Genomic DNA, 46,669 nt, shown 5'->3' on the forward strand with positions numbered 1-46,669 from the left:
TGTCGGTCGTATATTTAAACGGATTAAGGAAACCAATCAAACGGTAATAGCGATATCCGCTAAAAGCCTGGGACAAAAAGATTAAGAATCCACAGCCCATGGCCAGTAAAAATTGTAGAATGTTTGCTCCCGCCGTAAAAAACATGGCGGTAGTCAGCACCGCGATGACGCTGGCGGTTCCCATGTCTTTCTGCAATAAGACCAGGCCCAGCACCAAACCAACTAACAACACAAAAGGCGTTAGTCCATAAAGGAAGGTGCCTACCTGTTTGCCTTTACGAGCCAGCCAGTCAGCAATATACAGAGCCAGGACCAGTTTGATCAACTCGCTGGGCTGGAATGAGAAAAAAGATCCAAAGACCAGCCAGCGCGATGCTCCATAAGCGGTAGAGCCGATAAACAGCACTGCCGCTTGCAGGGGAAGCCCGATGGCCAATCCCAGTAATGAGAACCGCCGCCAGATGCGGTAGTCAATTCTCATCGTTACCAGCATGGCTACGACCCCTAATACGGCTCCCAATAGCTGCTTTTGAAAAAAGTATGACGCATCTCCAAAATAGCGAGCCGATGCGAATGAACTGGCACTATAGACCATAATCAGGCCAATACATAACAGGGCTAGCGCCACCACCAGCAAGATCGAATCAGGCTTGCCTGGCACACGCGGGAGGAACATCTCCAGGGCGGCCAGTTTCTCCTGCTCCTCCTCACTGATCACTTGTAGAGGCTGGCTCGGTCGTACAGGTGGCTTACGCAAAAGATCAGCCGTCTGCCGTGGCAGCACAGTACGTCCTGAGGGTCCGCGCCCTCCTGGCGACAACTCTACCGGTTCCTGCGGCGTTACCGCTGGCGCATGCGGCGTTTCTGGCACGTCTACATCCTGGGCCGCCACCGTAAGTGGCCGGTTTCTCATACGCGGCAAACTTTTCCGCATTGTCTTCGGATCGGCCAGCGTATCTTCTGCCGCATAACTCATTTTGACGCGTCGGGCCATCACTGCCTGGGTCGCCCTGCGCTTCACCGGCTTTGCCCCATGGGTAGGGGGCGGCAACGGCGTGCGCCTGCTTCCGCTGGCAGACGATCGTTGACCCTTCTGTTCGATCGACTCCAGGGCAGGAGAGCGAAAGGTGGGGGGCGCCAGGTCCTTGCGCCTCACACTTTTGATCAGTCTCTCGCCTGCATTCTTTCCTCGATTGAGTTTGTCTTGTGGCATGAAGCTTCTTTCACTTAACTTATGCTCAAAGCCAGCAGCTGACACCTTATGACCTTGACATAGAACGCTTTTTCTAGTACACTAGTTCTTAGCAAGGTCCCTAAGTTAGTGCTGCTTAGACGATGAACCCTCGTCATCTTGCTGAGCGGATTGCTCTTGCATGACCTCGAGCATCTGCTCGACTTCTTGATCGCTGATCTGTAAGCGCGTCTTATGCAAATCAACGATTTCAACACCCTTAGCTTGTATTAACGTACTCCAGGGATCACTTTCGAGCGTCGGGATGACCCCCTGGTCTTTATCCAGTTGCTCATCAGCACCTGATCCCGGTTTTGACGCGCCTGGCGCCTGGCGTCCTAGCAGTTCCTGCCAGGCTGCGCTCAGTTCGGTTTGCAGCCCATCCGGGGCATTCTGGTCTTGCTGTGGACGGTTCTTTTTATCTTTCATCTCACTCACACCTTGTCAACACACTACATCCCCTGCTCACAGCCACTTCCACTCTTCGTGCACTACAAAGTTTTGCGCTATCTTCTCAACCTACGTTCCCTGGCCGCTGATGACCAGCTCTTTAGCCGGCATCGTCGGGAGGAATACTATAGTGCCACATCAGTTGTTGCGCGATATCCTTCCACACAGGGCCTGCCGCGCTTCCTCCATAGATAGTCGCTGTTGGGTGATCGATTTTCACCAGAATAACAAATTGTGGATTTGAGACTGGTAGAAAACCTGCCATTGAGGCATCGGTATTTGTGTCCGCCAAACCCTGTATAGTTGCCGTTCCGGTTTTCACTGCAACGCGATAGCCGGGGACAATATCCTTATTGAATTGGGCCACCTTTTCTAGCATGGAAGCCAGAGTTTTGGCCGCATCGGCACTGATAACCCGTTGTTTTTGACGCGGCTGAATGGTGGTCGTATGATCATTGTCTCGCAACGACGAGACAAGATAGGGCTGCATTAAGACGCCATCGTTGGCGATCGCTTGATAGGCCGAGGCCATCTGCAACGGCGTCACCTGGATACTTTGCCCAAAAGATTGGCGCGCCAGATCGCTGGGCGACCAGTCCTTTGAATCTGGTGTGCGATATGTGCCAGCCGACTCAGGATCCAAAACGCCGGTGCGCTGGCCAAAACCAAAACGTTCCAGGTAAGGATAAAAACTTTTGGCTCCCAGTTTCTGGGTGGCCACCCAGGCCGCTCCTACGTTGGCTGAATGCTCTAATACCTGCGTCATGGACTCAGTACCATAGCCCAGATTATGCCAGTTCTCGACCGTCGGCGTACCATCATTAAAGGCAAGGTAACCGGGATCCTGAATGGTATCGGTTGGTTTGATCAGGTGCTGGTCAAGAGCGGCCGCCATGGTGATGGCTTTCATAGTTGAACCAGGCTCATAGGCACAATAGACCACTGGATTGCTGTAAACCTCTAATTGACCACGACAATCTGTGTCCCCAGCGTACTTACTATAGTTATTGGGATCAAATGAGGGCGCTCCAGCCATGGCCACGATCGCTCCTGTGCGCGCATTGAGCACCACAGCAGTTCCGCTCTGGGCCCCCATCTGCTTGACACGCGCCTCCAGGTCGGTCTGCAACTGATATTGGATGGTGCTATCGATGGTCAGAGTTATATCGTCTCCATTGACCGCATTTTGCTCAAAACTGGGACCCACAGTTAAAGGATTGCCGTTGAGGTCCGTTTCGGCCGAAAAGCTGCCCGCCTTGCCGGAAAGTTGCTGATTGTATTTTTTTTCAATGCCGTAGATACCTTGCGGCGAACCACCAGTGGCGTCTTCCTGCACAAATCCCAGGGTCTGAGCCGCCAGATCGTTGCCTGGATACGTGCGCCAGGTGCGCGGCTCCAAAAAGGTATAGGGCAGATGCAGATCCTTCAATTTCTGGCTCTGAGCCGGTGTGATAGAGATAGCTATCCGTACCGTCGGAACCGCAGAGTTAAAGGCATCGGTCAATTTCTCTTTCGGCACGTTGGTCAGGACACTGCTGAGTTTCTGAATCAGGGTATCGCGCTCGCTCTGATAGGTATCGGGATAATCCGTCACCAGTTGCGATGGTTCAATATACACGTCGTCGCGTACCACATTCGTAGCCAGTAGCTGACCCGTGGCATCATAGATTCGTCCACGCGGCGCGTTCAACGTCTGACTTTGCATATGCTCGGCATTGGCTGCCTTCGCGAGTTGTGGACCATGGATAACCTGCCAGTAGTAGAGTCGTCCAGAAAGGAGCACCATGCCCACGCAGACCAGCAGAAAAATGACCATCTGGCGGTTACGTGCACGGCGTAGTTCTGTACTCATCTACAAGGCCTCCTCATTCAGACATCATTTAAGCAGTCACATCATATGGCGCTTTGTTCGTTTGATACCATCAGTTATTATCGGGTCCTGGATCATGGATTGGCTGCAAGTTGGGAATTTTAATAACATTGACATGCGCTGGATCAGTAGGTACCAGGCCAGCTTTTTTCGCCTGCTCACTAATATAAGCGGGCGAGCGCTCAATGGCGATAGTCTGGGCCAGATCCTGGTTTTCTCGTTGCAGGGTGGCTTGTTCGCTCCGTATTTGCTGCAATTGCTGGTTGGCAACTGCTGCCTGGCCCACCTGTGCCAGGTAGAGTACCGCCATCAAAGCAATCAGCAGCACACTGGTGATCGACAGAGCCGCCGGCCCCATATGAAAGAAAAAGGGGCGCAACTGACGCCGTCTTTTCGCTGCAAACATCGATCTGGGCACGACCAGCCGTTCTTTCCGGGCCTCATTATTGAGCTTTTTCAGGCCATACATACGCTGCGTTCCTTCGAGATGTTAGACCATTCCGCAGATACGTCCGTTGTAGAGACATCTGCATCCTTACACACCCCTACATATGACGCACTACGAATTATTCTGCGTTATTTCGGCAGCTCGCAATTTGGCGCTACGAGCGCGAGGGTTGCTGGCGATCTCCTGCTCACCTGGTGTGACAGGTTTGTTTGTCAGGTTACGTAAACGAGCTTTATGACCACAGACACATACAGGAAGGCGAGGTGGGCAGAGGCAATCTTTAGCCTCACGCCGAATATATTCCTTGACGATTCTATCTTCTAGCGAGTGAAATGCGATGATCACCATCCTCCCTTTTTCCTTGCTCTCCCCTTCATCGCCCTTTGTTTTCCCCTCAAGAACATCCACAATTTGCGGCAACGCTGTTTCCAGGCGCTCTAATTCGCGATTAACAGCAATGCGTAGAGCCTGAAATGCTCGTGTGGCAGGATGAATGGCACCGTGTTTATGTGGTACACCGGCAGCTATCAGTGCCGCCAGTGGAGCCGTACGTGTAATGGGCGCTTTCTCTCGCTCACGTACAATGCGCCGTGCGATTTGACGTGCGCGGGACTCTTCACCATAACGCCAGAAGATATCCGCCAATTCTTGCTCACTCGCACCGTTAACCAGGTCAGCGGCAGTCAACGGCAACTCCTGATTCAGACGCATATCTAATGGGCCATCCGCACTAAAAGCAAAACCACGATCAGGATTATCCATCTGGTCCGAGGAAAATCCCAGGTCTAACAGGACGCCCTGCACACCTTTTCCATCACCAAAACCAGTCTGTTCCACAATCTGCGCCAGGTCAGAAAAATTACCGTGTGCCAGTATTAAACGGCCATTAGCGACAAACTCAGCCAGGCGTTCGCCCACACGGGCCAGTGCCTGACTATCGGTATCAATACCCAGAACCTTGCCATCTGGAGCGCAACGCTCCAGGATTGCCGCAGTGTGACCTCCACCGCCTAAAGTGCCATCGATATAGAGTCCTCCAGGTTTCGGCTGGAGATACGCCAGCACCTCATCCAACATCACTGATACATGTTGTGTATGTTCCATTGCCATCAAATCGATAAAATTCTAGAGCTTCGAACCTGATATGTATTGTTTACGTCTTTAAAAAGGAATATTACTTCCTTCGGCGTCGAGTCGTTCTTGATACTCTTGCCAGGTGGCACGATTCCAGATTTCAATATGGTCTCGCACACCAGCAATAGTTACTTCACTGCCTAAATTTGCATAAGCTCGTAATTTGGCCGGGATTACCATACGCCCCTGTGCATCCAAATCAATTTCACTGGCACTGGGATAGATGCGCCGTTCGAAGTCACGTAGATCGTCACTCGATAGGCCCGCAACCAGCTCATTTGAGCGCCGTTCCCAGTGTTCCGCCGTATAGATAGACAGGCATGTCCCCATACCTTTGCTGACAACCGCGCCCTTATCTATCTGCGCACGAAATCTGGCAGGAACCGCCATACGCCCTTTTGCGTCGATTGTATGCTCGTACTCACCAAGAAACATAGACAGCATCCATACTTTCTCAACGGCAGTTGCAGAATATCCACAGCGAAATCATTCAGAAATTTAGCACTATTCTGATATACTTCCCCATCTCCCCCACTGTTAATATAGTCTCACCAAAATTCCCCACTTTTCCCCACTTCATTGTAACACTTCTTAGGCATGTGGGAAAAGAGTCTTTCAGGCCAATTTTGCTCAGCCACGTGGATAACTTGTGGATAACTTTATTTTGTTCACACATATAGGTTGCATAAAAAGCATCTAATCACAAATCGGGTACAAGGCCCGAACCTATTGGGATCATGCTTACCCGTACAACAAGTTTTGCCCGAACAGGGAGAAGCATTTGATCATCTTACAAATCGGGTTGCAGAGATTATTGAACATCACTAGCGCCGACTAAAATAAATTATAGATTTACTCGTAATACAACCTCAGCCTGCCATTCGACTGACACAGCAGCCTTTCGGGGCTCGTCTCAAGGGCTATGAGCCCCTGCATCTTGCCGTTGCAGAAATCGTAGCCCGTCTAGAATATTTACGTCTACGAAAACAATAGATCCAGCAACAAACACAAGCAGGCATTCTATATTATGTCGTTTCCGATACATTGCGACAAAAGTAGGCAGTATGTTTTGTTATAACCCTTCTAATGCAAGAGTTTAAAGAATAGAAATGATAACTACAATCGCACAATATTCTAGAGAAAGAACAACCTTATATAGAGATTTTTTGAATTTTTTTTGAGCCGAGAATAAAGGGATAGATTGGCCTCCCAGGCTGATTCATGCTGTACTTCCTACTTTTAGGGATAGTGCGACGCTTGTATTTCTTAAAATCGCGTGCTATACTCCTAATCGGCAGTGAGGTTGTGACGCCGCTCTACAAGCCCGGCAAAGTGCATTTGGGCAATCAAGCGACGTGTGTTGATAGTTGCAAGGAGGAAATCGAACCTATGGCCGACAAGACCGATCAGGCCGCGGCACAAACCGTTGGCCGGCAGGAGCTATCTAAGCGCATTGCCAAACAGGCGAAACTTTCTCAAAAGCAGGCGTCTGAGGTGCTAGAAGCCACCCTCACGGCAATCCGTGAAGCACTTCAGAATGGTGACGAGGTCCGTCTAGTAGGCTTTGGCTCATTCAAAGTTCGTCAAAGTGCTGCGCGCAAAGGGGTGAATCCACGCGACCGCAAACCAATCGAAGTGCCAGCCAAAGAGCGTGTACGCTTTTTCCCCGGCAAAGAACTCTCGGAGGCTGTTCTCAAGAAATAGTAAGTCGTGACTCTGTTCTCACTGCCATATATATATACATAGCCCGCTAAGCATCACTGGTCGCGAGAAACCAGACGCCAGGCATGTGCAGGTGTCGCATAAGGATTATTTCGCTCACTATGCAGGCAACACCGAGAGGCATGTTGCTTCGGATGCTTCCCAGGGCTATGTTCCATCTACCGGCTCATCTTCGTTGTGCCTCTCTGGTCTTTTAATGCTCACATTCCGTTCCATTTTATGATATCCAGTTAAGATTGATTGATTAGCGGGAAAATTTATGACCACACACACTGTCAACGGTGTCACCTTACTACTAAAACAGGGCAATATCGTCAATGTGCAGGTCGACGCCATTGTGAATGCTGCGAATGCGGGTCTGGCTGGCGGTGGCGGCGTGGATGGCGCAATCCATCGGGCCGCCGGCCCTACCGTGATGCAAGAATGCCGCCAGATTGGTCGTTGTCCGACCGGTAGCGCGGTCGCCACCGGCGCAGGTAATTTGCCTGCTCGCTATATTTTCCATGCAGTTGGCCCGATCTATCAAAATCAAGGGGATGAGCCACAGTTGCTCGCCGGGGCCTACCAGGCCTGCCTGAACCTGGCGGAGCACCATCAGATACACAGCATCGCCTTCCCCTCCATCAGTACAGGAGCCTATGGCTATCCGCTCCACCTGGCGGCGCCGATCGCCCTACAAACGGTCATCACTCATCTGCAACGGCCCACCAGTCTTCAACAGGTGCATTTTATCCTTTTTGACCAGCGCACACTCCAGGCCTATCAGAAAGCCTTGCAACAGCTACTCACCAACGGTCACGCATAAAAACAAAGCCGAGTTGCTGCCGGCGTATGGAAAAATATATGATAGATATATACGCATTCAAATTCTTCCATACAAAGGGATAAACAGGATATATGCAAGCTCGCAAGCCAAATCTAAAGTCGGAGGAAGAGATTGCGCTGATGCGCAGGGCTGGCTTGCTGACCTGGCAAGCACACCAGGTAGCGGCTGCGTTGATTCGACCGGGTGTTACTACAGCTGAGATCAATGCGGCTATGGAGGCCTTTATGCTTGAGCAGCAGGCTGAGCCACTCTTCAAAGGAGTGCCGGATAGTACGGGTCGTGTGCCTTTTCCGGCGGTCGCCTGTATCTCGGTAAATGAGCAATTAGTGCATGGCATTCCTGGTCCACGCCAGCTACAAGAGGGCGATATTGTCAGTATCGATACAGGAGTACGCTATCAAGGCTGGTGTGGCGACGCCGCCGTCACGCATGCTGTTGGAGAGATCAAGGCCAGTACGCGACGTCTGCTCGAGGTGACCGAGGGGGCGCTGCGCCTGGCTATCGAGTTAATCCCTGAAAAACAGTTCTGGAGTGAGGTGGCACGCGCGATGGAGGCGTACGTGACACAGGCTGGCTTTACGGTCGTGGAGGGACTGGTGGGACATAGTATTGGACGTGAGATGTGGGAGATGCCGCAGGTGCCCAATTATTTTTCGCTGCAATATCAGGCCCTGGGCGATTTTGAGCTACAACCAGGAGTGGTCATTGCTGTCGAGCCGATGGTTAGCATGTCATCTCGCCATGTCAGAATGCTGCCCGATCATTGGACTCTGGTAGCAGAAGATGGCCAGCCCGCTGCCCATTTTGAACATACGCTGGCCATTACGTCAGCAGGGGTTCAGATTTTGACCGCCGGACCAGACGGCAAAGCCTGGGCACTCCCAGATAAACATATCTGAGCGCACCGCTTTGCGTCTGATACCTGGCTGAGAGACCGTAGCAATCCTAGGCAGCAACCAGGCACTGGGAACGAGCCACTACGTCCCGATAACCCTGTACCATGCATTCCATTGCTTCGTGCCATGAGCGCTGGGCCGCCTCACTCTCGGCCATCTGCCCCATCTTCAGGCGCTCTTCCGCGTTCAGTACCAGTCTTACGAGGGCGTCCCGATAGCCAACCACCTGTGCCTGCTCATCCAATCCTGCTGCCTGCAACAACAAACCTGTCTGCTCGTGCTTCACCAGGTCGCATACGCCTTCTGAATGCACACCGACAACAGGCAGACCAGACGACATAGCCTCCAATACTACCTGTCCAAAGGTTTCTGTGTAGGATGGAAAGGCGAATATATCCGCGGAAGCATACGCTGTGGCCAGCGCCTCTCCGCTCAGGTAGCCGGTCATAGTTACAGGCAAATGCTCAAGCTCATGCTGGATCTCATTGTAGGCAGGCCCCTGACCCACAATAACTAGGTGGCAGCGCGAGTGATCCATCTCGCGATAAGCTTGAATCAATAGACGCAGATTCTTTTCCCAGGAGACACGGCCAACGTAGAGCAAGATGGTCTTATCCTCAGGTGTGCTGCGCTCGCGTAGCCATTCGACTCGTAATGCTTCGCTGCGGCGTTTCGAATCAAACAATTCTTTCTCGACCCCCCGTGGCCAGATACGTAAATGTTCAAATCCCTGGTTGGTTAGCATCTTCGCGGTAGAGGCCGAAGGACAGAAGGTCAGCACACATTGGTTATGCACAAAACGATTATAGAGCCACATCGGCCTGGTTAACAGGGAAAAACCAAAATGGCCACAATATGCGGCGAGATTCGTATGATAAGAAGAGATAATCGGAATGTTGAGAAAACGTGCCGCCGCCAGCCCGGTCGCGCCCAGAATAACGGGGTCGACGACATGAATGATATCAGGGCGAAATTCGATTAAGCGACGCACGAACAATGGTCGAAAAAAGTTAAATTTTAGTTCGGGATAGAAAGGAAAAGGTAATCCGGCAGTCCCTACCACTTCTGCACCGGCATATTCGTCCATGCCGCAATCAGGACCCAACAAAAGCGCCTGGTGCCCATTGGCATGGAGATGTTCAAGTAAACGCGATACTGTTCTGGTAACGCCGTCTAGTTTGGGCAGAAAATTTTCTGTAATTACGGCAACACGCATTAGGCTCACCACCTGCTCATCGATGTGCGAAAATCTCGCATTCACGAAGCACTTGTATAGCTTGAAAAGCTAGTGTGACACATTGTGCTAACCGTCATGACGCGATTAGACAAATGGGTGATCGATGTACCCCACATCAACAGTAACACGTTGTATTTAGAGGATAATTAAGGTTTGTTTAGGGTTATGTAAAGCACAGGCTAAAGGGCCATTAAATAGATGGATCTAAATATAACCAATTAGTCCCGACGAATGGATGAGAAAACTGTCGTTTTCGTGAATATTTACTCTACCATTCGTTGTACTGTGTGGCAAATATTTCTTTTTGTATCATGGTGTCATATTATAATTAAAGTAAATAGAGCTCATAAAGGATTTGAGCTGCCAGGTGGGTATAGTATATTGGGAGGGAGAAAAGCTCAAAGGGCTATAGTATATATTCAGTAAAAAGGAAGCGGGTATAGCAGGTGAAACATCAATTTATGCATAAGCCTTCTCAAAGTGGCACGGCAAGTCAACAAGAGTCGCCGCCAGGACCAGCGGCTGGACAAAACCGAAGCGTAAATAGTACAGGTGGGGAACAGCGTCAAACCTCTTCAGCTGCTAAAAGTGGATTGCTAACCAGGTGGAAGACCGGACAGTTGCCACCTCCTCAAAATCAGAGTGCTGTGCGAACTGACAACTTAACCAATGAACCTGCTACCGATCCACTTAGCCAGCGCCAGATGCCCAGGCCTTTATCTCAACAGGGTATACCATCCTCCCGTGCCAGTTCTTTTTCCATTCCAGCAGATGAGGTACCAACAGCTTACCAGCCTGCGGTTCCTGATGTGGCGCCTCCATCTCAGACTGGGCTGAGCCAGTATCCAGCGGTACCACCGGCTGGATCTGCATTCCCTGGCGCCACAGGCCATCCTGCTTCATCTAACAATAATGCTTTTGCTGGTCCGCCGCAGGCTTCCATTCAACCGCGAATCACACGGAATCTGAATGACTATGCACAGCGTCCAAATACCGGCCAGCTGGGTAATCCAGCACCACACCAACCGGGCTTTGGCTCAGGTCAATATAGCCAGCCCGGACCAATGAATGGGCAGAGCTTTGGTAGCGGGCAGTGGCATAATCCCGCTTCTGCTCCGGCGACTGTGAGCAGAACTGGCTGGGACAATTATAAGCGACCGGGCTCGGAGGCTCCTCCCTCTATAGCTCCGGATGCGACCAAACCAAATAAACTCGGTAAATTTACTACTAATTACAGGAACATCCCGATTTGGGCCCGCGTCGCCATTGGTATTATGGCCTTCCTGATTATCACCGGTGGAAGCGCCTTTGCTTACTATCAGATCAACTTCGCTAATTCAGTCAATGACATTACTGGCAATAGCGCTCTGCACGATTTAAATGGCAAGCACAAGCCATCCCCGCAACCCGTCAACACCGATCCCTTGACGCAGCGCACGAATATTTTGCTGCTGGGCAGCGACACCGATGGCAAGGGCAACGATGTTGCCACCGGCACACCATTGGCTCAGACCGTGATCATTATCACCATTGATCCAAAGACAAAATATGTTGGCATGCTCTCCATTCCACGCGATATGCAGGTCTCTGACCAGATCCTCGGTGGACAGGCTAAAATTGACCAGGTATTTGAAAATGGTTGGAAGGGCTCATCAACGAAAGAAAAAGCCCAGCGCGCCGCCGGCCATACCATGGATGTGATTGAGGAAAATTATGGCATCCATATCGATCACTACGCCTGGGTAGGGCTGCAAGGTTTTATCAAAGTAATTGACACGATTGGTGGCGTGGATATCGATGCTATGCGCCCGGTGGTCGATGATGCTTATCCCGATGATACAAACAAGAGCCCTAATGCATATAACTATAAACGCCTCGATATCGCGCCGGGTCCCCAGCACTTTGATGGCCTTGGCGCCCTGGAATATGTACGCTCACGCCATGCTGACCTGGGTGGAGACTTCGGACGTACCCAGCGCCAGCAGCAGGTCTTGAGTCAGATTAAAGTCAAATTGAGTGGCACGGATATCGTCACGAAAGCACCTATGATCTTAAGTGACCTGGACGGCTTCTTGCTTACCGACATGTCGGTCTCGCAACTGGCCACCTTTGCTCAACTAGCCAAAAGTGTAGATGTCAACAAGGTGGATCGAGTCTCTTTTACGCAGGGCTACTCGAGCCTGATTACGACCAATAATCTGGGCAATTTCGCGCCAAATTGTCCGGCCATCGAGGCTAAAATCCATGCCATGTTTGGCATTACGCCAAATTGCATACCACAGGCTTCGGTACCTGGCAACACGAATACCAGCGTGGCCCGGACACAACCCTCAAGCACCACCGCTGGCACGACCACCACTCTAGCAGGTGCCAGTTCCAGCCAGTCTGGTGCAGGCTATCAGCTAGCCAGCTTGAAAAGCGGGGCCGCCACCGTCTCAAATACGACGGTCTTTAGTAATTTGATGGATCTGATGCTTCTCACTGTCTCTGGCTCGTTCACAGCTATGGGCTAATAGAAAGTACTCCTATCCCTCAGAACTATTGCGACGGTTCTAGAGTGAGATGCATTATATAGTCTAAGCACAATGTCACCGGGTGCGCTGCTCGTCATCGCACCGTTATTTTATAAAGATGTATAAAGAGCTAGTATGAAAAGATATCCACCGTGGAAGCTGATTATTCTCTTCGCATTGCTCACAATGAGCTTGCAAGGTTGCCTGGGGCTGGGCGGCAGCGACATTAACTACAAAAGCGTGACGACCGGCAAAAATGGCGACGTCAAAATCAATTCCCAGCAAGCAATCTTTCAAGGGAAGATATATTTCACTCTCAACCGCAACCTCTACATGCTGGATGGGAAAGATAAAGAGCATCTCACGCAGCTCACCAAAGGGATGGATATCCGCGATCCAGCGGTTTCACCCAATGGCAAGCTCATCGCGTTCATTATCCACTATAAAAATTATTCGGACCTGGCTTATATACCTGCCAGTGGCGGCAAACCAAAGATTATTGCTACCGGCTACGGGCAGTTTATCCCGGTTGGCGGTTCTGTACGCAGTACATATCATTGGTTCGCCCAGCCCGCCTGGGACTCAGATAATGAGCATATCTATTTTTTAGGTGATAACCAGAAGCATTATTGGGATCCCAGGATCGTCGGTAATTACGATGCTGACATCCTTGACTTACAGGTCTTTAAAATGTCCATCCACGATAAAGAACTGGTCACGGTGGACGATATGGAGGGAGCCCAGGTCGTGGCCTACACCTCTATTGGCGCGGGAGGCCTACGCGACCCGGCTTATCGCCCAGGCCATAAAAATGAGCTTGTCTACACCAGCTATAAATATACCGCACCTGACTATGCCAGACTGGCCGTCCAGATCAATATTATTGATACCAATGCCATTTATAATAGCATCCAGCAATACCCTAATCCTTTTACTAATAAATATCACCCGGGTCAACGAGGAACTGAATACGACCCCGGTGTGGCACTAACACCAGAGAAGGCTGATCTAACAAATATGCAGCCTTCCTTTTCGCCCGACGGCAACACGCTGATCTATGTGCGACGCGAGGATGCGACCCATATGAGCCTGTATACCATGCCAGTCGTTAATGGCGTGACCAGCGATCCCAATAATCCAGCATTTGATCCTAACAGCGACGCCAACACCAAAAAGGGGCTCTCTGCATATGGTCAGTCTATGAAGCTTATGACGGGCCAGTACATCAGCCAGCCGATCTGGTCGCCAGATGGGAAACAGGTCGCTTATTATGACTATCACGATAATATCTTCGATCTCTGGCTGGCCAAAATTGTCAAAAATCCTAAAACCGGTACTTACAGCATCGATAAAAACAGCATCACTCAGCTCACCCAGGCCAGCGGCAACCTGGACGCCGATTCACGCGCAACCTGGGGCAAATAACCCCCTTCGGGCATGGGGAGGGGAAGCAAAGCGCCCCCTGCGAGCGTCCGCAGGCGCGGCCGCATCTTTTTATCCTGAGTTGGCAGCTGGGCGCTCAGCGCCCAGCTGCCAACTCAGGATAAAACTGCTTTGAGCATCACAAGTGCGAACCGTCATAGGTGCTGACGAGGATGTCGGGGACATCATCTCCTTGCCTCAGCTTGAAGGCGCGAACCGCCTGGTTTTCAGATACTTTCTCATTATCAAAGGGCAAAATTGAAGATAGACGCTGGTCATGTAATACTCGACGGCATAACTCATAAATGGTATACTACCCTCTGAAGTTAAATTTTCTTATAAAGTATTCGCCCAGGTCGTTCGAGGTGAGACGTTGAACCAATTCGAAGGCACACTGATCGCTGGACGGTACGAGATTCGTGAGCATATCGCTACAGGTGGTATGGCGAGCGTCTTCAAAACCTGGGATCACCGGGTGGAGCGCATTGTAGCAATTAAAGTGTTACGCTCCCTGGACAAAAATGATCTTCGCGCAGTCGAGCGTTTCCGCCGTGAAGCTCGCGCTGCTGCAGCGCTCGCACATCCGAATGCCGTCACTATTTACGATTTTGTAGAAGAAATGGGCCAGTATTTTCTGGTAATGGAGTATATCCATGGCCCAACATTAAAACAACTGATCGCACAGCGCCGTCAATTACAACCTCGCGAGGCGATAGAGATTGCGGCCCAGGTCTGTGCTGTACTACAAGTTGCACATGCGCGCGGTTTTATTCATCGCGATATTAAGCCACAAAATATCATGTTAGCGTGGAGCGGTGGTGCTGGCAGCCTCAGCGACGGAGGCGCATGGGTGAAACTCACCGACTTTGGTATTGTACGTGTGGCAGAGGATGCAGGCTTAACCAATAGTGGTATCGTGCTTGGTACTGCTGACTATTTGTCACCAGAACAGGCACGCGGCGAAAATCTGACCGCATCTTCCGATCTCTATTCCCTTGGTGTGGTGATGTTTGAGATGCTGGCCGGTCGACCTCCCTTTGTGGGTCCGACAGCAGTTTCCATCGCAATGCAGCATGCTTCGACTAATCCTCCACCATTGCGCCAGTTCAGTCCACATGTTCCAGCAGTACTTGAGCAGCTCGTCAACCGGACGTTGCAAAAAGAGCCCTCCGAACGCTTTAATTCGGCATCGGAGATGCAAAAGGCCTTGCGGGCATGTGCGAAAGAGTTGGTGCGTAATAAGTCAGCCTCATTGCCGGTCGGCCAATCCTATCCGTCTCGTTTTAACGATGGGCAAGGCCAGTATCCACCAGCGGGACATGGTCAGTTCTGATCGTTGTCCGGCAATGAAAAATCAGCTCGAAATGCATCCCGTTTGGTGGTATACGAGCAATCAAAATACGTTTTTGTTTGGTGGTGTAAAAAGTGCGCTATGCGCACTTTTTACACCACCAAACAAAAAAGGTGCAGGCGCGCATGCGCCCGCCCGCAAAAGAACGACGTGATTCCCATTAATATGGGAACCACAAAACTACTTTCAATCTATATTCAGCGCAAGATAGCATTCGCGTCTACTTGCCCAATGATGGGAAATGCACATGGAATACACACAGATTAGCACATCCGAAGCTCCAGCTGCGATTGGTCCATATAATCAGGCCATTCGCTACGGACAGTTCGTTTATACTTCCGGCCAGATTCCTCTTGATCCGGCCACGGGCGAAATGGTTGGCGACGATGTCCAGACACAGACACATCGCGTGCTACAAAATCTGCAAGCGGTGTTGAAGGCTGCCGGTGCCTCCCTGAATAGTGTGATTAAAACTACCGTTTTTCTGACGCGGATGAGCGATTTTCAGGCTATGAATGAGGTCTACGCAACATATTTTGGTGATGTTGCGCCGGCGCGCTCGACGATTGCGGTCGTTGAACTTCCTCGCAAAGCGCTGGTTGAAATTGAGTGTGTCGCGCTCGCTCAAGACTAGTGCATGGGAGAATAACGGTGAATACCGCTACTATCTGGCGCACAACCCTGGCACAGTTGGACACCACGTCCATTGATGATCTGACCAAAACCTGGTTACAGGATGCACACCTGATTGAGTTGACTGCCGAAGCATTGCATGACATTGCGCCCGGTGCGGCTGAGCAAGATCTGCTGGCCTTCGCCCTTCAGGTTCCCAATGATCTAGCCGGGGATATCATTGAGACCCGCTGGCAGCAATTGTTAGAGGATATATTAAAGGATGTGCTCGGGCAGCCGGTGATTCTAATCGTGAGACCCTCCGCCCATGCCGCGCCTGTACCAGAAACGACGCCGCCGATCCATGAGCAAGAACGTGAATCACAGCAGGCTCCACGTACTGGCTCTCAGTCGCGGTCACATCATGCTGCGCCACATAATAACCATAATAACAATGCTTATTATGATAATATACCGCGCCCACCCACGCAGTCTGAGTTTTCTTATGCCTCGCCTGAAACACTAGAAGATTGGGAGAACGAGCAGCGCGCCAATATGCTGGCCCATAATCGTTTGAACCCACGCTATACCTTCGATGCGTTTATCGTCGGCAACAGTAACCGCCTGGCACACGCCGCCTCACTGGCGGTCGCAGAGGCGCCCGGTGAGTCCTACAATCCACTCTTCCTCTATGGAGGCGTAGGATTGGGCAAGACCCACCTGCTGCATGCCATTGGACATCAGGGAGTGCAAACAGGGCTGGCGGTGCTGTACGTCTCGTCAGAACAGTTTACTAATGAAATCGTCAACGCGATTCGTTACCGTACCACTGAAGAGTTTCGCGCCAAGTATCGCTCGGTCGACATTCTGCTAGTTGATGATATCCAGTTTATTGCTGGCAAAGAGTCTACTGAGGAAGAGTTCTTTCATACCTTTAACAGCCTGTATGAAATGAGCAAGCAGATCGTGATCTGTAGTGATCGTCCGCCCAAGGCTATTTTGAGCCTGGAGGAGCGCCTGCGCTCGCGCTTCGAGTGGGGCTTGATCGCCGATATCCAGCCACCAGATCTAGAGACCAGAATGGCCATCCTGCGCGTCAAGGCAGATCTCTTGCATTACCATGTTCCGGATGAGATCATTGCGTATATCGCCGGTCGGGTCCAGACTAACATTCGTGAGCTGGAGGGCTGCCTGAATCGCCTGATGGCTTATCAGCAACTGCATCGGATCGACCTGACCATGGATGTGGCCCGCTCCGCTATCTCGTCATTGGGTACGGATAACCGTGAGCCCACGCTGAATAGTCTTCAGATCGCCCAGGCTGTGGCCGACTACTACCATATCTCGCTGGAAGCTATGTGCGGCAAACAACGCGATAAATATATCGTCACGCCTCGCCAGATCGCTATGTATCTCATTCGTCAGGAGACTTCAACCTCGCTGCTGGAGATCGGTCAGCTCTTTGGCGGCCGCGACCATAGTACTGTCCTGCATTCGTGCGAGAAGATTGACCGTACCATCAACGTTAATCAAACCTTGCGCCGCGAAATCCTGGCGATCCGCGACCAGTTGATGCGTGAGTAACACCGCCAGGCGAAATGGAAGGCGCTCCCCTCTTGCTGGCGGCGAGAAGGGAGCGTTTTCCGTTTGCTGATCAAATTCCTGTGATATACTGGGTGCGGACGCGCGCTATCGTCTGCTGGAGCGGCCAGTTGCGATTACGCTGCGTTGACATCATTGCTGTTTATACTTATGGGAGAACAACGCTAGCATGTTACCACAGATACAAAACCTCACGACCTATCTCATCGATCTCGATGGCGTTGTCTATCGAGGTGAGACCCTGGTGCCTGGCGCGCAAGAATTTATTCACTGGCTGGACGCCAATGCTAAAAAATATTTGTTTCTAACCAATAATTCCTTTGCCAGCGAGACACAGGTGGTCAATAAATTAGGGCGGCTAGGAATTAAAACTGATCCCAGCCATGTGATGGGCGCGGCCCAGGCAGCTGTGCAGAGTATCCAGCATCGCTTCCCCGACGCTTCGGTCTACGTTGTTGGCGAACAACCGTTGTTTGACCTGGTGAGGCAGCATCAGCTAAAGGTGGCCAACGACGACTGGCAGAGCACGAATGTGGTCTTTGTTGGTCTGGATCGCCATTTTGATTATAAGAAATTGACGGAAGCGGTGCTGGCAATTCGCAGGGGCGCTGCATTTATCGCTATCAATCGTGATCCTTTGTTGCCACTCGCAGGCGGTGCCCTGACGGCGGGCTGTGGAACGATGGTGGCCGCCATTGAAGCGGGCAGCGAAACTACTCCTGAAGTGATTGGGAAACCCGAGCCCGCGCTGCTCCAGGAAGCTATGCGCAAACTGGATAGCAAGCCAGAAGAGACGGTGATGATTGGAGATAACCTGGGGGTAGACATTAAGGCCGGAATCGCCGCCAATACCAGGACGATGCTGGTCTTCTCGGGCAAAGATACGCCCGGCAGCCTGGCTAAATCTACCCTCTATCCAGATTATGTCTATGCTGACCTGGCCGCCGTGATGCAGCAGATCCAGGGCTAAGCCAGTCAGCAGCAGATTATTTTCGCAACAACGGATCGCCTCCATCAGGAGGACGATCCACCACAGCAACGGTACAGCGCGAGATGCAGATGAGCTTCTCTTTTTCGTCCGTGATGCGCACATCCCACACGTGGGTAGAGCGTCCAATATGAATCGGGGTTGCCACCGCTAACAGCTCTCCATCACGCTTTGGGCGCAGGTGGTTGGCATTGATCTCTAAACCAAAAGCCATCTGCCGTGCGGCATCGATATTCATCACGCTAGCCAGCGAGGCTACCGTCTCCGCCAGTACAACCGAGACGCCCCCATGTAAATACCCTACCAGTTGCAGATGCTTCGAAGCAATCGGCATTGAAGCCGCCACTTTCTCTCTGGTGGCTTCAACCACAGTAATATTCAACTCTTCCAGAACGGTCCCTTTGCCGCTGGCGTTTAAACGTTCTAGAATCTCCTGCTGTGTGGCATCCATTCCCTCTCAGTACTCCTTCCTCGATTAGAATGTGTCTGAAGTCCATCCCCATGGGAAGCCAGGCACCTCCGTACGGGCGGGCGCATGCGCGCCCGCGCCCTTTTATACGTTGTGCAGTCATTCGCGCAATGCGCGAATGACTGCACAACGTATAAAAGCCTTTTTGAGCGCCGTAGGTGCGTAGCGTCAGGGGCCGAAAGTGCAAAAAGTATAGTATTCAGACACTCTGTTACACCAAATGTAGTTGTGACGATAGGCGCAACACTTATTTGGACATGGTTGGTGCATGCTTTGACGCGGAAACCTGGTTTGGCTCCTCTTCATTGGACAGAGCTACAAAAGGCGTTTTTCTGGCCCTCAACCAGAATAGCAATAAGCCCAGGTAGAAGGCCACCAGCCACATCCCAATCGTGGCTACCGTTGCCATTGGCACGTTTTCCCACACCTGGTAGGAACCGTTGGTGATGCCACCCGAGATATCGCGATACATGCTGAACAGGGGAATACCTATCAGTAATACCCAGGAAAACCAGCGTGCTTTACCTGACCAGAAACGCCAGATGAGCAGATAACCAAGGCTGCCATAAATAAAGATAGGTGTCAGGTAAAATGGTAAGGGAACATGCAGTGTGTTCAATGTCTTCATGAAGAGATTGGAGAGCTGCAATTGAAAATCGCTGGGATTATGCAGGCCCGATTGCACAAATGTGTAGTGCCACCAATGGGATGCATAGGCAGCCATGTCAACCAGTATGTTGATGACACCCATGACCAGGCCACCCAGGAGGGAAGCTAGCAGAACGGCCTTTGGTGGGCGTATATAGAGCATGAACGCGCCATAGACAAGCAGCAGAAATGGAACAACATAAAGCAGGAAGATAAACGCTTCCATGTAAGAGAAACTCCTTAAAAACACAAGAACAAACAAAAAAATTCTGTATAGATATCATAGCGCTAAGAAACGAAAGCAACAAGAAACACGACTCGTAAGTACGCCCCTCGCGGTCGCTTTTGCTTTTCTCGACCGAAAAACGACAATAATAGCGCTATACATCGTTATTATTCATGCAGGCAGAGGCGCTGGATTAAACCCGCCAGCAGGGGTCCACGCACAGCAAAAGAGCTGACCTGCATATGTTCGCGATCCAGATTATGCATTCCACCACCCACGGGGCCCAGGGTGTCCAGGGTGGGAACGCCAGCGTCCATTAAGATATTGGCGTCGGAGACGCCTCCCTTTGGCTCGGCTTTGAGTTCGATACCCAGTGCCTCGCCTTCTAGCCTGGCCAGTTCTACCAGGCGCTGAACGGCAGCCGTAGGCTCATAAGGATGGCGGCCGGGATTGCGCGTCAGTGTGGTTATGGTATCAGGTACGTTACTGGTAGAGGCGATCTTTTGCAAGGCTGCCGAGGCCGCATCCAATCCATGCCGACTAAATGAGCGTACAGAGATAGAGCAGCGCGCCATATCAGGAATGACGTTCAAGGGCTCCGTGCTATCTAACTTGGTGATATTAAAAGTGACGCTGGGAAAGATAGAATGCAGATTCTGGATGGCTAGAATCTTGTGGGCCAGTTCAATGACGGCCGAGCGACCTTTATAGGGTTCAACGCCAGAGTGGGCCGAGATACCGCGCACCTCCAGGACATACTTATCGGTGCCCTTGCGCGAATGGGTCAGTGAGGTCTGCTTTCCCGCTGGCTCCAGCACCAATGCATAGTCAATCTCGTGGGCAATCTCGCGTATCAGAGGAATGCTACCTGGTGAGCCAACCTCTTCATCGTTGTTGAAGAGCAAGACCAGTTCGCCGTATTGGTCAAAACCGGCTTCAATTAAGGCGCGCACTGCATAGATGCCCAGCATAACGCCCGACTTCATATCCAGCACCCCAGGACCAATAGCGACCCCATCGCGCATAGCAAAAGGCTGGTCCTGAACCGCCCCGGCAGGATAAACGGTGTCGACATGTCCCATGATCAAGATGCGCCGTTGCCCTTTTCCTTTGCGCCGGGCCAGCAGATTATTGCCATAGCCAGCCGATTCATGCAGGCTTACTGAGAAATCATGTTCAGCCAACCACTGTTGGAGCGTGTCCATAATGCGGTTCACGCCCTCAATCTGGCCAGTACCCGAATCGATATTTACCAGTGTTTCTAGCCGTTGGAAATATTCTTGCTGGTAGGATTGAAAACTCGCGAGGTAACTCTGTGCATAGGTAGCGGTCTGTGACATAAATAACTGCCCTTCGTAGTGGATCCTTTAACATCAACAGTGAGGTTAGTCTGCCGCTATTGTATCACAGAGGTTAGCAGGGGCGCGGGAAGGATGGTACGGGTTGCATCTCCCCTCTTCTCTTCCCGCGAGAAAAATTTAGACATGAAAACTGTGATGATTTCCTTTATAACGATGCACAAAACCAGGACTATCTCCCAAAGGACAGCAGCTACGAAAAATCTTGCTCATTCAGTTGAAAGGTTTGCCGCAATCTCTTGTAGGCCATGCTCAATGAAGCGGCATGCCGGCTTCGCTCCAGCGGATCATTTGATGGGGCGCGCCGATATTCGCGTAAATCTATGCCAACTGCCTTAAATGCTGCCAATAACTGACTGGTCTCGCCGCTTAAATCGGCATGATTAGCCAGGTCTATCAACAAGGCGGTCCGCTGCTTGATAGGGAAATCAACAATGATACGCGCCAGTGTCATAAGTACAGAGATGCGCATAAGACTATCCAGGGCTATTTCAGAAGGGTCCACATCATCGCCATTGGATAAAAGGTAGGAGACTTCTCCATCCTGCGAAGAGGGACGGATAAGCCGCAGTTCACGTCGGCGCAGGTCACGAAAATGATTGTGCGCTACGGTACGTCCAAAACAAGTCATGGAGTGTATCGGCATCCCAATGCCATTTTCTACCAATCGCGTATATTTCAAGGTGCGTATGACCGCCTCTTGCAATATGTCATCGGCAATATCATGTTCCTGGCCATGCCATGACGTGACACCTGAGGAATAGACCCAGCCCAGAATGTAAGGCCGCAGTGTACTGTAGAGCTCAATCCAAACACGATCGCTTACCGCCTGGCGATCAGCCGTATGTAACATTGGTCGATAGACAGCCATGAGTTGTAACCTCCAGGAAAGACAGGCTATCTTAGAAACCTATCAACTCTTCTAAAATATGGCACTCACCTAATACTTGCTTCTGGCCACTGAGCTTTGTTCCGCTTTTCGCACACATTTACTCCATCACACACTAACAAAGCTTCATATAAAACGCCTCAAACCTCTCATGTTATTGACTTATCCTTATCAATTTTATAGCATACTAGAGTTATTAATTCAATGTTTTCTTAGGATTGGCTGATATTTCTATTATTTTTAACCAAAAGAATCAACAATTATAAGCGTCCAGGCAAGCATTTTTGCATATTCTTCGTCATATTTTCTTACCTTATCATAAATTAACCTGATTATTTTTAGGATTCGTCTGAAAAAAGTACAAAAAAATCTCACCCTGAAACGTTTTTTTATTAAGCAGCAAACAGGTATACAGTGATTTTTTTCAAGCATGAAGATAGTTTTTTTAATACGTCATCTGCCAAAACGTCATATACAGGTGTACAAGCTATTCGAGCGTGTGTTATGATAGGCAGGAATTCGAAATACGTGGGAAATTTCCCACTGTATTTTTTTAAGGGAATATGGTGATGGATGAGCGCAACCTACAGCGGATTGCCAAACATCTCAAAGATGAAGCCGCACAACGACGTGTTCACCACAACATCCAGAGAGGGCGCAACGAGGTCACAGTGACAATAGGACGGGCATCGCGTCTCTTCGGCTTTAGCGAAAGCCAGCTACGCGATTGGGAGAAGATGGGGTTGATTAAACCGATACGCCCTAGAGAAGACACCGAGTCACGGCAAATTACGGGCCAACGTCAATATTCATTTGCCGAGCTAGATAAACTTGCGATCATTCGCGAGTTACTCGATGAGGCACACCTGACTCCAGGGGCAATTCCTCCAAATATCAATGAGATCTGGTCAGCATTAGCCTCGCCAGCGTCTGCCATGCCATCACGCCTGTTCGAGCAAGAGGCGGATGATCGATCTATGCCCGCGGTTACGCCATCACCAGATGACAATATCAATAAACGTGTGACTATAGCTTATCGCGATCTTATGGCCTGGCGCTTCTATGCTTCGCGGGTGCTCTGGCTGGCCTTGCTGTTGGTCTACGAAAATATCCCGGGCTTTTATGCTGGCCTTGTGCTGCCCGCCAGGGATTATCATGCCGATGAAATTTTACGCGACCCCGCCAGCATCAAGATGGTCGGATCATCACTGGTCGGCTGGCTGGGCCAGACAGGCTCATTTTTTACTTTTCTGACCGCCACTCCGGTTTTTGAATATCCCAGCGATTATATCGTACTGCCATTATGCCCCCCCGACTTGCGCATGAAATTACCCGGATCGATCGCGTATCGCACCTTGATTGTGGTGCAACGCGATGAGAGACAGCATGTGCGACAGCAAGAGAAAGCCATTCGGACAGTGCTGCGCCTGCTGGAACCTCTCTATGAGGATCAACAGCAATGGGAGCATTATATGGGTGATGGTCGGCAGGACGTCATTACGCCAGCCATGGATTTTACTCCCAAGCTAACAGATGCTATCCTGACCAGCCTGACCAATACGACGATTCGCCTGGGCGGCAAAACGTCAGATGGTCAGAATCGCTGGCAGGACTGTTGTATTCTCTTGCCCAATACGCAAAGCCTGCCTCTACAGCAGCGTAGCCTGGTGGTACGGGCCAAAAGCCAGCAGGCGCGTCACGCCGTTGGCGTTACGTCGGTGTCTCCTGAACGTCATGTGACCAGCCTGAGCATCCGTGCGTATCAAAGTAGCCATATCATCTATCGGCCAGAGTTGGCCCGCGAAGATATTCTCACCCTCCAGCGCGATCTAGAGGGTCCTATTCAGTCTAATATCGCGGTTCCTATCGGTGGCGAAAGCGGACAACCCATGGGCGTGCTATACGTCACCTCTTATGAGCAGGATGCCTTCAATGAAGAAGATCAGCGCATTCTGCGTATTATAGCTAAAATTACTGAAGAACTTTTATATACCTATAAGGTTCGACAGCAGGTCGCGGACTCGCTGACCGATATCCTGGAAGATCCAGCTACTGTGGATCCTCTTTTCAAAGATTTTGCTTCCGAGAGCGATTTCCTCCGTGATCTGGCGGAAATCCTGACCACTATTAAAGAACAGGTGAAACGGGGACAAGATCTTATGACCCCGACCGAAATCGACGGGCCGGTAAAAGAGATCTCTTTTATCGCCATAGATATTGATAGCAATGTACAAGAATCGATTGCTAATAGTTATGGAGATCAGACCCTGCATAATCTAAATAAAGCCATTGGTTTACGCATCCACGATCTCTTGCCAGCACTTTTCTCCAATCACTTCAACTGCACGCTCTATCATATTTATGGCAGCATCTACTGCCTCCTTCTGCGTGGCTTTACATTGGAGCGCACCAAAAGCAATGCGGAACGCCTGCGTAAAGCTTTAGAAGGAAGCATCGCAGTCAAACAATCAGAACTGCCAGGTGGCACATTAACCCTACCAGATATATCGGTCCACCTCGGAGTTACCTGGTATCCCTATGAAAAACTCGCGGATTTTTTAACCCCTCGCCATATGCGGTCGGTGACCGATGTGCGTGCAACTCTTTACCATTCGTTAGATTTTGCGCTCAAGTTAGGAACGGACACCGGAGGCAATATTATCTATGCCTGGGACCCAGTCACCCAGACCTATATGCCGCATCAACCAGGGGAGGAACAACAAAAAAAATAGATACATACCAAAGCGCAGATGGAAGATGGAGGAGTGTGATTGATGTTAGCAAAGGTATTCGTTTTAGGGCGTCCTGGTAGTGGCAAAACAACAGCAATTTATCATCTTTTGAACCTGGCAAACCAGCGCGGCTACTCCGCTCTTAGCATAGATGATTATAGCATTCTTTATTGCATGTCGCGCGATGAAAAGCACCATGAGCAATTTCGTCGTACAGCTTATGATGGTTTCGATGTACTGGACCTCTCGGTCTTTGATATCGCTTTACAACAGCTGGAACAGCAGGTGCAAGGACTATCAGTGCACGATAATAATGGCATTATTACGATTGAGTTTGCCCGCAACGATTATGACCAGGCTTTACGCCAGTTTAGTCCTGATTTTCTGAAAGATGCCTATATATTCTTTGTCGATGCCGACCTGAATACTTGTATTGAGCGCATTTATCAGCGGATTGCCGCGCCGCAGACAAGCAGCGGACATTTCGTTTCAGACTATATTATGCATACTTATTATAGTTATGATAATTGGCCCTTTGTCAGCGCGCAATTAGCATCTACGTATCATATCAATAAAGCAATCGAGACATTTCGCAATACGGGCAGCGTCTCACAGCTACTTACCAGGGTCGAACAGTTTGCGGACCACATCTTCCGCACCGAGTTTGAAGGGCCAGCTTCAGCCGATCCATTAAAACAATTGGCACATGCCTGAACAAAAACGAAACGCCCGCGTAGCGAGAGGTAATTTGCCTCTCGCTCGCAGGGCGTTGGAAGATTCCTCTATACCTGTACTTCCTGCTTCAAACGCTTATAGGCAATGCTGCGCAGGGCGGCATCTCGACCACGAACGGTTGGATCCTCGGATCGAGGTCGCTTGTATTCGCTCAAATGCAGGCCAACGTCCAGCAGGGCCTGCTCTAACAACGATGGCTCACCGTCCAAATCAGACATATTAGCCAGGTCAGTCAGCAAAGCCACTTTTTGGCCACGCGGAAAACGCGCCACCACCCGAGCCACCGATACAATGATCGAGTCTAACATCAAGCGATCCAGTGCAATCTGGGAAGCATCTACAATCTCATGTGGTCCGGCAGTAACATCTAATGTCTGCTGATCATTCTCGCTCAAGGTAGGACGTACCAGGCACCAGTCCTTTTTACGCCAATCCCGAAAATAGTTACGCGCAATCACCCGGCTTAGTGCCTTCAAAGAGCCAATTGGCGGCATCTCACCACGATCGGCGCGCTGATGATAACGAAATGTTCGCATGACGGCTTCGTGAGCAATGTCTTCCGCGATCTCCCGGTGTTGGCCATACCAGGATGAAACGCGGGAATCCCGTACCCACATTTCGACCAGTGGCAGCAACCAGTTATACAGGTCATACCACATTTGCCCATCCACCATGTAGTAGCTGTCCTGGTGAGTAGATGTCGCATCTGTTGTCATGAGAGTGACCTCCCGAAAATATTGTCTACCTACGCTTGCGCTACAACATCGGCACTTCGCTGCTATCCACAGTTGATCACTACAAATACCCTTGGCGGGAAAAGGGTTCAGGCGCCTTTCCACGCCCCGTTCTATCCTGTGTACACTACCCGTAAAAGGTAGATGTTAATCACATCGAGACAACAGAAAGAAGACTATTCTGAAGAATGTTTACAATTAAGAAGAAAATTGTTATATTTAACGTATATGGTACCTGAGAAGAAGTTTTTTGTCAATGGCGCGCAAGAAAGTTCCTTACCCTGAGAAACAAAAGGTAATCTTTCTTAACTTTTCTGACGATATCTTTAAATTACCTGATCATCGTGCATTTATCGTTAGAAAAACTTACTCTATTAGACTTTTTAACTATCCATTGGTAAAAAACCTCATATTTTTCATTCGAAATAGGTATACAAACTAATACAATTGTGGTACTATTAAACTTGTGTTGCATCAGCCCTGAGTTTTTCTCCACTTTTTCAGCGAGGCGAAGATGGATGTGCGAAGTAAGCAATCAATACAGGAACATTTACAAAAAGAAGATGTCCAGGAACGTATTTTGCAAAATATCCACCGAGGGCGTGATGAAGCAACAGTCACCATCAGTCGTGCTGCCGAGCTATTTGGCATTACTGAAAATAAGCTGCGCGATTGGGAAGAATATGGCTTCCTTAATCCGTTGCGTCCCGGCGGTCCCAAGGGACGGCGCCTGTATACCCCGGCAGAATTAGATAAGCTGGCAATTATCCGTGAATTGATTAATGCTGGCTACGCAGCCAGCGATATCCCGGCAGATATCGATAAACTCTGGCGCACAATTCGCTCGCTGAAAGAGCTAGACACAATTAGTAATCCTACCGACCAGACCTCCTCACTCACCCATCTACCCGCGGTCAATGAGCTTTCGATTAATCAACACATCGCCCGGGGTCGTGATGATTTATTCTGGAGCTTTTTTATCGCCCGGGCACTGCGTCTGGTCTTAAAGTTGATCTGTGAGGACATTCCCAATACGACAGCTGGATTGATTCTGCCCCTTTCTCCTGAGGCCAATGTGCAGGCCGTTCGGCGTGTAGAGGATCTGGAGACGCTCGGAGAGTCATTGGTGGGCTGGCTGAGTCAGAGTGGCTCATCTCATACCCTCCTGACATCTCGTCCCTGGTTTCAATATACCTCTGATTTTCGCGTTGAGCATTTACAGGAAATGCGAGTGGGTATTCCACAAACAAGCCAGGGACGCGATCAAACGCTGATCATTTTACAGCGCGAGACAAGCCCTCTGACTTTAAGTAAAGAGGTGGTAAAGACGACTCATCGTTTGTTAGAGCCGCTCTATGCAGAGGTGGAACATGTACGCGCATCCCTGGGATCCGGCACACGCGATAGTATCGATCCAGCAACCGATCTCTACAATAGTATGAACCATGAGGACACTATTTTAAATGGCCTGGCCGATATGGTGATCCGACTGGGCGGAACGCTTCATTCTGGTCAGCCACGCTGGCGCTTCTGCTGGATCTTGCTTCCTCGCGATATCTCGCAGCCAGCCAGCATGAGCCACCTGACATTGCGAGCCCAGAATCAAGATGCTCTTTATACTACCAGATTACCCCTCTCTGGCCTGGATAAACATACCAGCTATCCGTATATCAGAGCCCTGTATAGTCGTCATATTATCTATGAGCCCAATATACCTGCTTCGGGCTCACAGGCTATTCTGCGCGATCTGGACGCGCCCCTGCGCTCTTCTATTGCGATGCCTATCTCGGGCGAAGATGGTCTGCCACTGGGTGTCCTGCATGTGGCCTCCCATTTGCGTGATGCTTTTACGAAAGATGATCAACGTCTGCTGCGCGTTATCTGTCGCATGGTTGAGGAGCTTCTGAAAACCTATTGGGTACGCCAGCAGGCCACCCGGCACCTGGGGAACATGATTAAAAATCCGGCCGTCATCGATACGCTGTTTGAGGGCTTTGCTTCAGAGTATGACTTCAATCAGAGTGTAGAAGGATTGTTGAAGCCGCTTCAGAGCAATCGAAGCAAGGGAAGCAAAGATAAACTGGCCGATAAAGTGGTGTCCTTTATCGCCCTGGATATCGATAAATATACGAGCCTGGCCAATAAATATGGCGAACGCCTGCTGCGCAATCTGACACGTGAGGTAGGTTTGCGTATTCAGGAGCAAATTCGCACATTCTTCAAAGAATATCCCGAGTGCCAGCTCTATCATATTTACGCCGACCGCTTCTTTATCTTATTAAAAAATACTTCACTCGATCAGACACGCGAACATGCTGAACGGCTACGTATCGGCACCATGGGACCCTACAAATTGGATGCTCTGCGTGTGTTCGCGGATCAACAGAGCCGGCCCGAAAGTTTAATTGAACTGACAGATATTACGGTGCGCTTTGGCGTTACCTCTTATCCTTATCCCAAACTGGATGAGATTCTGCATGAACATGCTCCTGAATATGCCATACCTGAGGTCCGCTCGATTATTACTTCAGCCCTGGACGTAGCCCTGGTTAAAGGGCAGCTTGAAGGAGGAAATGTGGTTATTAGCTGGGATTACGAACAACGCAATTTTATTCGCTGGTCCCCTCCTAAAGCCAGATAATCACTGCTGAGTTTTGTCAGCGTTGTTTTTCTATCTAAACTATATTTCCATACTTCCCAATAATTCTTACTCATCTGATTTACAGTTACCCCCCATCCCATCTACGCGTTACGTGTGTATATTAGCAGTACCAGCACCTCCTCCCTCCTATACTTACAGCGATTCAAATGAATATAGCTATTGCAATTATTTATAGTTTAGTCAGAGTAAGAGGTGGGTGGGCAGACGGGAGAAATTATACTTATGGCCATCAATCTTTTTTTATTAGGGCGACCCGGTTCTGGCAAGTCTACGGCAGCCCATTATATTCAGTGGTTCATTAAGAAGCATCATTGGTCTGCTGTACATATAAATGATTATCATTTTTTGCTGGCTCAATTTAAGGCCGATATTCATCACCGCAAATTTAAACCTAGCGGCTGCGGCGGCTTTGATGTGCTGGATTTTTCTGTGCTGGATACAGCTCTTCACGCCCTGGAGCATGAAGCACAGGCATATTCTGCGCATCCACGCACCCTGCTGTTGCTGGAATTTGCGCGTAAAGACTATATGCAGGCGTTGCAACAATTTCAGCCAGCGTTCCTGCAGAATGCCGGTTTCCTCTTTTTTGAGGCCGATCTAGATACCTGTGTCAGTCGTGTTTATGAGCGCGCCTATCATCCAACTAATCCGGATGACCATTTCATCTCAGAAGAGATGCTGCGCAGTTATTACCAGGAGGACAATAGTGTTTACCTGATTTACAATATGCTCTCGAGTTATGGGATTGACGAAAATAATATACACATCATTCACAATAATGGCAGCCGGCGCAGCTTTTATGAGCAGGTACGACACTTTACTATTGATCTGCTGCTACAGCCCAATGAAAATCTTCAGCAACCTGCAGGGATTTATGCCGCTAGTCAAAGTTATGCACCTGCTTATGCCAAACACCCGACATCCGGCCAGCCTTACGAACGACAGGTACAGGCAAACGATGTAGACACATCACAGATTTGACTTGTGTGGTACAGTATGAATAATATATCCCCTAGTAGTTGATAGGAGCTTCATGACGAGTGGCATCTACACATACTCCATTTGATAAGCTAACTCCGATCCATCCTAATCGTCGTATTACTTTAGAGACCGGGAAACAACCGATAGCGCCACGCATGATCGATCTTATGGTGCCGCTCGGCTTCGGGCAGCGCGCACTGATTGTTGCTCCCCCCAGGCTGGCAAAACGACGATTCTGCGCCAGATCGCAGCAGCGACAATGCAAAATTTCCCAGAGGCTCACCTCTATCTGTGCCTGGTCGATGAGCGGCCAGAAGAGGTCACCGACTGGCGTATGGAAGTGCGCGGACCACAGGTTCGCATGTATGCTTCTAGCTTTGATCAGCAGTCTTCCAGACATGGCCGTATTGTTGAGCGAGCGTTGCAAGATGCCAGGCGCGAAGTGGCACAGGGACACGATGTAGTTATTTTGCTGGATTCGTTGACGCGTTTAGCGCGTGCCCATAATCTGAATACCGATATGTGGCAGACGCCACGCAATCAACGTGGGAGCTATGGTAGCCGTACCCTGTCAGGTGGTATTGATGCCCATGCTCTTGAGATCGGTCGCCGCGTCTTTGGTGCGGCTCGTGCCCTGGAAGAAGGTGGCAGTCTGACCATTGTCGCCAGTTGTCTGGTTGAGACTGGCAGCCGGTTAGATGATGTTGTCTACGAAGAATTTAAGGGCACAGGCAATCTAGAAATACGCCTCTCTCGCGAACTGGCCGACCGGCGCATTTTTCCTGCCATCGATGTCACCACATCCAGCACGCGCCAGGAAGAGCGTCTACTCTCACCCACAGAGCTACGCGCCATGTCCATTGTCCGCCGCCGCATGGCCGATATACCTCGTCGTGACGCATCTGAACAGGTTATCCAACTCTTCGAAAAAACTCCCTCCAATGCTCAACTTGTAGAAGCCATCGTCAAACAAGGCTAAAGCTGTGAGTGTTGGATGAGCATGCTCGTCCAACACTTTTTAATGCATATGGCGCCGCCGTCTGACGGCGGCGCCATATGCATTAAAAAAGCAACCCCAGCATTCCTCCTTAAATAGTGAAAAATAATCATACAGCCCATGTGATATACTACAGCAAAAAGAAGCTTTTTTTTACGATGATAGCAGTTGGGCACGATTGGATATCGATGCCAGTAATCACGTCTTATGTATACAGAACACAATCCGATATTTTTCAAATCGCCTGAAAACAGACTGGAGAGCAATCTATGCGCTGTCCTTATTGTGGTGGATTAAATCAAGATAACTCTAAATATTGTATTCGCTGTGGACGCAATTTCGCACCGCAGCAACAAAACGTTTCACAGCCGATCCAACGCCCTGTTTATCCTCCCAGGCCCGCGACGCCACCCCAGCAGCAGCGGCCGGTCTATCCGCCGCCAACCCAGTCGCGTCCAGCGCCACCAGTAGAGCGTCCAACAGTCACGCCACAGCCTCCACGACCCACCGTCTATCCACCAACCATGGCCAGGACCGCCCAGCCTGTGTCCGCTCCACCAGCGACACCTGCGCGTCCAGCTCCAAAGCCGTTCAAGATGGCTCAGGAGGGTTGGCCTATTGAGCAACCCATTCCGCCCGCTCCCGATCCACCAGCACCTTTTCCACCCCATACGGCGGCTCATCTCAAGCAACTGGTCGAGGGAGCACTGGATTATACAGTAGTAAATGAGAATACCGATTACCGATTGAAAAAAGTAGTAAATATTCTCTATCGACGCTGCGCTCCCTGGCAACAGGTAGCTACCTTGCTGAAGGCTTTTAACGACAATGATGATAAGAAATTTGACACAATCGTCATTCAAGGGATGTATAATCAAGAGCGCACTGTTTATGAGTTTACCAATGGACGACTCATTTTTGATCGCAATGTACGTTTGGGCAGCCAGAACCTGAAGCGCTATCAAATTGAGACTGATAATGGTTATGCAATGGAGGCGGTGCGCATCGTAGTATCTGAATAACTGCACGCGCAATCGGCTCATCCTTTCACGATGATGTGCAGACTGATTGCTATGGCAGCAAGCTGAAATTTTGGAATAACGACATATGCAAACGGTTGAACTTATTGCGAAGAAGAGGGATGGGGGGACGTTCAGTTCAGAGGAAATTACCTGGCTGATTGAACACTATACGCAGGGCAGCATTCCAGATTACCAAATGGCCGCTCTGCTGATGGCTATTTACCTGCGCGGAATGGATGCGAGGGAGACCAGCGATTTGACGCTGGCAATGGCTAATTCAGGGGCCCAATTGCGCGTCAATACACAGGTCTCACCGGTGATAGATAAGCATAGCACGGGCGGTGTGGGCGATAAGGTCACGCTGGCCGTTGCTCCGCTGGTAGCAGCCTGCGGGGTCGCGGTTGGCAAGATGACGGGCCGGGGACTGGGTCATACCGGCGGCACCGCCGATAAACTGGAGTCCGTTGATGGCTTCCATGTGGAATTGTCGCGCGACGACTTTATGCGTATTTTGCATGAGCATCAAATTGTGCTGGCCGGTCAATCCAATGATCTGGCACCAGCCGATGGCAAGCTCTACGCCTTACGCGATGTCACCGGCATCATCGAAAGTATCCCATTGATCGCCTCCAGTATCATGAGTAAGAAGCTGGCGATTGGTGCTTCCCACCTGCTGCTGGATGTTAAATTTGGCTCGGGCGCTTTTATGAAGACCGTTGAGCAGGCTCGCCAGCTGGCGCAGGCCATGGTTGAAATTGGCCGGGAAGCAGGCCTACATACGGTGGCGGCAATCACGTCAATGGAACAACCGCTGGGACGCGCCATTGGCAATGCCATTGAACTGGCCGAGGCGATTGATATTCTGCATGGGAAGGGGCCCGCCGATGTATCCGAGCTCTGCTACCATGAGGCGGCGGAACTGTTGGTGATGACCGGTAAAGCGACCAACGAAGCTGAAGCAGATCAACTGGTGACGCAGGCTATCCAATCGGGGGCAGCCGTGAAAAAGTTGGCAGAGGTCATTGCCGCCCAGGGTGGCAATCTGCAACAGATTGAGCATCCCGAGCTCCTACCCGCCGCACCGATCCGTGTCATGCTTGCGGCACCGCGCACCGGCTACATTGCCGCCATCAATGCGGAAGGAATCGGCCTGGCCAGCATGAGCCTGGGTGCAGGTCGTTTTAAAAAAGGCGATCCTATTGATCATCGCACCGGCTTGATCCTGCAAGCCAAGGTAGGTGACTACCTGACGGCCGGTGAACCATTGATCGAGATCCATGCCCGCAACGAACAGGAGGCCCAGGATATTCAGGCCTCGCTGCTCGCCTGCTACCAATGGAGCGAAAACCCCGTCCAGGCACAGCCATTGATCTGCGACATCATTCGTCCATAAGTTCACCTGGCAAAACAAAAAAAAGGATCGCTGCTATATGCATCAATATGATAGCAGTGGTCCTTTTGCTTCCCGGCGCTTGCTGATGCTGCGCTGAAACAAAAAAGAGATCGCGCTTGACGATCTCTTCTGGCCTTAGTAGCGCATACGGGATTCGAACCCGTGATCTCCGCCTTGAGAGGGCGATGTCCTGAACCGCTAGACGAATGCGCCTCATTTATTGTCATAGGCACGTCACACTTACTGAGCGCTTGCTTTCCCTATGGCTCACGTATTATGCCATGACCATCGCCACTTTGTCAAGAGCTGAGCTAAAAAATACAAAACATCGACAGATCATTTAAAATAGTCGCAGAGTCCTTTAAATCCAGAGAGAGGATATGATGGAAGATAATCTTTTATTGCTCAGCAATTCGAAAACACATAACATGGAATTCCTGGAACATGCCAGGGAGGCGTTAATTGATTTCCTCGATGGGCGTCGCACCATCTATTTTGCGCCCTATGCGGCGGCTACCAGTGCCTATGATAGCTATACAGCCACTATCCAGACCGCGTTTAAACCACTAGATGTTACTGTCACTGGCCTCCACACAGTAGATCAGCCAGCCCTGGCTCTGCGCGATGCTGAGGTCTTATTTGTGGGCGGTGGCAATAGCTTTCGCCTGTTAAAGACACTGCAACAATTGGATGTGCTCAACGTTGTTCGGGAACGGGTGACTCGCGGCGAGCTGCGCTACATAGGTTCCAGCGCGGGCACCAACATGTCCTGTCCGAGTCTGCGCACTACCAATGATATGCCAATTGTGCAGCCCGCCTCTTTCGCGTCCTTCGGCCTTATCCCGTTTCAGATTAACCCACACTACCAGGATCCACCGATCAACTCAACACACATGGGTGAGACCCGGGAAAAAAGGATTCTGGAATTCTTAGAGGAGAACGATGTGCCTGTCGTGGGGTTACGTGAGGGCTCCTGGCTACGCAAACGCGGCGCACACCTGAGGCTGGACGGCCTGACCGCTGCCCGGATCTTCAGGCGCCACACAGAGCCTCAGGAGTACCAACCTGGCTCGGCTCTATCCTGGCTACTAACTTTACCCGCAATCTTTGACCAGCGTCTCTAACTCAAGAGCGATAACACAAAAAAAGATCCTTTGATCAAACAGATCGAGGATCTCTTTTGTGTGCGTAAGAACTATATGTTTAAGCGCCTGCGTAGGTGACGATCAGGTCTGTGAGATAGCCCAGGAAAAAGCCGAGCAGCAGACCCCACATTACGATCTCGGGCGCACGCACCTTCTTGGCTACGCCCAGTAATTCGGCGACCACATAAATGATTGCGCCGGCAGCAAGGGCCAGGCAGAAGATAAAGACCTCGGTGGAATGAAAGGCAATGCCAAAGATAGTGCCCAGGAACGTCGGGCCACCACCAATCAGGCCGATCAAAGCAACAAATTTCCAGGACACACGCTGTCCTGTCAGTGGTCCAGCGATCCCAAATCCTTCGGTCATATTATGCAGGCCAAAGCCAATAATCAGGATCGTTGCCAGTTGCAGCGCACCGGCCGCCGCCGATTGGCCAATGGCCAGACCCTCGGAGAAATTGTGGAAACCGATGCCGATGGCGATAATCAATGCCAGCGTCCTGGGAGCCAGGTCTCTAGAAGGTGCAGGAGCCGCGACACTTGTGACAGGCTCCGCTACCGCTACATTCGATTTATTATCGTCCCTGTCCGTCCTGGTCGCCTCTAGCTCGTTAGCCCCAACACTGGCCAGGGCAATCTGAGAAGTGGGAACAGGAGTAGATCCGGTTGCCCCCTGCTTCCTGGCCCATTTCAAACGTCCAATCACATACTTGTTGAAATAGACCAATCCCATCAAGCCAATAATCAGGCCAAGCAGCATCAAAACGACATCCAGAATCAGCGAGGCACCACCAGTATTATGAGAGCGCACCTGGTCGATCAGATTATTAATCGGCTCACTGGCTTTCCCAATCACATCGTAAAGTAAAAATACAAGCACACCTGTTGCCACCATACAGAGGAAAGCTTTCAGCATCTGGGGGGCGCGCTTAAAAAACGCCAGTGGCAAACCCAGATAAATTGTTAGACCGGCAAAAGCACCGAGTAAAATAATAGTTCCGGTAGGCACAAGTGATTCCTTTCATCCACCTTTTTAGATGGATATCAACGAGTTGGGTACAGCTAATATCCTAGCCACCCAGTCGGATATTAGCACAGCCTAACCCCCAAAATCAAGGGGGATCATGTTCGAATCTGCGACCTTAATGTTTGATTAACGGCCACGACAGCATTTACAGCGCTCAAAATATCTTTTTATACATTGGTGCAGCATTCGCTATTCGAGCGAATGCTGCACATCCAATATATAAGAAAGTGTCTGAATTATATTACGATGGGAAGTAAGGCGCCCGCCCGTACGGGGGCGCCTTACTTCCCATCGTTCAGCGTTAGCCAGAAAAAAACTTATTTCAATCTGGCTTCGATGGCCGCTAGCTGCTCGCGCAGTTTGCGGTTCTCTTCACGCACTTCGTCCAGATCACCACGCAGCTGCTTGAGTTGGGCATCGTCTTTACCTTCGGTACTGAGCGTCTGGGCAGCAACCAGCAAGTGGCGCTGGGTGCCAGAATCCAGTTCGGTGTCGGCCGTGTTCTTCAATACAGCGATGGCACGTTTGTCGCCATATTCGGCCAGAGCCATTGAGGCCATCGAGCGGTCAGGTGCCCAGGTATCATGCTCAACTGTATAGAGCAGAGCCGTGATGGCGCGCTGACGCGCCTCCTCGCTGTACAGGGCGCGCTGCTGACCAACCACCTGCAGACCAGCCAGGGCCGCGCGACGCAGGGTAGGATGGTTATGGTCGCTGCCAGCATAGTCCGTCATGAGTTCGACGACGCGGTCCTCACCAGTAAAGCCGAGGCCCTTGAAGATACCACGCTGCACGAAGTTCATCCAGCTGGGACGATCCAACAGGCTGGTCAGGAAATCAACCACACCTTCGGTGCGCGTACGACCCAGTGACTCGGCGGCATTGGCTTCAACCAGATAGCTGACATCTCCGCTACTCAACAGGGCGCGTAAGGCTTCGGCGGAACGCCGGGCCAGTTTTGCCTGCTGTGGTGCCTGGTACTGACCCAGAGCGGTCACAACCGCCGCACGCACTTTCGAGGATTTTGTGGGGTCCAGTTTCTCAAGTGACTTGATTAAGGCGGTCTGAGCCTGCTCGTTGCCCAGCTTTGCCAGGGCCTTAGCAGCCGTAGCACGTACACCCCAGAAAGGATCATTATTGAGCGCAGACACCAGAGCTTCCAGGCTGCTCTCGTCCTTTTGTTTGGCCAGTTCTTGCGCCGCCTCAACCCGGCCCAGCACATCTGGATCATGGGCCAGCTGGTAGCGCAGCATACGGTTGGAGCGCTCAAACTTCAGGGTCTTCAGCAGCCAGCCATCTGGATCGATGCGCACCAGTACCGGCTCCCGCTCCAAGGGGAGATAGAAGCTCTGCTCCGTCTGTCCATCTTCACCAAGCTGGACCTGCATTGTAACGGTATGTGTCTGTGTGCTCTCTTCCTTGCTGGCCTCTTTATCTGAAACGGGCACGGTAAAAGCGACATCCAGTGGCATATAGAAGCAAGCGGTCAATTCATCGACGTTCTGAGTCTGCTTGACCTTGACCTTCGCCAGTTTGCGCTCAGCATCCCAGCTATAGTTCACTTCTAATTCTGGATGACCACCGCCATGCACCCACTGCTGGAAGAAGCGCTCCAGACTATGTCCCGTCACCTCTTCGAGGGTGCGCAGCAGATCAGCAGTTACCACCGATTTGCCGCGATACTTTTCTACATACGCTTTCATGCCACGGCGGAAGCCCTGATCGGTCAGCCGGTGGCGCAGCATATGCAGGACCCAGGCACCTTTGTTATACAGGTGACGATCAAACAGCTCAAAACCGCGATCATGGTACACATGGTAGACAATCGGGCGGCGATAGTGGCTATCCTCATCCAGATACCCTAGCTTCTCCCGTAACATCGAGTATTTAAACTCGTCATTGCCGAGGTCGTGCTCCTCCCACATCTGCTCGAAGTAGGTGGCAAAACCTTCTTTGAGCCAGCCATTGGCCAGGTCGCGGCAGGTCAGCAGGTCGCCAAACCACTGGTGGGCCAGTTCATGGGCGACCACCGGAACCATATCCATATCTAACGCGGCACGCTCATCCGTCAAGAGGGAGAAGCTGTGCGTGGTTGTCGTGGTATGCTCCATGGCACCGGTATAAATCTCCACCACCGTCTGGGCGTACTTGTCATATGGATACTCGACGCCAATATACTCGCTAAAGAAGCGCATCATCTTCGGAGTCTTGCCCATCAGCAGGGTCGCATCACCAGCGCGATCTTTGCGCACATAGTAGTTAACCGGCTTGCCGTTGTAGGAATCTTCAATGACGGCAAAATCTCCTACAACCAGCGAGATCAGATAGGCCCCGTGGGGAACGTCGTGGCGCCAGTGGTGCGTTTTAGTGGCACCATTGTCTTTGACTTCCAGCAGGTTGCCATTGGAAATAGTAATAAATTCGGCCGGGACGGTAGCAATAATCTCAGAGGTCGCCTGATCATCCATGCTATCGTGGCAAGGGAACCAATGACTGTTGTAGCGTGGCTCTCCAAAGGTCCAGGCATGCACAGGACGCGTGGGATCCTCGGGTTCCGGTTTCATGAAGTGCAGACCAATACGTGGCTTTGCATGATAGGTTACCGCAACGGTGAATTGTTCACCATGCTTATATGGCCGGTCCAGGATCACCAGGAACTTGCGGTTGGTCGTAGAATATTCCAGCCGGGTCCCATTCTCTAGTGCGACTTTCTCGATTTGCAGTTCTTCAGCATCGAGCGAAATGGTTCGTACCTCTTCATACAGCACCGAGAAGGTTGTATAGGCAGTACCGCTGATGGTCTCCTGATCAAAATCCAGGCTGATATCCAGCTTCACATGCTGCACATCCGCAGGCCGATCAGGGGCAAAATGCAACTGATCACCAGGAAACTCAAATGAACGTGATTTTGGAGATGGTAGGGAGCTATGCTCATTAAACACGAGCAGGCCATAGCCATTGCCCAGTTCAATAGATTCCCCACGATGACAGGTAAACAAGATATTACTCCTACTCTAGTATGGAGGTGCCGAAATGCGTATGGCATCACACACCGCAACCATTACTTCTACATGATATTATGATTATCCCCGCTAATCAAACTCAGTCATCGCATTCAGCCAGTATAATGCATATCAGGCTACAACTCTACCCTAAACTATGACTCAAGCGTAATAATTACGTAGCCAAAAAATCAGGTCCGGAAAGATCCATAAAATCCATGGTTTTTCCTCTGTGGCGGTTGATATAGTATGTCAAAAGGGTTAGAGAGGCGCCTTGATGAAGAGCAAAGTATCCCGTATCAATAGATTTTCGCAGCTTATACGCTCCTTACGCGTGATAAGGCTGCTGCTATGGACCCTCTGGGTTATTTACCGTGAACGGCGTCGTGTGATTCGGGCGCGTGAACGAGGCAATTATGAAGTACAACCGAATATTGAGGTCTTAATTGATGTGCTGATAGCTTTTCGTCACACAGCCATCAAGCTGGGTGTGCTGATGATCAAGCTAGGGCAGTTTATGAGCACACGGGCGGATCTGCTGCCAGAGCGTGCGCTGGCTGTGCTCACATCTTTACAGGATGAGGTTCCCCCGAGCCTTTTGAACATGTGGTTCGGGCCATTGAGGCTGAATACAACAAGCCGGTGGATGAACTCTTTAGTAAGATTGAGAGCACCTGTACGGCCGCCGCATCCCTGGGGCAGGTTCATAAAGCTGTACTGGCAAAAACAGGTGAAACGGTAGCCGTCAAGGTCCAGCGCCCAAATATCGATCAGCTAGTGGCGATGGATTTAAATAGCTTACGCATCGTGATCTGGATCATTAAAAAATTTGTTGATACAAATTTTATCGATCTACAGGGCTTCTATCGCGAATTCCGGCGTACAGTCTACGAAGAGATAGACTTTGTGACCGAGGCGGCGAATGCTAAACGCTTTAAAGAAATGTTCAAAGCTAATCAAACAATCTATATTCCCAATATTTATGAGGAATATATTACGCGCCGTGTGCTTGTTATTGAATGGATTGATGGCATCAAATTAAACGATTATGCGGCACTGGAAGCGGCCAAAATCAATCGACTTGAGGTGGCTACACGCACCGTCCAGGCCTATTTCTATCAGTTCTTTGAAGAGGGCTTCTTTCATGCCGACCCCCATCCAGGCAATATCTTTGTGAAAGCAGGCTCTTCGCCTGATGAACCGGTGGTGGCGTTTCTGGATTTCGGGATGGTTGGTTCGATCACCAAAAGTATGAAACGCTCGCTGCGCGATATCTTTCTGGGCTTTATCACACGCGATGCCCATTTAATGGTTGCGGCCCTGACGCGGCTGGGCTTCATCGGTGAGGGAGCCAATCCAGTGGCGATTGAAAAAGCCATCGCGCTGATCCTGGAGCAATATCATGGCGTAACCCTGGGCCAGATGCGTGAACTAGAAATGAATGATATTACGCAGGATATTATAAATCTGCTTTACGGCCAGCCATTTCAGATTCCAGCCCAGTTCGCATTCACTGGCCGTGCCGTTGGCACCCTGGTGGGTGTCTCGACAGGTCTGGCCCCCACGTTCAACTTTATTGAAGTCGCGACCCCCTATGCGCGCGCCTTCATGGGTCTGGACGCCAACTCGGCTCGTGAAACCATGCAGGAGGTATTGACACAACTACTGGAGAATGGCAAGGTCCTTCTCAGCTTACCACGCTCGGTCGAAAACTTGATTACGCGCATCGACTCGGGGCAAATGGAGGTCAAGTTAGCTAATACTTCTCAGACCAGAGGTAGGCGAGGCAGGAATGGCAATGGTGGTGGAGTAGCACTACCAGCAGCCAGTGGTGGACGCGTCTCACTTTTCTTTATGTTTCTAGCCTCTATAGGTGGTGGCATCTATCTGACCAACGTTCATCTGGAAGGTCCTGGCTGGTTCTGTCTCGGCCTGGCTGGCCTGACCGCACTCGGTACCATCTTGAAACGCTAGCGCGCTGTATATTGCTGCATGAGCTGATACGCTGACTCATGCAGCAATGAAGCTCAATCAATAGATTAGCGAGTCAGATACCAGGTTGTGCCATTAGTCTCATAGACCTTATGCTCTTGCTCTAGCTTGAGCAAATGGGCTTTCACCGATTGCATAGCCATTTGATGCAGTTGTACATCAACATCATGATAGATCTGTTTAACGATCGACATCGGCTCGATTCCTTCGGGATACTGCTGCAGGACAGCGAGAATCTGTTGTTCGCGTTGCAGGCGATGGGTAATATAGGTGGTCAGCAGTTCCTGTGGATTGGTGATGATCGGCCCGTGAGCAGGTACAATTTCTTTGAGCTCCATGCGCTGCAGGAGCTGCAGAGAATTCAGATATGCTAACACATCGCCCTCAGGAGGGATAATGACTACGGTACCGCTGCCCGCCACCAGATCGCCTGCAAACAGGATTCGCTGCTTCTCAAGCAGAAAGCAGAGATGATCAAAACGATGACCCGGCGTATGGATAGCGCGTAAGCAATCATCCCCGGCTGGAATCTGCATGCCATCCGGTAGCTCTTCATCGGCACAGGGAACGCCCTTGCGGCTGAAGGCATAGATATGGATACCCAACATTTTACGCAATGCTTCTGCCCCTCCTAAATGGTCGGGATGCCCATGCGTAATCAGAATACGGCGGATGTCTCCTCTGGGTTCACCAGCGCGAATAATGGCCTCCAGATGCTCAGGGTTATCATCGGCAGGATCGATCACTGTTGCGCCCTCAACACCACTTCCCACAACGATAGTATTGGTTCCTGCTCCGGTCATCATCGATGCATTGGGCGCCAGGATAGTTGTATATGTTGCAAGCATAATGTTTCCGTTCTCGCTCTCTAAACTATACAGATAGTATTCTCACATGAACGTGAGCCATATCGCCAGGATTATCACCAGGATTATAGGTTATCAGGCTCCTCTGGCAAAATAATCCGTGTCTGGTCATCTTCTTCAACCATCACGGGTCGCTGGGTCCTCACGTATTGCTGATCAGCCGTCGCCAGGGCGGCTCGCACGGCAGGAAAAACTGCCAGCTCGCGCAATTGATAGATAGTAGGAAAAGCCAGGTTAAATGCTCCTGCCTCATACCGAGCAAGAGCTGCTTCTGGTCCAATCCATATACCATCGCTCGTCTCTATTTGATCATACATCGCTTCCTGTTCGCCGGGGGCCTGTGCCAGGAAGAAGTGGGTATCATAACGCCTGGGAGAAGCCTCTGGAGTGATCCAATGTGAAAAATAATGCAGTTGCTCGCTAGCCAGCACCAATTGCTCACTGAGCAACAATGCTTCCATTGAGCCTTGCTGCTGATGGAACAAATGACGATAGGTAGTGAAGCGAGCCAGCGCCTGTTCGTCAATGGCCAGCATACGCTGTTCATGTGTATAGGCCAGCAGCACATTCGCCTCCTCAAATAACTCTCGCAACGCTGCTACACGCAAACCATGGCCCAGGCGCGTACGCCCCTCAGGATCGGACGCCGTCACCCCATCAGGCACACATAACTGTCCCGCAACTTCAATATTGCGATCCTCCTCCATCACCACCCCACCAGGAAAAACATAAACATCGGGCATAAATGCGCTTTTTGCAGAACGCCTGACCATAAAGACTTCTAAACCGCTCTGTGTATCTCGAAGCAGCATCACCGCTGCAGATGGTCGAGGTTGTACTGGCATCCCTGAATCTCCAATCTCTTCCCCAAATTTCCAACAAACAATCAAATACATAAAATAATAAAACAACAAAAATTTCTAACATACTCACGATACAATCACAAGCGCAAAAAAACAAGCATCCTGGCTCAGGCTATGCGCTTAAAGCTGCTGGTCATATGTTATAAAGAAACTATTTCTGGTATAATCTATAGGAAAAACCACGAGCAATTTCCTGCTCATCCAGGTCCATATTGGCCAATATTATGGCACATGTCGCCGGGCGCGACTAACGTTCTCATATTGATACGGGTATAATATAGGAAAATGGTGCAGGGATGTTTATTGAGAAGCAAACGTTAATGCAAACAACAAAGCAATTACGTGTCGGGCTAATTGGAGACCCTGTGGCGCACTCTTTCTCGCCACGCTTCCAACAACCTGCCTTTGATGCGCTTGGTATTCCCGCGCGCTACGAACTCTGGCATACGCCCGCCAAACAGCTCGTTGAGCGCATCCGTTCGCTCTGCGAGCCAGACTGCCTGGGAGCCAATGTAACTATTCCGCATAAAGAGGCTGTGCTGCCATTGGTAGATAAAATTGATCCGCTGGCAGCTCGTATCGGAGCTATCAATACCATCGTGCATCGCGATGATTATCTCCATGGCTACAATACGGATGCGCTTGGCCTGCTACATGCGTTGCATGAACATGGCCTGGGTGAAATGGAGATGTCCAATAATCGCCAGCATATCTCGCTGCGTGGCCATACAGCGATCTTATTGGGGGCCGGTGGCGCTGCTCGGGCCGCCGCCTTCGCGCTGGTAGACGCAGGGGTTGAGCAACTGATCATCTTAAATCGCCATCTGGAGCGCGCACGCCACCTGGCAGCCGACCTGTTGCGATACTATGATCGACCTATTTTTAGCTTAAACGACCCTTCTTTCTTGATCCCGCGCGCCTCGTCAATCATCATTAATGCCACATCGCTTGGACTACATGAAGACATCAGTCCATTGCCAGTAGAGACGTTGGCACAATTTGATCCTGATACTTTCATTTACGACATGATCTACAATCCATCTCAAACCTACTTGCTCTGTCAGGCTCGGTTGATGGGATTCAATACCGCCAATGGACTCTCAATGCTCCTACATCAGGGGGCACAGGCCTTTACATTATGGACCAATCAGCCAGCACCCATTGAGATCATGCGCAAATCTCTAATGTAATCCGTTGTTCTTGCTGCTTTTCAAGCAGCAAAAGAGAAAGCGTGAGGGACGCACCTACGGATTGTCTACGGTTTCATATCGCACCGATCCATTGTTGCGGATATTGAGCTGGTATATTGTGCGTCCTGGAAAGGCTGCCTGCAATTGAGCATATTGGGTGGGATCACTGGCCAGCGCGTAAATAACGTCACCGTGTAAATCAGGATCGTTCAAGGGAAACAGGACAAGTTCGTAGAAAAGGAAGTCGCTCGTGACGACGATGGCCTGATGCAGCTTTGGATGATAAATAGTATTCAGGTCCACTTTATAGTTTGGTGGCAAGCTCGTGTAATCTTGATAGACGACCGTTTGACGCGGCAGATAATACAGCAGATTGCAAGCCAACAGGCACACGATCAGAAGGCCCGTCGTCAAGCTCCAGGGTCCAGGGATAGAGGATGGTTGCTTCTGCCGAACCCTATCCAGATAAGAAGATATCAATGCGCCAGTTTGCATTCCTAATGTGCCGAGCGTTAAGATGCCACGTGTTGTCAGACCCAATAAAAAGGGCAGCGTCTCAAATAGATAGCGCGGTCCCAGGTAGATGCCGTGATAAAAATAACCCATACATGCGCAGCTCATGATTATCAGACATACCAGTAGTATCCAATCCACCAGCCGTGCTCGACCAGTGATAAAAGGCAGGGGCACAAAGGCCAGGGTGAGATAGAAGGGCCAGCCGTAAAGATCGGTCGCCAGGCTGGTTAAGAGTTCATCCAGATTGACCAGTCCTGCCGCCAGCGTATGCTGACCATAAAAACCAATGCCCATGCCGAAGCCCCAGCGGTCTGGCGCATAAAACAGGGTGCGTGGCGAGACCAGGGCATCGTGGGTGAGATAGAAATTGTAGTACAGGCTAAACGCCCCAAAGCAGAGCACCAGCCCCAGGGCCACCAACGTCGGTTTGAGCCAGTTGCGCCAGTTGCGCCGGATCCGCCCCCATCCCAGGACGATACAGCCACCAACCACCAGGGCAATCCATAAAACACCGACCAGGTCACGCGTGAGGGCGCCCAGTCCAAAACAAACGACGGCCAGATAGAGATACCATTGCGATCCCTTGTCCTGCATGAAACGGAGCAAGGCCCACCAGCCCCAGACCAGATAAAAGAGGGCGATCGTATGGCTCAGGTAGCTGGCGGCCAGATAGCTATAAAAAGGGGAGAGAGTTCCCAGAATGATAGCAAGCGTCGCGATCGACCGACCATAAAGTCGGGCCAGGACCAGTCCGCAGCCGAGCAGGGCCAGAGTGCCGCAGATAGGCTCGATAGCCCAGGGCAGGCCAAGCCACATGCCAGGCATCAATGTGAGCGCGGTCCCGGGCGGATATTGAGCGAACCACTTCCCGCCAAATTGCAGGATAAAGGGGCCTGGAAAAAGATTGGCTACCGCTGGGAGCGGAGCGGCCAGTTGACCATGGGCATATATTTTAGCGGCAAAAAAATATGCACTCGCATCATAGATATGCGGCAATCCATGATATTGCACCTTAGCAATCCAGAGCACAAAACCCAACGAAGCGGCCAGAAAGAGCAGGGCGCTGGGATGTATCGCTGCCGTTAAAGCCTCCCAGCCACGGCGTAGCGGGCCATGCCCTTGATCGGGTAGGTCTGGCACTGCGCCTTCAAATTCAGGCTTCCTGCGTCGCCGTACAGCCAGCCAGCGTCCGATAGAACCATGCCAGAGGCCCGCACTCAGCGCGTCTCCCAGCAACACTACCGCCAGTATAGCCAGAGCCCATAAACAGGTACGCGCTAAAAAGCTTATAACCATGGCGGCAAATGGCCAGGGATCTTGCGGAAAGAAGGCCCGACCAACTTCAGTAGCCTCCCCGAAATCTTTGGGAGTCCGTGTGATGCGGATATAGCGATCATTGCGATCCAATGTAATGCTGATGCTCGTGTGATCATCCATAATCACATTCACTGTGCGTGGCGTCTCCGGCCGCTGTAACTGTAAATGCACGTCGAAAGATGTAGCGGCGGGCAAAGGGATAGACGTAGCTGACGTGGGTTGCGAGATAGTCTGCACGATATGTTTGGATTGCGCGATCTGTACATTACGCCAGGCACTCGTGCCGTCGAGATCACGCATCCAGGCTTGAAAACGATAGTATGGGGAACTGGCTAGCTGCTCAAAATAGGTCTGATTGAGCGTGAAATTATTAGTGCTGTCCGTTCCATCTATCTGGTATTCATGGATTACCGGGCTGATATTGGCGAACCAGAGAAAGCGTGGCGTGCCGATAGCTCCCACCTTCATTCTGGTGCCATCTACATCAACGGTTAATGTTTGATTACGCACCTCTAACGTTACAGGTACCGTTACCTGGTAGCACGCTCGATCTATCAACAAAAGCAGCATAGCCAGCAATACCAGTCCACCTAATTTCCACCATCGGTGTTTAGCAAACCATTTCATACAATATATATTCCTATCGCACAAACCAAACATCACTAACACGTAAACATATTAAAAATCATAATGAGGCGATACAGCACAATACGAGCACAATTAATTATAAGCATACCAAGCTGAGCCTGTCAAAATGCTTCTTGCCTGCACGAATATTGAATATTGTAAAATAAATGAACAGATACGAATTCTACTAAAGGAGAGATACTCACTTGAAACTGGTCAGCTTTTCCAACCAGATAGGCGCAACGATTCGGCCGGGATTGGTCTTACAGGAGACTGTCCTTGATATTCCTGCCGCCAGCGCACTACTTCAACTCTCAGTACCCGATTCAGTACAGGGTATTATCGAACAGTATGCAACGGCCCAGGAAGGCTTGCAGACAATCATACAGACAGCCGAGCAAGGAAAGCTGCGCGAGGCCAGCTACACTTTGCAGGATGTGGTGCTAGCCGCGCCAATTCCTCGCCCTCGGAAAAATATTATGTGTCTGGCGGTGAACTACACAGAACACGCGAAAGAAACGGCCGCCCTGCGCGATCACGGTGGAGAACCGCCCACCCAGCCAGTTATGTTTACCAAAGCCCCCACGACCGTGAACAGTCCTTATGGAGAGATCGCCATTGATCCAGCGGTCTCGTCAAAGATCGATTGGGAAGTCGAGCTTGGTGTCATCCTGGGCAAAACGGGCAAGAATATTCGTGAAGAAGATGCTATGCCATATGTCTTTGGCTACACTATCCTCAACGATGTCACTGCCCGCGACCTGCAGTCGCGCCACAAGCAATTCTTCAAGGGCAAAAGCCTCGATGGCTCATGTCCAATGGGACCCTGGATCGTCACAGCCGATGAGATCAGCGATCCGCATAATCTGGCCTTGCGTTTACGCGTCAATGGTGAGGTCAAGCAAGACGGCAACACAAAGCAGATGATTTTCTCTATTCCTGATATGATCGCCACGCTGTCAGCAGGCATGACGCT

36 protein-coding genes, 1 tRNA gene and 1 pseudogene are annotated in these 46,669 nt (G+C 50.7%); 20 read left to right on the top strand and 18 right to left on the bottom strand.

Going from position 1 to position 46,669, the window contains the following annotated elements; genetic code table 11:
• The 6 genes from JMI88_RS37345 to mraZ all read right to left on the bottom strand — a co-directional run.
• A partial coding sequence (locus tag JMI88_RS37345) for an FtsW/RodA/SpoVE family cell cycle protein (protein WP_201367182.1) occupies window positions 1–1,213 on the bottom strand: 1,213 nt, incomplete at its 3' end.
• A gap of 105 nt (window positions 1,214–1,318) precedes the next feature.
• Window positions 1,319–1,660 carry a hypothetical protein gene (locus JMI88_RS37350; RefSeq protein ID WP_201367183.1) on the bottom strand — a complete coding sequence of 114 codons (342 nt, stop codon included), beginning with the start codon at window positions 1,658–1,660 and terminating at the stop codon, window positions 1,319–1,321.
• A 121-nt stretch (window positions 1,661–1,781) separates the two neighbouring features.
• Entirely contained in the window at window positions 1,782–3,533 is a 1,752-nt protein-coding gene (locus JMI88_RS37355) for a peptidoglycan D,D-transpeptidase FtsI family protein (protein ID WP_201367184.1), read from the bottom strand.
• Between the two features lie 70 nt (window positions 3,534–3,603).
• The gene (locus JMI88_RS37360) at window positions 3,604–4,020 is read right to left on the bottom strand and encodes a septum formation initiator family protein (protein WP_201367185.1); all 417 of its coding nucleotides are present in this window, start codon (window positions 4,018–4,020) and stop codon (window positions 3,604–3,606) included.
• Between the two features lie 90 nt (window positions 4,021–4,110).
• Complete coding sequence (gene rsmH, locus JMI88_RS37365; protein ID WP_236023234.1) at window positions 4,111–5,103, bottom strand: 16S rRNA (cytosine(1402)-N(4))-methyltransferase RsmH; 993 nt, start codon at window positions 5,101–5,103, stop codon at window positions 4,111–4,113.
• A 57-nt stretch (window positions 5,104–5,160) separates the two neighbouring features.
• Window positions 5,161–5,568: a division/cell wall cluster transcriptional repressor MraZ gene (mraZ, locus tag JMI88_RS37370; protein WP_201367187.1), complete on the bottom strand. Its 408-nt coding sequence runs from the start codon at window positions 5,566–5,568 to the stop codon at window positions 5,161–5,163.
• Between the two features lie 954 nt (window positions 5,569–6,522).
• Here mraZ and JMI88_RS37375 point away from each other — a divergent pair.
• The 3 genes from JMI88_RS37375 to map all read left to right on the top strand — a co-directional run bounded on the left by JMI88_RS37375 (window position 6,523) and on the right by map (window position 8,580).
• The gene (locus JMI88_RS37375) at window positions 6,523–6,837 is read left to right on the top strand and encodes an HU family DNA-binding protein (protein WP_201367188.1); all 315 of its coding nucleotides are present in this window, start codon (window positions 6,523–6,525) and stop codon (window positions 6,835–6,837) included.
• A gap of 277 nt (window positions 6,838–7,114) precedes the next feature.
• Window positions 7,115–7,660, top strand: a complete 546-nt coding sequence (locus JMI88_RS37380) for an O-acetyl-ADP-ribose deacetylase (RefSeq protein ID WP_201367189.1) — start codon at window positions 7,115–7,117, stop codon at window positions 7,658–7,660.
• 92 nt (window positions 7,661–7,752) lie between these two features.
• Entirely contained in the window at window positions 7,753–8,580 is an 828-nt protein-coding gene (gene map, locus JMI88_RS37385) for a type I methionyl aminopeptidase (RefSeq protein WP_201367190.1), read from the top strand.
• Between the two features lie 46 nt (window positions 8,581–8,626).
• Here map and JMI88_RS37390 read toward each other — a convergent pair whose 3' ends face one another.
• Window positions 8,627–9,793, bottom strand: coding sequence for a glycosyltransferase family 4 protein (locus JMI88_RS37390; RefSeq protein WP_201367191.1), 1,167 nt, complete (start codon window positions 9,791–9,793; stop codon window positions 8,627–8,629).
• Between the two features lie 467 nt (window positions 9,794–10,260).
• On the opposite strand from JMI88_RS37390, the gene JMI88_RS37395 reads away from it, so the two are divergent.
• From JMI88_RS37395 to JMI88_RS37420, 6 genes are all read left to right on the top strand, one after another.
• Window positions 10,261–12,327: an LCP family protein gene (locus JMI88_RS37395; protein ID WP_201367192.1), complete on the top strand. Its 2,067-nt coding sequence runs from the start codon at window positions 10,261–10,263 to the stop codon at window positions 12,325–12,327.
• Window positions 12,328–12,462: 135 nt separating this feature from the next.
• Complete coding sequence (locus JMI88_RS37400; protein ID WP_201367193.1) at window positions 12,463–13,752, top strand: TolB family protein; 1,290 nt, start codon at window positions 12,463–12,465, stop codon at window positions 13,750–13,752.
• A gap of 370 nt (window positions 13,753–14,122) precedes the next feature.
• A complete protein-coding gene (locus tag JMI88_RS37405) occupies window positions 14,123–15,082 on the top strand; it encodes a protein kinase domain-containing protein (RefSeq protein ID WP_201367194.1) in 960 nt (319 codons plus the stop codon).
• Between the two features lie 265 nt (window positions 15,083–15,347).
• The gene (locus JMI88_RS37410; RefSeq protein WP_126595491.1) at window positions 15,348–15,734 is read left to right on the top strand and encodes a RidA family protein; all 387 of its coding nucleotides are present in this window, start codon (window positions 15,348–15,350) and stop codon (window positions 15,732–15,734) included.
• A gap of 17 nt (window positions 15,735–15,751) precedes the next feature.
• Complete coding sequence (dnaA, locus tag JMI88_RS37415; RefSeq protein ID WP_201367195.1) at window positions 15,752–17,296, top strand: chromosomal replication initiator protein DnaA; 1,545 nt, start codon at window positions 15,752–15,754, stop codon at window positions 17,294–17,296.
• A 187-nt stretch (window positions 17,297–17,483) separates the two neighbouring features.
• Window positions 17,484–18,284 (top strand): HAD-IIA family hydrolase, encoded by an 801-nt coding sequence (locus JMI88_RS37420; protein ID WP_201367196.1) that lies wholly within the window; start codon window positions 17,484–17,486, stop codon window positions 18,282–18,284.
• A 16-nt stretch (window positions 18,285–18,300) separates the two neighbouring features.
• On the opposite strand, the gene JMI88_RS37425 is transcribed toward JMI88_RS37420, so the two are convergent.
• From JMI88_RS37425 to JMI88_RS37440, 4 genes are all read right to left on the bottom strand, one after another.
• The gene (locus JMI88_RS37425; protein ID WP_201367197.1) at window positions 18,301–18,753 is read right to left on the bottom strand and encodes a PaaI family thioesterase; all 453 of its coding nucleotides are present in this window, start codon (window positions 18,751–18,753) and stop codon (window positions 18,301–18,303) included.
• Window positions 18,754–19,018: 265 nt separating this feature from the next.
• Window positions 19,019–19,645 carry a hypothetical protein gene (locus JMI88_RS37430; RefSeq protein WP_201367198.1) on the bottom strand — a complete coding sequence of 209 codons (627 nt, stop codon included), beginning with the start codon at window positions 19,643–19,645 and terminating at the stop codon, window positions 19,019–19,021.
• A gap of 167 nt (window positions 19,646–19,812) precedes the next feature.
• Window positions 19,813–20,985, bottom strand: a complete 1,173-nt coding sequence (locus JMI88_RS37435; protein ID WP_201367199.1) for a M20 family metallopeptidase — start codon at window positions 20,983–20,985, stop codon at window positions 19,813–19,815.
• Window positions 20,986–21,196: 211 nt separating this feature from the next.
• A complete protein-coding gene (locus JMI88_RS37440) occupies window positions 21,197–21,874 on the bottom strand; it encodes a hypothetical protein (protein ID WP_201367200.1) in 678 nt (225 codons plus the stop codon).
• A gap of 587 nt (window positions 21,875–22,461) precedes the next feature.
• Here JMI88_RS37440 and JMI88_RS37445 point away from each other — a divergent pair.
• Together JMI88_RS37445 and JMI88_RS37450 are read left to right on the top strand one after the other, a co-directional pair.
• The gene (locus tag JMI88_RS37445; protein WP_201367201.1) at window positions 22,462–24,624 is read left to right on the top strand and encodes a MerR family transcriptional regulator; all 2,163 of its coding nucleotides are present in this window, start codon (window positions 22,462–22,464) and stop codon (window positions 24,622–24,624) included.
• Between the two features lie 42 nt (window positions 24,625–24,666).
• A complete protein-coding gene (locus JMI88_RS37450; protein WP_201367202.1) occupies window positions 24,667–25,338 on the top strand; it encodes a DEAD/DEAH box helicase family protein in 672 nt (223 codons plus the stop codon).
• A 68-nt stretch (window positions 25,339–25,406) separates the two neighbouring features.
• On the opposite strand, the gene JMI88_RS37455 is transcribed toward JMI88_RS37450, so the two are convergent.
• Window positions 25,407–26,075, bottom strand: a complete 669-nt coding sequence (locus tag JMI88_RS37455) for an RNA polymerase sigma factor (protein ID WP_201367203.1) — start codon at window positions 26,073–26,075, stop codon at window positions 25,407–25,409.
• Window positions 26,076–26,613: 538 nt separating this feature from the next.
• Between JMI88_RS37455 and JMI88_RS37460 the strand changes: the two genes are divergently transcribed.
• The 5 genes and pseudogenes from JMI88_RS37460 to JMI88_RS37480 all read left to right on the top strand — a co-directional run bounded on the left by JMI88_RS37460 (window position 26,614) and on the right by JMI88_RS37480 (window position 33,148).
• On the top strand, window positions 26,614–28,734 hold the full coding sequence (locus tag JMI88_RS37460; protein WP_201367204.1) for a MerR family transcriptional regulator: 2,121 nt from the start codon (window positions 26,614–26,616) through the stop codon (window positions 28,732–28,734).
• Between the two features lie 243 nt (window positions 28,735–28,977).
• Complete coding sequence (locus JMI88_RS37465) at window positions 28,978–29,736, top strand: ATP-binding protein (RefSeq protein ID WP_201367205.1); 759 nt, start codon at window positions 28,978–28,980, stop codon at window positions 29,734–29,736.
• A 223-nt stretch (window positions 29,737–29,959) separates the two neighbouring features.
• A pseudogene (locus JMI88_RS37470) lies at window positions 29,960–30,715 on the top strand (transcription termination factor Rho); the annotation flags it as partial.
• Window positions 30,716–31,002: 287 nt separating this feature from the next.
• Window positions 31,003–31,755 (top strand): hypothetical protein, encoded by a 753-nt coding sequence (locus JMI88_RS37475; protein ID WP_201367206.1) that lies wholly within the window; start codon window positions 31,003–31,005, stop codon window positions 31,753–31,755.
• 85 nt (window positions 31,756–31,840) lie between these two features.
• Window positions 31,841–33,148, top strand: coding sequence for a thymidine phosphorylase (locus JMI88_RS37480; RefSeq protein WP_201367207.1), 1,308 nt, complete (start codon window positions 31,841–31,843; stop codon window positions 33,146–33,148).
• A 139-nt stretch (window positions 33,149–33,287) separates the two neighbouring features.
• Here JMI88_RS37480 and JMI88_RS37485 read toward each other — a convergent pair.
• Window positions 33,288–33,361 (bottom strand) — tRNA-Glu (locus JMI88_RS37485).
• A gap of 167 nt (window positions 33,362–33,528) precedes the next feature.
• On the opposite strand from JMI88_RS37485, the gene pepE reads away from it, so the two are divergent.
• Entirely contained in the window at window positions 33,529–34,272 is a 744-nt protein-coding gene (gene pepE, locus JMI88_RS37490; RefSeq protein WP_236023236.1) for a dipeptidase PepE, read from the top strand.
• A 79-nt stretch (window positions 34,273–34,351) separates the two neighbouring features.
• On the opposite strand, the gene JMI88_RS37495 is transcribed toward pepE, so the two are convergent.
• Window positions 34,352–35,302, bottom strand: a complete 951-nt coding sequence (locus tag JMI88_RS37495; RefSeq protein WP_201367208.1) for a ZIP family metal transporter — start codon at window positions 35,300–35,302, stop codon at window positions 34,352–34,354.
• Between the two features lie 335 nt (window positions 35,303–35,637).
• On the bottom strand, window positions 35,638–38,319 hold the full coding sequence (locus JMI88_RS37500; protein WP_201367209.1) for a M1 family aminopeptidase: 2,682 nt from the start codon (window positions 38,317–38,319) through the stop codon (window positions 35,638–35,640).
• 609 nt (window positions 38,320–38,928) lie between these two features.
• Between JMI88_RS37500 and JMI88_RS37505 the strand changes: the two genes are divergently transcribed.
• On the top strand, window positions 38,929–40,296 hold the full coding sequence (locus tag JMI88_RS37505) for an ABC1 kinase family protein (RefSeq protein ID WP_201367210.1): 1,368 nt from the start codon (window positions 38,929–38,931) through the stop codon (window positions 40,294–40,296).
• 65 nt (window positions 40,297–40,361) lie between these two features.
• On the opposite strand, the gene JMI88_RS37510 is transcribed toward JMI88_RS37505, so the two are convergent.
• Window positions 40,362–41,162 (bottom strand): MBL fold metallo-hydrolase, encoded by an 801-nt coding sequence (locus JMI88_RS37510; RefSeq protein WP_201367211.1) that lies wholly within the window; start codon window positions 41,160–41,162, stop codon window positions 40,362–40,364.
• Between the two features lie 83 nt (window positions 41,163–41,245).
• On the bottom strand, window positions 41,246–42,025 hold the full coding sequence (locus JMI88_RS37515) for an NUDIX hydrolase (RefSeq protein WP_201367212.1): 780 nt from the start codon (window positions 42,023–42,025) through the stop codon (window positions 41,246–41,248).
• A gap of 338 nt (window positions 42,026–42,363) precedes the next feature.
• Here JMI88_RS37515 and aroE point away from each other — a divergent pair, with 338 nt between their 5' ends.
• Entirely contained in the window at window positions 42,364–43,233 is an 870-nt protein-coding gene (gene aroE / locus JMI88_RS37520) for a shikimate dehydrogenase (protein WP_201367213.1), read from the top strand.
• A gap of 54 nt (window positions 43,234–43,287) precedes the next feature.
• On the opposite strand, the gene JMI88_RS37525 is transcribed toward aroE, so the two are convergent.
• A complete protein-coding gene (locus JMI88_RS37525) occupies window positions 43,288–45,693 on the bottom strand; it encodes an ArnT family glycosyltransferase (protein WP_201367214.1) in 2,406 nt (801 codons plus the stop codon).
• 206 nt (window positions 45,694–45,899) lie between these two features.
• On the opposite strand from JMI88_RS37525, the gene JMI88_RS37530 reads away from it, so the two are divergent.
• Window positions 45,900–46,669: fumarylacetoacetate hydrolase family protein (locus JMI88_RS37530; RefSeq protein WP_201367215.1), on the top strand; the 770-nt coding region annotated here is incomplete at its 3' end.

The sequence above is a fragment of the Dictyobacter formicarum genome (assembly GCF_016587435.1).

What these genes read in the sequence shown, in the direction of transcription:
- JMI88_RS37350 (WP_201367183.1), bottom strand. Translation starts at nt 1,660, where the DNA reads ATGAAAGATAAAAAGAACCGTCCACAGCAAGACCAGAATGCCCCGGAT.
- JMI88_RS37355 (WP_201367184.1), bottom strand. Translation starts at nt 3,533, where the DNA reads ATGAGTACAGAACTACGCCGTGCACGTAACCGCCAGATGGTCATTTTT.
- JMI88_RS37360 (WP_201367185.1), bottom strand. Translation starts at nt 4,020, where the DNA reads ATGTATGGCCTGAAAAAGCTCAATAATGAGGCCCGGAAAGAACGGCTG.
- rsmH (WP_236023234.1), bottom strand. Translation starts at nt 5,103, where the DNA reads ATGGAACATACACAACATGTATCAGTGATGTTGGATGAGGTGCTGGCG.
- mraZ (WP_201367187.1), bottom strand. Translation starts at nt 5,568, where the DNA reads ATGTTTCTTGGTGAGTACGAGCATACAATCGACGCAAAAGGGCGTATG.
- JMI88_RS37375 (WP_201367188.1), top strand. Translation starts at nt 6,523, where the DNA reads ATGGCCGACAAGACCGATCAGGCCGCGGCACAAACCGTTGGCCGGCAG.
- JMI88_RS37380 (WP_201367189.1), top strand. Translation starts at nt 7,115, where the DNA reads ATGACCACACACACTGTCAACGGTGTCACCTTACTACTAAAACAGGGC.
- map (WP_201367190.1), top strand. Translation starts at nt 7,753, where the DNA reads ATGCAAGCTCGCAAGCCAAATCTAAAGTCGGAGGAAGAGATTGCGCTG.
- JMI88_RS37390 (WP_201367191.1), bottom strand. Translation starts at nt 9,793, where the DNA reads ATGCGTGTTGCCGTAATTACAGAAAATTTTCTGCCCAAACTAGACGGC.
- JMI88_RS37400 (WP_201367193.1), top strand. Translation starts at nt 12,463, where the DNA reads ATGAAAAGATATCCACCGTGGAAGCTGATTATTCTCTTCGCATTGCTC.
- JMI88_RS37410 (WP_126595491.1), top strand. Translation starts at nt 15,348, where the DNA reads ATGGAATACACACAGATTAGCACATCCGAAGCTCCAGCTGCGATTGGT.
- JMI88_RS37420 (WP_201367196.1), top strand. Translation starts at nt 17,484, where the DNA reads ATGTTACCACAGATACAAAACCTCACGACCTATCTCATCGATCTCGAT.
- JMI88_RS37425 (WP_201367197.1), bottom strand. Translation starts at nt 18,753, where the DNA reads ATGGATGCCACACAGCAGGAGATTCTAGAACGTTTAAACGCCAGCGGC.
- JMI88_RS37430 (WP_201367198.1), bottom strand. Translation starts at nt 19,645, where the DNA reads ATGGAAGCGTTTATCTTCCTGCTTTATGTTGTTCCATTTCTGCTGCTT.
- JMI88_RS37435 (WP_201367199.1), bottom strand. Translation starts at nt 20,985, where the DNA reads ATGTCACAGACCGCTACCTATGCACAGAGTTACCTCGCGAGTTTTCAA.
- JMI88_RS37440 (WP_201367200.1), bottom strand. Translation starts at nt 21,874, where the DNA reads ATGGCTGTCTATCGACCAATGTTACATACGGCTGATCGCCAGGCGGTA.
- JMI88_RS37445 (WP_201367201.1), top strand. Translation starts at nt 22,462, where the DNA reads ATGGATGAGCGCAACCTACAGCGGATTGCCAAACATCTCAAAGATGAA.
- JMI88_RS37450 (WP_201367202.1), top strand. Translation starts at nt 24,667, where the DNA reads ATGTTAGCAAAGGTATTCGTTTTAGGGCGTCCTGGTAGTGGCAAAACA.
- JMI88_RS37455 (WP_201367203.1), bottom strand. Translation starts at nt 26,075, where the DNA reads ATGACAACAGATGCGACATCTACTCACCAGGACAGCTACTACATGGTG.
- JMI88_RS37465 (WP_201367205.1), top strand. Translation starts at nt 28,978, where the DNA reads ATGGCCATCAATCTTTTTTTATTAGGGCGACCCGGTTCTGGCAAGTCT.
- JMI88_RS37475 (WP_201367206.1), top strand. Translation starts at nt 31,003, where the DNA reads ATGCGCTGTCCTTATTGTGGTGGATTAAATCAAGATAACTCTAAATAT.
- JMI88_RS37480 (WP_201367207.1), top strand. Translation starts at nt 31,841, where the DNA reads ATGCAAACGGTTGAACTTATTGCGAAGAAGAGGGATGGGGGGACGTTC.
- pepE (WP_236023236.1), top strand. Translation starts at nt 33,529, where the DNA reads ATGATGGAAGATAATCTTTTATTGCTCAGCAATTCGAAAACACATAAC.
- JMI88_RS37510 (WP_201367211.1), bottom strand. Translation starts at nt 41,162, where the DNA reads ATGCTTGCAACATATACAACTATCCTGGCGCCCAATGCATCGATGATG.
- JMI88_RS37515 (WP_201367212.1), bottom strand. Translation starts at nt 42,025, where the DNA reads ATGCCAGTACAACCTCGACCATCTGCAGCGGTGATGCTGCTTCGAGAT.
- aroE (WP_201367213.1), top strand. Translation starts at nt 42,364, where the DNA reads ATGCAAACAACAAAGCAATTACGTGTCGGGCTAATTGGAGACCCTGTG.
- JMI88_RS37525 (WP_201367214.1), bottom strand. Translation starts at nt 45,693, where the DNA reads ATGAAATGGTTTGCTAAACACCGATGGTGGAAATTAGGTGGACTGGTA.